Annotated in this window: 53 protein-coding genes and 1 pseudogene (2 of these 54 running past the window's edge); 22 read left to right on the forward strand and 32 right to left on the reverse strand. The window is 67.5% G+C overall.

What is annotated here, in order from left to right:
- Window positions 1-147, reverse strand: partial view of a C4-dicarboxylate transporter DctA gene (locus X946_RS26895; protein ID WP_038754263.1) — the beginning only. 1,176 nt of this gene lie to the left of the window's left edge; 147 of the gene's 1,323 nt are visible here — the first part of the coding sequence; its start codon is at window positions 145-147; the stop codon falls past the left edge of the window.
- 243 nt (window positions 148-390) lie between these two features.
- Here X946_RS26895 and X946_RS26900 point away from each other — a divergent pair, with 243 nt between their 5' ends.
- Window positions 391-1,083: a FadR/GntR family transcriptional regulator gene (locus X946_RS26900; RefSeq protein ID WP_038754528.1), complete on the forward strand. Its 693-nt coding sequence runs from the start codon at window positions 391-393 to the stop codon at window positions 1,081-1,083.
- 56 nt (window positions 1,084-1,139) lie between these two features.
- Here X946_RS26900 and cynR read toward each other — a convergent pair whose 3' ends face one another.
- Complete coding sequence (cynR, locus tag X946_RS26905) at window positions 1,140-2,075, reverse strand: transcriptional regulator CynR (protein ID WP_038754266.1); 936 nt, start codon at window positions 2,073-2,075, stop codon at window positions 1,140-1,142.
- A 116-nt stretch (window positions 2,076-2,191) separates the two neighbouring features.
- Here cynR and X946_RS26910 point away from each other — a divergent pair, with 116 nt between their 5' ends.
- From X946_RS26910 to X946_RS26920, 3 genes are all read left to right on the forward strand, one after another.
- Window positions 2,192-2,851 (forward strand): carbonic anhydrase, encoded by a 660-nt coding sequence (locus X946_RS26910; RefSeq protein ID WP_038754269.1) that lies wholly within the window; start codon window positions 2,192-2,194, stop codon window positions 2,849-2,851.
- A gap of 133 nt (window positions 2,852-2,984) precedes the next feature.
- Window positions 2,985-3,455, forward strand: a complete 471-nt coding sequence (cynS, locus tag X946_RS26915; protein WP_038754272.1) for a cyanase — start codon at window positions 2,985-2,987, stop codon at window positions 3,453-3,455.
- Window positions 3,456-3,572: 117 nt separating this feature from the next.
- Window positions 3,573-4,772, forward strand: coding sequence for an MFS transporter (locus tag X946_RS26920; RefSeq protein WP_038754275.1), 1,200 nt, complete (start codon window positions 3,573-3,575; stop codon window positions 4,770-4,772).
- A gap of 122 nt (window positions 4,773-4,894) precedes the next feature.
- On the opposite strand, the gene X946_RS26925 is transcribed toward X946_RS26920, so the two are convergent.
- The 3 genes from X946_RS26925 to tkt all read right to left on the reverse strand — a co-directional run bounded on the left by X946_RS26925 (window position 4,895) and on the right by tkt (window position 10,659).
- On the reverse strand, window positions 4,895-7,051 hold the full coding sequence (locus X946_RS26925) for a hypothetical protein (RefSeq protein WP_152611848.1): 2,157 nt from the start codon (window positions 7,049-7,051) through the stop codon (window positions 4,895-4,897).
- 434 nt (window positions 7,052-7,485) lie between these two features.
- On the reverse strand, window positions 7,486-8,496 hold the full coding sequence (gap, locus tag X946_RS26930; protein ID WP_038754281.1) for a type I glyceraldehyde-3-phosphate dehydrogenase: 1,011 nt from the start codon (window positions 8,494-8,496) through the stop codon (window positions 7,486-7,488).
- 90 nt (window positions 8,497-8,586) lie between these two features.
- Complete coding sequence (gene tkt, locus X946_RS26935) at window positions 8,587-10,659, reverse strand: transketolase (protein ID WP_038754284.1); 2,073 nt, start codon at window positions 10,657-10,659, stop codon at window positions 8,587-8,589.
- Window positions 10,660-10,878: 219 nt separating this feature from the next.
- On the opposite strand from tkt, the gene speE reads away from it, so the two are divergent.
- Genes speE through X946_RS26950 form a run of 3 tightly spaced genes read left to right on the forward strand, consistent with a single transcriptional unit; the run spans window position 10,879 to window position 12,958 of the window.
- Window positions 10,879-11,736 (forward strand): polyamine aminopropyltransferase, encoded by an 858-nt coding sequence (gene speE / locus X946_RS26940; RefSeq protein ID WP_038754287.1) that lies wholly within the window; start codon window positions 10,879-10,881, stop codon window positions 11,734-11,736.
- Window positions 11,737-11,777: 41 nt separating this feature from the next.
- Window positions 11,778-12,194 (forward strand): VOC family protein, encoded by a 417-nt coding sequence (locus X946_RS26945; RefSeq protein WP_038754290.1) that lies wholly within the window; start codon window positions 11,778-11,780, stop codon window positions 12,192-12,194.
- Window positions 12,191-12,958, forward strand: a complete 768-nt coding sequence (locus tag X946_RS26950) for a 16S rRNA (uracil(1498)-N(3))-methyltransferase (protein ID WP_038754293.1) — start codon at window positions 12,191-12,193, stop codon at window positions 12,956-12,958. The genes X946_RS26945 and X946_RS26950 overlap by 4 nt, the downstream gene beginning before the upstream one ends.
- 321 nt (window positions 12,959-13,279) lie before the next feature.
- On the opposite strand, the gene X946_RS26955 is transcribed toward X946_RS26950, so the two are convergent.
- The 3 genes from X946_RS26955 to X946_RS26965 form a co-directional block, all read right to left on the reverse strand.
- Window positions 13,280-13,843, reverse strand: a complete 564-nt coding sequence (locus tag X946_RS26955) for a barstar family protein (protein WP_038754531.1) — start codon at window positions 13,841-13,843, stop codon at window positions 13,280-13,282.
- A gap of 16 nt (window positions 13,844-13,859) precedes the next feature.
- Window positions 13,860-14,288 (reverse strand): ribonuclease, encoded by a 429-nt coding sequence (locus X946_RS26960; protein ID WP_038754296.1) that lies wholly within the window; start codon window positions 14,286-14,288, stop codon window positions 13,860-13,862.
- Between the two features lie 328 nt (window positions 14,289-14,616).
- The gene (locus tag X946_RS26965) at window positions 14,617-16,923 is read right to left on the reverse strand and encodes an NADP-dependent malic enzyme (RefSeq protein ID WP_038754298.1); all 2,307 of its coding nucleotides are present in this window, start codon (window positions 16,921-16,923) and stop codon (window positions 14,617-14,619) included.
- A gap of 201 nt (window positions 16,924-17,124) precedes the next feature.
- Between X946_RS26965 and thiL the strand changes: the two genes are divergently transcribed.
- From thiL to X946_RS26980, 3 genes are read left to right on the forward strand one after another with little or no spacing between them, the layout of a single operon-like run.
- The gene (thiL, locus tag X946_RS26970; RefSeq protein ID WP_038754534.1) at window positions 17,125-18,126 is read left to right on the forward strand and encodes a thiamine-phosphate kinase; all 1,002 of its coding nucleotides are present in this window, start codon (window positions 17,125-17,127) and stop codon (window positions 18,124-18,126) included.
- Window positions 18,116-18,721, forward strand: coding sequence for a phosphatidylglycerophosphatase A family protein (locus tag X946_RS26975; RefSeq protein ID WP_038754301.1), 606 nt, complete (start codon window positions 18,116-18,118; stop codon window positions 18,719-18,721). The genes thiL and X946_RS26975 overlap by 11 nt, the downstream gene beginning before the upstream one ends.
- A gap of 46 nt (window positions 18,722-18,767) precedes the next feature.
- Window positions 18,768-19,268 (forward strand): CinA family protein, encoded by a 501-nt coding sequence (locus X946_RS26980; protein ID WP_038754303.1) that lies wholly within the window; start codon window positions 18,768-18,770, stop codon window positions 19,266-19,268.
- A gap of 220 nt (window positions 19,269-19,488) precedes the next feature.
- Here the strand turns inward: X946_RS26980 and pyrF are convergent, their stop codons facing one another.
- The 17 genes from pyrF to mpl all read right to left on the reverse strand — a co-directional run bounded on the left by pyrF (window position 19,489) and on the right by mpl (window position 38,753).
- Window positions 19,489-20,316, reverse strand: a complete 828-nt coding sequence (gene pyrF / locus X946_RS26985) for an orotidine-5'-phosphate decarboxylase (RefSeq protein WP_038754306.1) — start codon at window positions 20,314-20,316, stop codon at window positions 19,489-19,491.
- Window positions 20,317-20,692: 376 nt separating this feature from the next.
- Window positions 20,693-21,766 (reverse strand): aldose 1-epimerase, encoded by a 1,074-nt coding sequence (locus X946_RS26995; protein WP_038754311.1) that lies wholly within the window; start codon window positions 21,764-21,766, stop codon window positions 20,693-20,695.
- A gap of 46 nt (window positions 21,767-21,812) precedes the next feature.
- A complete protein-coding gene (locus X946_RS27000; RefSeq protein ID WP_038754314.1) occupies window positions 21,813-22,628 on the reverse strand; it encodes an SDR family NAD(P)-dependent oxidoreductase in 816 nt (271 codons plus the stop codon).
- A gap of 37 nt (window positions 22,629-22,665) precedes the next feature.
- Entirely contained in the window at window positions 22,666-23,670 is a 1,005-nt protein-coding gene (gene araH, locus X946_RS27005) for an L-arabinose ABC transporter permease AraH (RefSeq protein ID WP_038754317.1), read from the reverse strand.
- A 158-nt stretch (window positions 23,671-23,828) separates the two neighbouring features.
- A complete protein-coding gene (araG, locus tag X946_RS27010) occupies window positions 23,829-25,340 on the reverse strand; it encodes an L-arabinose ABC transporter ATP-binding protein AraG (protein ID WP_038754536.1) in 1,512 nt (503 codons plus the stop codon).
- Window positions 25,341-25,478: 138 nt separating this feature from the next.
- Window positions 25,479-26,474, reverse strand: a complete 996-nt coding sequence (locus X946_RS27015) for an arabinose ABC transporter substrate-binding protein (protein WP_038754320.1) — start codon at window positions 26,472-26,474, stop codon at window positions 25,479-25,481.
- A 129-nt stretch (window positions 26,475-26,603) separates the two neighbouring features.
- Window positions 26,604-27,383: an SDR family oxidoreductase gene (locus X946_RS27020; RefSeq protein WP_038754539.1), complete on the reverse strand. Its 780-nt coding sequence runs from the start codon at window positions 27,381-27,383 to the stop codon at window positions 26,604-26,606.
- Complete coding sequence (locus X946_RS27025) at window positions 27,380-28,069, reverse strand: 2-dehydro-3-deoxy-6-phosphogalactonate aldolase (RefSeq protein WP_161788709.1); 690 nt, start codon at window positions 28,067-28,069, stop codon at window positions 27,380-27,382. Before X946_RS27025 ends, X946_RS27020 begins: the two co-directional genes overlap by 4 nt.
- Before the next feature lie 40 nt (window positions 28,070-28,109).
- The gene (locus tag X946_RS27030) at window positions 28,110-29,123 is read right to left on the reverse strand and encodes a 2-dehydro-3-deoxygalactonokinase (RefSeq protein WP_038754326.1); all 1,014 of its coding nucleotides are present in this window, start codon (window positions 29,121-29,123) and stop codon (window positions 28,110-28,112) included.
- Window positions 29,120-30,028: an IclR family transcriptional regulator gene (locus X946_RS27035; protein ID WP_038754329.1), complete on the reverse strand. Its 909-nt coding sequence runs from the start codon at window positions 30,026-30,028 to the stop codon at window positions 29,120-29,122. The genes X946_RS27030 and X946_RS27035 overlap by 4 nt, the downstream gene beginning before the upstream one ends.
- Window positions 30,029-30,303: 275 nt before the next feature.
- Complete coding sequence (locus X946_RS27040) at window positions 30,304-30,705, reverse strand: EF-hand domain-containing protein (RefSeq protein ID WP_038754331.1); 402 nt, start codon at window positions 30,703-30,705, stop codon at window positions 30,304-30,306.
- A 91-nt stretch (window positions 30,706-30,796) separates the two neighbouring features.
- Complete coding sequence (locus X946_RS27045; protein ID WP_038754333.1) at window positions 30,797-32,431, reverse strand: S10 family peptidase; 1,635 nt, start codon at window positions 32,429-32,431, stop codon at window positions 30,797-30,799.
- A 484-nt stretch (window positions 32,432-32,915) separates the two neighbouring features.
- Window positions 32,916-33,686 (reverse strand): monofunctional biosynthetic peptidoglycan transglycosylase, encoded by a 771-nt coding sequence (gene mtgA, locus X946_RS27050; RefSeq protein WP_038754336.1) that lies wholly within the window; start codon window positions 33,684-33,686, stop codon window positions 32,916-32,918.
- 19 nt (window positions 33,687-33,705) lie between these two features.
- Entirely contained in the window at window positions 33,706-34,584 is an 879-nt protein-coding gene (gene aroE, locus X946_RS27055) for a shikimate dehydrogenase (protein WP_038754339.1), read from the reverse strand.
- Window positions 34,581-36,659, reverse strand: coding sequence for a ribonuclease catalytic domain-containing protein (locus X946_RS27060; protein ID WP_038754341.1), 2,079 nt, complete (start codon window positions 36,657-36,659; stop codon window positions 34,581-34,583). The genes aroE and X946_RS27060 overlap by 4 nt, the downstream gene beginning before the upstream one ends.
- Before the next feature lie 115 nt (window positions 36,660-36,774).
- Window positions 36,775-37,344: a YqiA/YcfP family alpha/beta fold hydrolase gene (locus tag X946_RS27065; protein ID WP_038754343.1), complete on the reverse strand. Its 570-nt coding sequence runs from the start codon at window positions 37,342-37,344 to the stop codon at window positions 36,775-36,777.
- Window positions 37,341-38,753, reverse strand: coding sequence for a UDP-N-acetylmuramate:L-alanyl-gamma-D-glutamyl-meso-diaminopimelate ligase (mpl, locus tag X946_RS27070; RefSeq protein ID WP_038754346.1), 1,413 nt, complete (start codon window positions 38,751-38,753; stop codon window positions 37,341-37,343). Before mpl ends, X946_RS27065 begins: the two co-directional genes overlap by 4 nt.
- Window positions 38,754-38,946: 193 nt before the next feature.
- Here mpl and X946_RS27075 point away from each other — a divergent pair, with 193 nt between their 5' ends.
- The 10 genes from X946_RS27075 to X946_RS27120 all read left to right on the forward strand — a co-directional run bounded on the left by X946_RS27075 (window position 38,947) and on the right by X946_RS27120 (window position 47,237).
- Entirely contained in the window at window positions 38,947-39,591 is a 645-nt protein-coding gene (locus tag X946_RS27075; protein WP_038754349.1) for a hypothetical protein, read from the forward strand.
- Window positions 39,592-39,596: 5 nt separating this feature from the next.
- Window positions 39,597-40,160 carry a TlpA family protein disulfide reductase gene (locus tag X946_RS27080; protein WP_038754352.1) on the forward strand — a complete coding sequence of 188 codons (564 nt, stop codon included), beginning with the start codon at window positions 39,597-39,599 and terminating at the stop codon, window positions 40,158-40,160.
- Between the two features lie 195 nt (window positions 40,161-40,355).
- Entirely contained in the window at window positions 40,356-40,808 is a 453-nt protein-coding gene (gene aroQ / locus X946_RS27085; RefSeq protein WP_038754355.1) for a type II 3-dehydroquinate dehydratase, read from the forward strand.
- 66 nt (window positions 40,809-40,874) lie between these two features.
- Window positions 40,875-41,348 (forward strand): acetyl-CoA carboxylase biotin carboxyl carrier protein, encoded by a 474-nt coding sequence (gene accB / locus X946_RS27090; protein ID WP_038754357.1) that lies wholly within the window; start codon window positions 40,875-40,877, stop codon window positions 41,346-41,348.
- Between the two features lie 85 nt (window positions 41,349-41,433).
- On the forward strand, window positions 41,434-42,801 hold the full coding sequence (gene accC / locus X946_RS27095) for an acetyl-CoA carboxylase biotin carboxylase subunit (RefSeq protein WP_038754360.1): 1,368 nt from the start codon (window positions 41,434-41,436) through the stop codon (window positions 42,799-42,801).
- Window positions 42,802-42,803: 2 nt separating this feature from the next.
- Window positions 42,804-43,706 (forward strand): 50S ribosomal protein L11 methyltransferase, encoded by a 903-nt coding sequence (gene prmA / locus X946_RS27100; protein ID WP_038754363.1) that lies wholly within the window; start codon window positions 42,804-42,806, stop codon window positions 43,704-43,706.
- A gap of 47 nt (window positions 43,707-43,753) precedes the next feature.
- Window positions 43,754-45,130: a DUF3426 domain-containing protein gene (locus tag X946_RS27105; protein WP_038754366.1), complete on the forward strand. Its 1,377-nt coding sequence runs from the start codon at window positions 43,754-43,756 to the stop codon at window positions 45,128-45,130.
- 67 nt (window positions 45,131-45,197) lie between these two features.
- On the forward strand, window positions 45,198-45,701 hold the full coding sequence (tpx, locus tag X946_RS27110; RefSeq protein WP_038754541.1) for a thiol peroxidase: 504 nt from the start codon (window positions 45,198-45,200) through the stop codon (window positions 45,699-45,701).
- A 100-nt stretch (window positions 45,702-45,801) separates the two neighbouring features.
- Window positions 45,802-46,740 carry a carbohydrate kinase family protein gene (locus X946_RS27115; RefSeq protein WP_038754369.1) on the forward strand — a complete coding sequence of 313 codons (939 nt, stop codon included), beginning with the start codon at window positions 45,802-45,804 and terminating at the stop codon, window positions 46,738-46,740.
- A gap of 23 nt (window positions 46,741-46,763) precedes the next feature.
- Entirely contained in the window at window positions 46,764-47,237 is a 474-nt protein-coding gene (locus X946_RS27120) for a glycine zipper 2TM domain-containing protein (RefSeq protein WP_038754372.1), read from the forward strand.
- 245 nt (window positions 47,238-47,482) lie between these two features.
- Here X946_RS27120 and X946_RS27125 read toward each other — a convergent pair whose 3' ends face one another.
- The 4 genes from X946_RS27125 to X946_RS27135 form a co-directional block, all read right to left on the reverse strand.
- Window positions 47,483-48,082 carry a histone H1-like DNA-binding protein gene (locus tag X946_RS27125; RefSeq protein ID WP_038754376.1) on the reverse strand — a complete coding sequence of 200 codons (600 nt, stop codon included), beginning with the start codon at window positions 48,080-48,082 and terminating at the stop codon, window positions 47,483-47,485.
- Window positions 48,083-48,110: 28 nt separating this feature from the next.
- Window positions 48,111-48,437: a hypothetical protein gene (locus X946_RS32545; protein ID WP_081990071.1), complete on the reverse strand. Its 327-nt coding sequence runs from the start codon at window positions 48,435-48,437 to the stop codon at window positions 48,111-48,113.
- 78 nt (window positions 48,438-48,515) lie between these two features.
- On the reverse strand, window positions 48,516-49,730 hold the full coding sequence (locus tag X946_RS27130; protein WP_038754379.1) for a ribonucleotide-diphosphate reductase subunit beta: 1,215 nt from the start codon (window positions 49,728-49,730) through the stop codon (window positions 48,516-48,518).
- Window positions 49,731-50,097: 367 nt separating this feature from the next.
- Window positions 50,098-53,085, reverse strand: a complete 2,988-nt coding sequence (locus tag X946_RS27135) for a ribonucleoside-diphosphate reductase subunit alpha (RefSeq protein ID WP_038754382.1) — start codon at window positions 53,083-53,085, stop codon at window positions 50,098-50,100.
- 24 nt (window positions 53,086-53,109) lie between these two features.
- On the opposite strand from X946_RS27135, the pseudogene X946_RS36770 reads away from it, so the two are divergent.
- Window positions 53,110-53,392 (forward strand): annotated as a pseudogene (locus X946_RS36770) (hypothetical protein).
- Between the two features lie 150 nt (window positions 53,393-53,542).
- On the opposite strand, the gene ampD reads toward X946_RS36770, so the two are convergent.
- Genes ampD through X946_RS27150 form a run of 3 tightly spaced genes read right to left on the reverse strand, consistent with a single transcriptional unit; the run spans window position 53,543 to window position 55,363 of the window.
- Window positions 53,543-54,133, reverse strand: coding sequence for a 1,6-anhydro-N-acetylmuramyl-L-alanine amidase AmpD (gene ampD / locus X946_RS27140; RefSeq protein ID WP_038754386.1), 591 nt, complete (start codon window positions 54,131-54,133; stop codon window positions 53,543-53,545).
- On the reverse strand, window positions 54,130-54,450 hold the full coding sequence (locus tag X946_RS27145) for a PP0621 family protein (RefSeq protein ID WP_038754389.1): 321 nt from the start codon (window positions 54,448-54,450) through the stop codon (window positions 54,130-54,132). Before X946_RS27145 ends, ampD begins: the two co-directional genes overlap by 4 nt.
- 13 nt (window positions 54,451-54,463) lie before the next feature.
- On the reverse strand, window positions 54,464-55,363 hold the full coding sequence (locus X946_RS27150; RefSeq protein WP_038754392.1) for a cytochrome C assembly family protein: 900 nt from the start codon (window positions 55,361-55,363) through the stop codon (window positions 54,464-54,466).
- Window positions 55,364-55,450: 87 nt separating this feature from the next.
- Here X946_RS27150 and ffh point away from each other — a divergent pair, with 87 nt between their 5' ends.
- Window positions 55,451-56,659: the 5' portion of a signal recognition particle protein gene (ffh, locus tag X946_RS27155; protein ID WP_038754395.1), read on the forward strand. The gene runs 159 nt beyond the window's last position; 1,209 of the gene's 1,368 nt are visible here — the first part of the coding sequence; its start codon is at window positions 55,451-55,453; its stop codon lies off the right edge, out of view.

The following is a 56,659-nucleotide window of genomic DNA, read 5'->3' on the forward strand; positions in this document are numbered from 1 at the left end:
CCCGATCACCATCTTGATCAGCTTGAGGAACCCGTCACCCAACGGTCGCAGCGACTGCGCGAAGTGCGGGAAAAAGGCGCCGAGCGCCACGCCGATCACAAGCGCGATGACCACCCGACCAAACAGCGAATTGAGAAACTTCGACACGGCGTTCTCCCGTCACAACGGTTGCGGATTCGTCTGTTCATACTGGTCCGACCAGTACTGTTATGGACGATAGTAGGAAGCCGATATAGTCGAGTCAAGGACGCCAAAAATAGGGATTACCCGCGCATTTCGGCGGTCGTTTCGATGCTGCGGCGCACGCGGATCATCGCTTTCCCGGAGCCGGAGCGCGCGCCGCCGGCGGCGGTTTACAATGCCGGTCAGACCGCGCAATCGATCCACTGCATGAAGAACGTTCCGCACACCGTCACCGACGCCGCCATCGCCACGATCCGCAGCCGGATCGAGAGCGGCTTCTATCCCGTCGGCAGCCTGTTGCCCGCGCAACGTCAATTGTCCGAAGAACTGGAGATCAGCCGCGCGTCGCTGCGCGAGGCGCTGTCGACGCTCGAGGCGCTCGGGATGCTGCGCATCCGCCCCGGCAAGGGCGTGTATGTCGAGAGCGCGCAGGCGAGCGCCGCGCACGCGTGGCGCTTCGCCGAGCAATCGTCGCTGCCCGACACCTATCAGATGCGCTACGCGCTCGAAGGCTTCGCCGCGCGAATGGCCGCACTCGCCGTCAGCGAGCAGGATCTCGCGTGGTTCGAGGAGAACGTCGCCGCGCTGCAGGAGGCGCTCGCGAACGACGAGCTCGACGGCGCGTCGCAGCTCGATTTCGATTTCCACATGCGGATCGTCAGCCTCGCCGGCAACGCGGCGATCGAATCGATCCTGCGCGGCAGCGCGGACATCATGAAGGAAAGCCAGCGGATGCCGTTCTACCGGCGCGAGCTCGTGCTGTCGACGTATCACGAGCATCGCGCGATTCTCGATGCGCTGATCGCGAAGGACCCGGCCGCCGCAGGCGCGGCGATCGAAGCGCATATCTCCAACGCCGCGCAGCGCGCGGGCGTGTTCTTTCCGACACCGAAGGGCTGACGCGGCGCGTTCGCGCGCGGCACGCCGTCGCGCATGCGGCATCGCGCGCGGCGCGGCTACTCGCCTCCGGGCGACGCGCCGCCGCGCGCCTGCGAGCCGCCGCTGCTTCGGATTTCGTGTCGCCTCGCCAGCGCATAGTCGATGAACGCGCGCATCGCCGCGCTTCGATAGCCGCCCTTGCGCGTGAGCAGCGCCGCCGTGCGCCGCGGCAGCGGCGGGTCGAGCCGGATCGCGCGCAGGTCGTCGCGGCGCTCGGCGATCGCCGACGGCAGCACCGTCGCGATCCGGCCGCCGCGCACCATCTCGAGCATCGCGCTGATCGAATTCACTTCGATCGCCACGCGCGGCGTCACGCCGTTGCGATGGAAGTACTGATCGACCTTGCTGCGCGTCGCGAACGCACGGCTCAGCAGGATCAGCGGTTCGTCGCCGGCCTCGGCGGGCGATAGCGGCTTGCGGCGGCGCGCATGGCGATGATCGCGCCCGACGACGAGCGCGAGCGTCTCCACCCACAACGGCGTCGCGTCGATCTCGGGCGACTGCGTCGGATCGAACGCGATCCCCACGTCGAGCTCGTCATCGGCGAGGAGCGGCTCGATCTGCTCCTGCGGCATCTCCCGGATCGTCAGCTTCAGGCCCGGATAGCGCGCGTTGAAGCCGTCGATCAGCCAGCCGATCAGATACGCGGAGAAGGTCGGCGTCATCGCGAGCCGCAGCGAGCCGCTCTGAAGATTCTCGACGTCATGCACCGCGCGCCGTCCAGCCTCGAGCTGCTGCAGCGCGGCCCGCGCGTGCCGCGCATACGCGGCGCCGAACTCGGTCAGCCGCACCGCGCGAGCCGAGCGGTCGAACAGTTGCACGCCGAGCGCGTCCTCGAGCTGCCGGATCTGCTGCGACAGCGTCGGCTGCGAGACGTGCAGCGACTCGGCCGCGCGCGTGAAATTTCCCTGCTCGGCGACGGAGAGAAAATAACGGATGTGTCGGAGCAGCATCGCGCCTCGAGTATTGGTTTTACCTATACGAATGATAATAAACCGGTCTTGGACGCTATGAATCGTTTGCCTCATTCTTCGGTCGTCGGCTCTCGCCATCGACCACGGAGCACACGATGCAGGACATCATCGAAGGATTTCTGAAGTTCCAGCGCGACGCGCTCCCGCAGCGCACGGAACTGTTCAAGCGCCTCGCCGCGAGCCAGCGGCCGCGCGCGCTCTTCATCTCGTGCTCGGACAGCCGCCTCGTGCCCGAGCTCGTCACGCAGCGCGAGCCGGGCGATTTGTTCGTGATCCGCAACGCGGGCAACATCGTGCCGTCGTTCGGCCCCGAGCCGGGCGGCGTATCGGCGTCCGTCGAATACGCGGTCGCGGTGCTCGAAGTGGCCGACGTCGTCGTGTGCGGCCACTCGGACTGCGGCGCGATGACCGCGATCGCATCGTGCGCATGCCTCGACCATCTGCCCGCCGTGCGCGGCTGGCTGCGCTACGCGGACGCCGCCAAATGCGTGAACGAAGCGCGCGAGCACGCGGGCGAGCGGGAGCGCGTCGATTCGATGGTGCGGGAAAACGTCGTCGCGCAGCTCGCCAATCTCAACACGCATCCATGCGTGCGGCTCGCGCTCGAGCAAGGACGCCTCGCGCTGCACGGCTGGGTGTACGACATCGAGACCGGCTCGATCGACGCGCTCGACGGCGCGACGGGCCGCTTCGTCGCGCTCGCCGACCATCCGCACGTGCGCGCGACGCCGCCGCGACTCGATCGCGCGGCCTGACGCACGGCACATGACGCACGCCGCGCAACGCGCCCGCGAGGCGCCGGGCGCCACATGCAGCTCGCGGCGCGACGCATCACGCGCCGACAGCAATCTCCGTTTCGTTGCCGAACCCTCACCGCAAGGAGCCCGCATGACCCAATCGCAACACAACCAGACCGCGCGCCAGGCGCTCGCCGATCGCATCGTCGACGCGAAGACGCGCAAGAACCTCACGTTCGAGCAGCTCAACGAGGGCACCGGCCTGAGCGTCGCGTTCACGACGGCCGCGCTGCTCGGCCAGCATCCGCTGCCCGCCGACGCCGCGCGCACCGTCGCCGCGAAGCTCGACCTCGACGACGACGCGGTGCGCCTCTTGCAGACGATTCCCGTGCGCGGCAGCATCCCGGGCGGCATTCCGACCGATCCGACGATCTACCGTTTCTACGAAATCGTGCAGGTCTACGGCTCGACGCTGAAGGCGCTGATCCACGAGCAATTCGGCGACGGCATCGTCAGCGCGATCAACTTCAAGCTCGACGTCAAGAAGGTCGACGATCCGGAAGGCGGCTCGCGCGCCGTCATCACGCTCGACGGCAAGTACCTGCCGACGAAGCCGTTCTGATCGCCCATCCGACGCGCGGCGCGCGCGGCGGGCCGATTTCTCGCGGCCCGCCGCGCGCGCCGTTCGCGTGATGCCCGTCCGGCTTTTCGGACTCCGTTCTTCTTCGCTACGCGCCCCATGAATTCCGTCACCGTTCCCCCGCCCGCGCTGACGCGCGGGATGACGCTGCTGTTCGCGTGCGCCTGCGGCATCGTCATCGGCAACCTCTACTATTCGCAGCCGCTTCTCGCGGCGATCGCATCGAGCTTCGGGCGCAAGCCGGCCGAGCTCGGCTATCTCGTCACGCTGACGCAGCTCGGTTACGCGGCGAGCCTGCTCGTCGTCGTGCCGCTCGGCGACGTCGTCAATCGCCACGCGCTGATCGTGCGGCTGCTGGGCGCGAACGTCGTCGCGCTCGTCGCGGTCGCATCGAGCACGAGCTACGGCTTTTTCATCGCGGCGAACGTGTGCGTCGGCTTCGTCACGTGCTCGACGCAGTTGCTCGTGCCGTTCGCCGCGTCGCTCGCCGACGACGCATCGCGCGGCCGCGCGGTCGGCACCGTGATGAGCGGCCTCTTGCTCGGCATCCTGCTCGCGCGCGTCGTATCCGGCGCGATCGCCGACTGGCTCGGCTGGCGCGCCGTCTATGCGATCGCGGCGGCGCTCGTGCTCGCGCTCGCCGGCGTGCTCTCGACGAAACTGCCGAAGGATCGCCGCACCGCGCGCCTCGATTACCGAAAGCTGATGGGCTCGCTCGCGACGCTCGTGCGCAGCGAGCCGACGCTCGCGCTGCGCTCCGTCTACGGCGCGCTCGTGTTCGCGTGCTTCAGCCTGCTGTGGACGGGCCTCACGTTCCTCTTGAGCGCACCGCCCTATCGCTTCAGCGAAGGCGCGATCGGTCTGTTCGGCGTCGTCGGCGCGATGGGCGCGCTCGCGGCGGGCGCGGCGGGCCGGCTTGTCGACCGCGGCCACGCCCATGCGGCGACGGGCCTCTTCGCAGCCGCCGTGCTCGTATCGTTCGCGTTCATCGCGGCGGGCGCGCAGTCGCTCGTCGCGCTAGTGGCGGGCATTCTGCTGCTCGACGTCGGCGTGCAAGGGCTGCACATCTCGAACCAGAGCGTCATCTATGCGCTCGCCACCGACGCACGCAGCCGCGTCACGACCGTCTATCTGACGAGCTACTTCATCGGCGGCGCGCTTGGCTCGGCCGTCGCGAGCGCCGCATACCGCTTCGACGGCTGGCGCGGCGTGTGCGCCGCGGGCGGCGCGCTGTCGAGCACGCTCGTCGCGCTGTGGTGCGTGACGCACGGCGTGCGCGCACGCCGCGCCGCACGCTGAAGCATGCCTCGGATACCGAAAACCACCACGCGAGCGCCGCGCGCGGACGACGCACGGAATCCGGGACGCAAAGGACACACACCGATTCCGCACGTTCACCGCGCGATTGCGGCGCCGATCAATCATAGTTCGTCTTCATGCTTGAAGCCGAACTTCCGCTTGACCTGGGCCGACACTTCCGTGACCGCATCCGTGCTGATCAACCGGATGCCGCGCTCGAGGTTGTACTCGATGAAACGCTGCAACGTGCGCTGCCCCCCGCCGCGAACCGCGGCGTTCGAGTATGGCGTACGCAGGCTGTCGGGATTGGACACGCTGTAAGGAATCGACGCTTCGCGAACGTCCGTGTTGACGTTACCCATCAAGATCGAAACGGGCCGGTTCTGGTAGCGCGCGATGACGATCACGGTACCGGGATTGCGCTCGTCGAGCTCGTCGCTCATCGACGAGGCGATCGTCCGTCCGGACCTGAGCAGTGCGCCAGCGCCGATCGGCGTATTCGAAATGGCGATAGGGCCGCTCGAATCGCTGGAGTCGCTGTCGGAAGACGAGTTGGAATCGGAATCCGACGGATACCACTGCGACAGCGTGCTTTGCACTTCGGCGATCTGCGACGGGCTCGGATTCGGCAGCACGTCGACCGCAAAGGACGCGTTGCCCTGCACCCATTGGTTGCCGGCCCGGATTCGCGGCCTGACCTCCGGATGAAGTTGCCGGAAGCGTTCGAGCGTCAGATCGGCGAGATTCAGCTCGAACTGGCCGACCGCCCTCGTCGCTTGTCCCGAGGTGGACGGCTCCGGGACGGGCGGCAACGTGTCGTTGGCCGAATTGGCGTCGACCGTGCCGACCTCGGTGCTGGCGAAGCTGATGGTCGAAGCGTTCAGCCTGGACGCATCGTGAAATGCGCGACTGATGCGCGCCATATTCTCTCTCGTCCGGGCCTGCACGGCGTTGACCGCGCTGACGAGTTGCTGCTCGGCAAGCGAATTCGCACCGGCGAGGCCGCTCGATCCGGTGTTCACGACATTCTGGATGATGCGATCGAAGTGCGCACGATCGAAATCGTAGTGGTTCAGAATCAGGTACGGCGTAATGACGTCCATCACCATGAACACGCAGTCGGACGTTTCCGGCCCGCGCGGCTTGCGGGACGAGAACGCGAACTGCAGCGGCGCCTTGCACGCGATGCTCGCCGCATAGCCGGCGTAAGGATTCTTGCTGCCGACCGAGGTCAGGCTGTGAAGCCGCCATTCCAGGCCTGCCGCGACGGGCGCAGGGCTCGCCGCGACCTTCTTGAGCGGCCGATCGCCGTCAAAATGAGAAAGCGCGCTCTTGATGAGGTCGCACGGCCGGTTCAACACGTAATTGGCGATCGCGAGGATCGGCAGCACGCATTCCAGTTGATAGGTATGGACGGAGCGTCGCGCGCGCAGGTCTTCGTTTGCCCGGGTGGCGAAGGACACGCGTTCGATCGTCAGTGGGCCACCAAATTGCGGACGATTGGTGACGCGAACCTGGTCGGACGCGTCGCTTGCCGCCGGGTCGTCTTCCGCCCGCGAAGGCAGCCTGTAGATCGGGCTGCCGTCGACGAAGTTGTGGTTACGATCGGTCTCCACCACCTGCAGCGCAGCGCCGTGGCCCGGCGTCAATTCGAACGCGACGGACACGAACGCCGTCTTGTCGCTCAACCGGTTAGAGTACAACACGGTCATTTTCTTGGGTGTGGTGCGGCTTTGCTGAACGATGGTCGCCGTGCCGTCCACGAACGACGCAATCAGGTGTTCGTTCAATTCGGTCGAATACACCCGATTCCTGCTGCCTTCGAAAGTCAGATGGAAACTCCGGATTTCGTCCGGCTTTTGCGCGCGTCCGTATATCTTGTCGATATTGAAATACTTGAATTCGTTTACCCGGCGATCGGCCAGCTCGCCGCTCGCGGCCTGTGCCAGACTTACGCTCGGGAAATAGCACAGCCAGGAGACGAGCATGCAAGCGAGAATCGGGCGTCCGATTCGCCGGAGCAGCGCCGTTCCGTTAGCGGGCCGACTCCGTGCGACCGGGTCCGCCGCGATGTCAGCGCATCCGGCTGCCGGAGCGATCCACCAGCCTGCGCCGTTCATACGGCGTGCGCCGCCCGCCGACGCCCGAGCGTTTGCGCCGCGGCCGGTCGCTTGGCGTTTCTCGGACCGAATCAATTTGTCCAGTACCGCGGGAAAACCGGTAATCCGGCGCATTCGGAACTGCCGGACGACACGTCCGTTGAAAGGACTTTGGGTCATACGGGTTACCTCCTTCGTTGGTCGGTTCAACCTTCGGACACGTCATGTCCGTACATAGGCACCCGATCCTAGCAAAGGCCGATTAACTCGCCTTTTGAAATAAAACTCGATTTTCGTATTTTTATTAAAATATTAACCATCAACCCGGAAGGGGGATGTGTCGAAAATATTTTGACGGAGCGGATTGCGAAATGCGGCGGGTGCGAGCCCGGCAAGACGGACGCCGACGGCAGCACCGCCATTGCCGCCGCGCGGGATATGAGAACCGGCCACCCCATGCCTCTTCATCATCGAGGCGTGCATTGCCGTCGCGCCCGATGCGGTGCCGTCCGATAAAAAAGCCGCGCCGATGAATCATCATCGGCGCGGCCCGATCCTGCCTGGCGCTGCCGTGCCCAGCCCCGGCACATAGCAACGCGCGTCGGCTCGACCTGTTACTTCGCGTTCGCGAGCGCGATCGCCGTATCCAGCATGCGGTTCGAGAAGCCCCACTCGTTGTCGTACCAGCTCGACACCTTCACGAGACGGCCCGACACCTTCGTCAGCGTCGCGTCGAACGTCGACGAAGCCGGGTTGTGGTTGAAGTCGATCGACACGAGCGGCGCGTCGTTGTAGCCGAGGATGCCCGCGAGCGCGCCTTGCGACGCTTCCTTCATGATCGCGTTGACTTCCTCGACCGTCGTATCGCGCTTCGCGATGAACGACAGGTCGACGACCGACACATTGATGGTCGGCACGCGAATCGCGTAGCCGTCGAGCTTGCCGTTCAGCTCCGGCAGCACGAGGCCGACGGCCGCCGCCGCGCCCGTCTTCGTCGGGATCTGGCTGTGCGTGGCCGAGCGCGCGCGGCGCAGGTCTTCGTGATAGACGTCCGTCAGCACCTGGTCGTTCGTGTACGCGTGGATCGTCGTCATCAGGCCGGTTTCGAGGCCGATCTTGTCGTTCAGCGGCTTGACGAGCGGCGCGAGGCAGTTCGTCGTGCACGATGCGTTCGAGATCACCGTGTGCTCGGCCTTCAGCACATTGTGGTTCACGCCGTAGACGATCGTCGCGTCGACGTCCTTGCCGCCCGGCGCCGAGATGATCACCTTCTTCGCGCCGCCCTTCAGGTGCGCGCTCGCCTTTTCCTTCGTCGTGAAGAAGCCCGTGCATTCCAGCACGACGTCGACGCCCAGCTCGCCCCACGGCAGTTCGGCCGGATTGCGGTTCGCGAGCACGCGGATCTTGTCGCCGTTCACGACGAGGTAGTCGCCGTCCACCGACACTTCGCCCGGGAACTTGCCGTGCGCGGTGTCGTACTGCGTCAGGTGCGCGTTGGTCTTCGCGTCGCCCAGATCGTTGATCGCAACGATCTCGAGATCGTGCTTCTTGCCGTTTTCGTAGAAAGCGCGCAGCGTGTTGCGGCCGATGCGGCCGTAACCGTTGATTGCAACGCGAATCGTCATGATGTATCTCCTGATGGCTGAAAAAATACTTCGTGCAGCTTCACGCGCGCCCGGCCGGCGCGGGGCACGGCCGCCCGGGCGTCGATTGGGTTACGCGAGCACCGCCTTCGACGTTTCGACCACGTGCTCGACGGTGAAGCCGAAATGCTTGAACAACACGCCAGCCGGAGCCGACTCGCCGAACGTGTCGATGCCGACCACGCCGCCTTCGAGGCCCACGTACTTGCGCCAGAATCCGGTGACGCCCGCTTCGATCGCGACGCGGCGCACGCCGTGCGGCAGCACGCGCTCGCGGTATTCGGCGTCCTGCCGGTCGAACACCGTCGTCGACGGCATCGACACGACGCGCGCGGCGATCCCTTGCCGCGCGAGCGGCTCGACCGCCTTCATCGCGAGCTCGACTTCCGAGCCCGTCGCGATCAGGATGATCTTGCGCGCGACGATCTCTTCGTCCCAGTCGCGCAGCACATAGCCGCCCTTCTCGACGTTCGCGATCTGCGCGTCGGTGCGCGCGTTGAACGCGAGGTTCTGGCGGCTGAAGATCAGGCACGACGGATGCTGATGCGAGACCGCGTGGGTCCACGCGACGGCCGTCTCGACCGTGTCGGCCGGACGCCAGACGTCGAGGTTCGGGATGAGCCGCAGGCTCGCGACGTGCTCGATCGACTGGTGCGTCGGGCCGTCCTCGCCGAGGCCGATCGAATCGTGCGTGAACACATAGATCGACGGCACCTTCATCAGCGCGGCGACGCGCAGCGCGTTGCGGCTGTAATCGGAGAACGTCAGGAACGTGCCGCCGAACGGCTTGTAGCCGCCGTGCAGCACGAGGCCGTTGATCGCGGCGCTCATGCCGAACTCGCGCACGCCATAGTTGATGTGGTTGCCCCACTGGACGCCCGGGCCGTCCGCATTCGCGCGCACCGCCTTCGACGCTTTCCAGTTCGTGAGGTTCGAGCCCGTCAGGTCGGCCGAACCGCCGAGCAGCTCGGGCAGCATCGCCGCCAGCCCCTCGATCGTCTGCTGCGACGCCTTGCGGGTCGCGACCGTCTCGCCGCGCTCGTTCGCGCCCGCGACGATCGCCGCGGCCTTCGCGGCCCAGTCGGCCGGCAGCTTGCCCGTCATCCGGCGCTCGAACTCGGCCGCCTCGGTCGGATACTTCGCGCGATATTGCGCGAACGCCGCGTTCCAGTCGTCTTCGCTGCGCTTGCCCGCTTCCTTCGCGTCCCATGCCGCGTAGACTTCCTGCGGGATCACGAACGGCTCCCACTTCCAGCCGAGCACCTCGCGCGTCTTCGCGATTTCTTCCGCGCCGAGCGGCGCGCCGTGCACGTCGTGGCCGCCCGCCTTCGTCGCCGCGCCGTTGCCGATGCGCGTCTTGCAGCAGATGAGGGTCGGCTTGTCCGATTGCTTCGCCTTCGCGATCGCCGCGTCGATCGCGTCGACGTCATGGCCGTGCACGTTCGGAATCACGTTCCAGCCATACGCCTCGAAGCGCTTCGGCGTGTCGTCGTTGAACCAGTTGACGACGTCGCCGTCGATCGAGATGCCGTTGTCGTCGTAGAGCGCGATCAGCTTGTTCAGCTTCAGCGTGCCCGCGAGCGAGCACGCCTCGTGCGAGATGCCTTCCATCAGGCAGCCGTCGCCGAGGAACACGTACGTGTGGTGATCGACGATCTTCGCGCCGTCGCGGTTGAACTCGGCGGCCATCAGCGCTTCGCCGAGCGCCATGCCGACCGCGTTCGCGAGACCCTGCCCGAGCGGGCCCGTCGTCGTCTCGACGCCCGGCGTGATCCCGTATTCCGGGTGGCCCGGCGTCTTCGAGTGCAGTTGGCGGAAGTTCTTCAGCTCGTCGATCGGCAGCGCGTAGCCCGTCAGATGCAGCAGCGCGTACAGCAGCATCGAGCCGTGGCCGTTCGACAGCACGAAGCGGTCGCGGTCGGCCCAGTGCGGGTTCGTCGGGTTGTGTTTCAGGTGGCGCGACCACAGCGCGACGCCGATCTCGGCCATGCCCATCGGCATGCCGGGGTGGCCGGAGTTCGCTTGCTGAACGGCGTCCATTGCGAGCGCACGAATCGCGTTGGCCATCAAAGTGGTGGGGGCGGGAGACGAAGTCGTCATGTCGAGTCCGGAGAACGAGTCGAGAAAACGGGGCGCGGGCGGCATCCGAAAGCTCGCGGACCAAACCGTTCCCGGCGCGCGGTGCGGCGCCGGCAGGACGCGAAGCGGACGAGCAAACGGACGAGGCTGCAAAGCTCGTCATTTTAGCAGATGCCCTCCGCGCGGGCCTTGTCGGAAACCGCCCGGCCGCGCGGTTTCTCGCGCGTCTTCCCACCCTCTATAATTCTCACCATCGGAACCGCCCCGCCAGCCGCGCCCGCCGCCTTGAGCTCCACCCTCCTCTTCCATCCGACCCCCGACGTCGCCTACGGCTTTCCGAACGCCCGGCGGCTCGCGCGCGTCGCGTCCGATCATCAGGCGATCGAGGTCTGGGAAACGGCGCTGCTCGGGCGCCTCTTCACGCTCGACGGCCGACCGATGACGTCGGTCGGCGACGAATTCGTGTACCACGAGTGCATGACGCATCCGGCCGCGCTCGCGCATCCGGCGCCGAGAAAAGCGCTCGTGCTGGGCGGCGGCGACGGCGGCGCCGCGCGCCAGTTGCTCAAGCATCCGTGCATCGAGCGGATCGTCGTCGCGGAGCTCGATCCGGCCGTAGTCGAGATGGCGCGCCGCTTTCTCGGCGACGTCCACCAGGGCGCGCTCGACGATCCGCGCGTCGAGCTCGTGATCGGCGACGCCGCACGCTTCGTCGATCACGCGTGCGAGCACTTCGACCTCGCCGTGTTCGACCTGACGCCGCCCGACTCGCCCGCCGCAAGCCTCTACACGCCCGAGTTCTACGCTCGCCTGAAGCGCATCCTGACGCCGCAAGGCGCGGTCTCGCTGCACCTCGGCTCGCCGCTCTTTCACGAGGCGCGCATCGTCTCGCTGCTCGCCGGGCTGCATGCGTGCTTCGCCGTGGTCGCGCCGCTTTGCGCGCACGTGCCGCTGTACGGCTCGCCGTGGCTGATGGCGATCGCGAGCGACGCGCTCGACGCGGCGTCGCTGTTCTCGCACGACGTCGACGAGCGGCTCGCCGTGCGGCGCATCGGCGGATTGCGCTTCTACGACGCGAAGCTGCATCCCGCGCTCTTCACGCTGCCGCGCACGCTGCGCGATACTCTCGGCATGCATCGCTAAGTTCGGCGAAGCATTCGCCTTTTCCCCGCAGGAGAACCCGCATGACCGACCCACGGCCGGCCGACGTGCCCTGGTTGACCCCTTACCTGACGGTGCGCAGCGCGCACGTGTCGATTCAGTTCTTTGGCGACGCATTCGGCTTCGAAAAGCGCGAGTTGATCGACGAAGACGGCGCGATCATGCACGTCGAGATGTCGTACCGCGGCCAGCTGATCGTGATGTTCGCGCCCGAGGGCGCGTTCGGCTCGACGGCCCGCACGCCGAGGAGCGCGGGCGCGATCGCGCCGCAGTCGTTCTATCTGTACGTCGACGACGTCGACGCGACCTATCGTCGCGCGCTCGACGCCGGCGCGAAATCGCTGAGCGCGCCGCAAGACCAGTTCTGGGGCGATCGCTTCGCGCAGATCGAGGATCTCGATGGTTATCGCTGGGCGCTCGCGCGGCGGATCGCGGCATGAGCGGCGGCGCCACGACCGCGGCGGTGCCGCGCTTCTTCGTCGACGCGGCGTTGCGGGCCGACGCCATGCTCCCGTTGCCGGCCGACGTCGCGCGGCACGCGCAGGTGCTGCGGCTGCAGCCGGGCGACGCGCTCGCGCTGTTCGACGGCACGGGCGGCCAGTACCACGCGCGCCTCGTCGAGATCGACAAGCGCGGCGCGCTCGCCCGGATCGACGCGTTCGAGCCGGCGGAAGCGGAGCCGCCGTACCACGTCACGCTCGCGCAGGGCATCGCCGGCGGCGACAAGATGGATTGGGTGATCGAAAAGGCGGTCGAGCTCGGCGTTTCGGCGGTCGCGCCGCTGTCGACCGCGCGCGGCGTGGTGAGGCTGTCGGGCGAGCGCGCGGACAAGCGCGTCTCCCACTGGCGCGGCGTCGTGCGCGCGTCGTGCGAACAATGCGGCCGCAATCGCGTGCCGGACGTCACGCCGGTGCGCGGCTTCGACGCATGGCTCGACGCGCTGCCGCCCGCGCCGGCCGACGGCGAGTTGCGTTTGCTGCTGTCGCCGCGCGCGAGCATGGCGTTCGCGTCGTTGCCCGAGGTGCCGCCCGCCGGCGGCGTCACGTTGCTGATCGGCCCGGAAGGCGGGCTGTCGCCCGACGAGGAACTGGCCGCGCGCGCACGCGGCTTCGCCGCGCTGTCGCTCGGCCCGCGCGTGCTGCGCACCGAGACGGCAGGCGCGGCGGTGCTCGCCGCGCTCGCGGCGCGCTGGGGCGGATGGTGACGCGCGGCCACCTGCCGACACGCGTCGGTCGGCCGCGGGCGAAGGCGGAGCGACGGCCGCGATGACGGGGCCGAACGGCGCGTCGACCACCGGTCACCACAACCCACAGGGCGATCGGTCGCCCACCCCTATCGGTCCGTGCCGCGGATTTCCACCTTGCCCGTCACGCGCCGGCGCAGCGGCGCCTCGTCGATCATGAGAAATGATGCGCAATGAAAGGCCGCCGTCAGGCGAACGCGCGCCCGCTGCCCGCCTGCCGAGGCCGCAAACGCAAAAAGCCCGCGCGAAGGCGGGCTTTCCGGCGGGCCGTGCGGTCCGGAATTACGCGAAGGAGTAGAAGACGCGGAACGCGACCTTGCGCTCGGCCCAGAATTCCGCCGCTTCGCGGAACACGTCGAGCAGCGTCTCGCGCCCTTCCTTGTCGAACTTGTGCGCGATCGGCAGCGCCTCGAGCACGATCACGAAGCCGGGCTGCGCGCCCGCCTTGTGGACGAGGTCCGTCAGGCAGTCGTACAGCGCGTCGTAGTTTTTGCCGAAGTGCTTCGGAAACAGGAACGACGTCGCGATCGTCTCCAGCACTTCCTGCTTCGATTGGGCATTCCCGCAGTACGCATACAGGAAATGCTGGCCGAGCTGATTCGCTTCGTCGGCAAGATCCTGCACGCGGAATGCACGGATCGACTGCACGAGATTCGGTCGCACGGTCGCAAAAAGGCTCATAGGCTCCTCGATGGATGAAAGCCCGGGGCTGGCCGCGCCGTCAGGCGCGCCGCCGGCGTGCGCCGCCATGCGCATCTGCATGACGCGCTGGAAGAGGTTGCCGTCGCCGGCCGCGAACAGATCCGCCGCAGCCGACATGTCGCGCGCGTAAATGTTGTCGCTCATGCCGCTCATCCCGAAGTCAATCAACGATACGTTTGAAACTGTTGTAGTGGTCGTCGGTGTAATAACAATTGTCGACGCGCCTCAAGGCACCGCCGCAAACGATGCGCCGCGCGCCGCGATTGCGGGCCCGCGGGGTCGGCACGGTGTACTCGTGGTAATAACCGCGCCGCATCTTCGGCAATATCCGTTCGAAATTGCCGAATACCGCGCCGTCTTTCTCGTACGGATAGGGGCCGCCCGCGGCGATCAGGCTCAGCGTGGTCACGGCTTCGCGCGGCAATCGGGATGCGGGGACCGTGTCGGTCTGCGCCGCCCCATTTACAGCGGCGGCTTCCCGTGCGTATGCGGCGGAAACCAGACTGCCCGGCGAAACGCCGATATTGCCCATCGCGACGATCGCGAAGACGGACGCGAGCGCGCCGTTGCGGAGCCACTTGCGTGCCATAAACGAGGGTTCCCGCTGTTAAATCAATAAGTTGACGACCAAGAAAGGCGTAAGCGTAGCGCTAATGCACGCGGGAATCAATGCTCGTTAGGGAAATGAAAGGACAGAATAGTCCTCGTCGGCACTATTTCTATCTTTTATAGGATAGAAATAGCTCCAATGAGGTAAAATTGCCTCGACGGCGTCAGCTGCGGCGGGTTTCTGCCTCCTCGCCGCCTCTTGCGGCCCAAGGGTGGCGTCGTCGGCTTCGGGAAGGCGCTTATCTCCGCCATGCCCGACGGCGCGCCCGCAATGGGCGCGCCGCTTTTTTATCGGCCGCTAACTTCGTTCAACGCACCGCGTTCACGTCGGCAACCAGCAGCGCCGTCATGTTGACGATCCGGCGCACGGTCGCCGATTCGGTCAGCACGTGCACAGGCTGTGCGGCGCCGAGCAGGATCGGCCCGATCGCGATGTTGTTGCCCGCGGCCGTCTTCAGCAGGTTGTATGCGATGTTCGCCGCGTCGATGTTCGGCAGCACGAGCAGGTTCGCCTCGCCCTCGAGGGTCGATTCCGGCAGGATTTCCTTGCGCAGCGCCGCGTCGAGCGCGACGTCGCCGTGCATCTCGCCGTCGACGTGCAGCTGCGACGCGCGTTCGTGCAGGATCGCGAGCGTATCGCGCATCTTCTGCGCGGAAGGCGCGTTGCTCGTGCCGAAGTTCGAGTGCGACAGCAGCGCGACCTTCGGCTCGATGCCGAAGCGGCGCACTTCCTCGGCCGCCATGATCGTGATCTCGGCGAGCTGCGCCGGGGTCGGATCGACGTTCACGTGCGTATCGACGAGGAAAATCTGGCGGCCCGGCAGCACGAGCGCGTTCATCGCGCCGTACACGCTGCAGCCTTGGCGCTTGCCGATCACCTGGTCGATGAAGTGCAGATGGCGGTGCGTCGTGCTGATCGTGCCGCAGATCATCCCGTCCGCCTCACCCTTCTTGACGAGCATCGAGCCGATCAGCGTCGTGCGGCGGCGCATCTCCACCCGCGCGAGCTGCTCGCTGATCCCCTTGCGGGCCATCATCTTGAAGTAGGTCTGCCAGAAATCGCGGTAGCGCTCGTCGTGTTCGGTGTTGACGATCGTGAAATCGACGCCCGGCGTGAGGCGCAGCCCGTAGCGCTGTATCCGGTGCTCGATCACGCCCGGCCGGCCGATCAGGATCGGTTTCGCGAGCTTCTCGTCGACGACGATCTGCACGGCGCGCAGCACGCGCTCTTCCTCGCCTTCCGCGAACACGACCCGCTTCTTCTCGGCAGGCGCGCCGCGCGCGATCTGGAACACCGGCTTCATCGTCGTGCCGCTGTGGTAGACGAACTGCTGCAGGTGAACCTTGTATGCGTCCATGTCCTCGATCGGGCGCGTCGCGACGCCGCCGTCCATCGCCGCCTGCGCGACGGCGGGCGCGATCTTCACGATGAGGCGCGGATCGAACGGCTTCGGAATCAGATATTCGGGGCCGAACGACAGATCCTGGATGCCGTACGCGGTCGCGACGATGTCGCTTTGCTCCTGCTGCGCGAGCTCGGCGATCGCGTTGACGGCGGCGACCTCCATCTCGCGGGTGATCGTCGTCGCGCCGACGTCGAGCGCGCCGCGGAAGATGAACGGGAAGCAAAGGACGTTGTTGACCTGGTTCGGGTAGTCGGTGCGGCCCGTCGCGAGCACGGCGTCCGGGCGCGCTTCGAGCGCGACTTCCGGCAGGATTTCCGGCGTCGGATTCGCGAGCGCGAGAATCAGCGGGCGTTCGCCCATCGTCTTCACCATGTCGGCCTTCAGCACGCCGGCCGCCGACAGGCCGAGGAAGATGTCCGCGCCGCCGATCACCTCCGACAGCGTGCGCGCGTCGGTTTCGCGCGCGAAACGCTCCTTGTCCGGGTCCATCAGCTCGGTGCGGCCCTTGTAGACGACGCCTGCCAGATCCGTGACCGTGATGTGCTCGAGCGGCAGGCCGAGATCGACGAGCAGGTCGAGGCACGCGAGCGCCGCGGCGCCCGCGCCCGACGCGACGAGCTTCACTTCCTTGATGCTCTTGCCGACGACCTTCAGCCCGTTCGTGACCGCCGCCGCGACGACGATCGCGGTGCCGTGCTGGTCGTCGTGGAACACCGGAATCTTCATCCGCTTGCGGCATTCGCGCTCGACGATGAAGCAGTCCGGCGCCTTGATGTCCTCGAGATTGATCCCGCCGAACGTCGGCTCGAGCGCGGCGATCACGTCGACGAGCTTGTGCGGATCGGACTCGTTGAGCTCGATGTCGAACACGTCGATCCCGGCGAACTTCTTGAACAGGACCGCCTTGCCCTCCATCACCGGCTTCGACGCGAGCGGGCCGATGTTGCCGAGCCCGAGCACCGCCGTGCCGTTCGTCACGACGCCGACCAAGTTGCTGCGCGCGGTGAAGCGCGCGGCGTTCAGCGGATTCTCGACGATCTCCTCGCACGCGAACGCGACGCCCGGCGAATACGCAAGCGCGAGATCGCGCTGGTTGATCATCTGTTTGGTCGGCGCGATCGCGACTTTGCCCGGTGTCGGGAATTCGTGATAATCGAGAGCGGCTTCGCGGAGTTTTTCTTTGGACGAGGAGGAGGACGAGGTGGGCATGTGTCTCTACGGGGGGCTGCGGATTAGAATACCTGTTCGACGCATTGTAGCGCCAATCCCACACGTTAAATCGTCGTATTAGGGTTTGACAGCCGCGACCGAAACGCCATGAATCGGCCGCGCGCGGGCCGCCGCAGCGCCTGGCGCCCGCCCGAAGCGCCTTACAATGAGCGTCATCTCATTGCTCGGACATTCTCGCCCGTGGCCCAGACTCCCCTTTCGGAATTCTCGTTGATCGACCGCTTCTTCGCGCGCCGCGCGAAGGGGCCGCACGCGCGCGCCGCGCTCGGCATCGGCGACGATTGCGCGCTGCTTGCGCCACAACCGGGCAAGATGCTCGCGATTTCGACGGACATGCTGGTCGAGGGCCGGCACTTCCTCGCCGACGTCGATCCGCGCGCGCTGGGCCACAAGACGCTCGCCGTCAATTTGTCGGACCTCGCCGCGATGGGCGCCGCGCCGCGCGCGTTCACGCTCGCGTGCGCGCTGCCGCGCGCCGACGCCGACTGGCTCGACGCGTTCTCCGACGGCCTCTTCGCGCTCGCGGACCGCCATGGCTGCGAGCTGATCGGCGGCGACACGACGAGCGGCCCGCTCAATCTGTGCGTCACCGTGTTCGGCGACGTCGCCCCCGACGCGGCGCTGCGCCGCGACGCCGCGCGCGACGGCGACGACGTGTGGGTGTCCGGCACGCTCGGCGACGCGCGCGCCGGACTCGGCGTGATCCGCGGCGAATGGCGCGCGGGTGAGCACGAAGCGGCCGCGTTGCGCGCGGCGCTCGAGCGGCCGGAGCCGCGCGTCGCGCTCGGCATCGCGCTCGCGGGCATCGCGCACGCGGCGCTCGACGTGTCCGACGGCCTCGCGGGCGATCTTCCTCACATCCTCGCGCGCTCGAGCGTGCGCGCCGACGTGAACGTCGACGCGGTGCCGCGCTCGGCCGCGCTCGCGACGCTGCCCGCCGACGTGCAGCGCCGCTGCATGCTCGAGGGCGGCGACGACTACGAGCTGTGCTTCACGGCCGCGCCGTCCGCGCGCACCGCGATCGAGGCGGCCGGCGCGCGCGCGGGCGTGGCCGTCACGCGGATCGGTACAATACGCGGCTTGTCCGCGCCGACGGACGCGTGCGCCGTCACGTGGCGCGACGCGTCGGGCGCGCCGCTTTCGCTCACGCTGCACGGTTTCGATCATTTCCATGCCAACTGACCCGACGTCCCGTCCGGGCGACTCCGCCGGCCAGCCCGGCCCGGCGCCCTCAGCAGCCCCGTCTGCCGTGCCCTCGGCCGCGCCGCAGCAAGATTCGCAGGCGACCGCGCGCCGCCGCGCGACCGTGCGCTTCATGTTCTCGCACCCGGTGCATGTCGTCTCGCTCGGCTTCGGCAGCGGCCTCGCGCCGTTCATGCCCGGCACGTTCGGCACGCTGTTCGGCTGGCTCACGTTCGTCGCGCTGAACCGTTATCTCACGGTGCCCGAATGGTGGGCGCTCATCGTCGTCGGCTTCGTCGCCGGCATCTGGATGACGGGCTTCACCGCGAAGAAGATGGGCATCGCCGACCCGGGCCCCGCTGTCTGGGACGAGATCGTCGCGATCTGGCTCGTGATGCTGCTCGTCACGCCGGCGACGTTCGTCGAGCAATTGTGGGCGTTCGTCGTGTTCCGCTTCTTCGACATGGTGAAGCCGCCGCCCGTCCGCTACTTCGACCGGAATTTGAAAGGCGGCTTCGGCATCATGTTCGACGACCTGATCGCCGCGTTGATGACGCTCTTCGTGATCGCGCTGTGGCGCTCGTTCGTCCAGTGACGCGGCCCGATTCCCGCTCGTCCCCGTTCGCACCGGATCTTCCCGCATGCCAACCGATTCCGTCGTTCACCAGCTCGCGATCCGCGCCGGCAACAAGCTGCGCGACGAGCACCTGACGCTCGCCACCGCCGAGTCCTGCACGGGCGGCATGATCGCGACCGCGATCACCGACATCTCCGGCAGCAGCGGCTGGTTCGATCGCGGCTTCGTCACCTATTCGAATGCCGCGAAGATCGAGATGATCGGCGTGCCCGCCGATCTGATCGACAAGCACGGCGCGGTCAGCGAGCCCGTCGCGCACGCGATGGCCGAAGGCGCGCTGCGCAACAGCCGCGCGCAGGTCGCGCTCGCCGTCACTGGCATCGCCGGGCCGGGCGGCGGCTCCGAGCACAAACCCGTCGGCACCGTGTCGTTCGGCTGGAGCAACCGGCTGCACACGTCGGTCGAGACGCTGGTGTTCAAGGGCGACCGCGAGCAGATCCGCGTGCAGGCGGCCGCGCACGCGCTGCGCGGCCTCATCAAGCTGCTCGAGGAAGAGGAGCGCTGAAGCGCGCGACGGGCGGCTCGCGGCTCGCGGCTCGCATCGACGTCATCGAATCGGACGCGATCGGACGCGCTACGGCGCGCGAAATGCGCGCAACGCGGCGGCGTCGAATGAAGCGCTCGAATGAACGGCGCAAATGAACTGCGCAAATGAACTGCGCGAATGAGCGGCGGCGAACGACGCCCGGCACCGCGCCGGGCATCGTCGGGGGCGGCGGCGATGTTCAGCGATGCGCGTTGATCGCGTCGCGGGTCTGCTCGGCGACGCGCGCGGCCGCGTCGGCGAAGTCGTCGTCGCGGCTCGCGTACAGAATCGCGCGCGACGAGTTGATCATCATGCCCGCTCCGTCGGCCGTGCGGCCCGCGGCGACGGTCGCGGCGACGTCCCCGCCCTGCGCGCCGATGCCGGGAATCAGAAGCGGCATGTCGCCGACGATCTCGCGCACGATCTCGATCTCCTTCGGAAACGTCGCGCCGACGACGAGCGCGAGCTGGCCCGTCTTCGCGTTCCACTTGTTCGCCGCAAGATCGGCGACGACCTGATAGAGCGGCCGGCCGCCCGTCTGGAGGAACTGCAGGTCCGAGCCGCCCGGATTCGACGTGCGGCACAGCACGATCACGCCCTTGTCCTCGTACGCGAGATACGGCTCGATCGAATCGAAGCCCATGTACGGATTGACCGTGACCGCGTCCGCGCGATAGCGCTCGAACGCTTCGCGCGCGTACTGCTCGGCGGTGCTGCCGATGTCGCCGCGCTTCGCGTCGAGAATCACGGGCAGGCCGGGATGCTGCAAATGGATGTGCGCAATCAGCCGCTCGAGCTGATCCTCCGCGCGATGCGCGGAAAAGTATGCGATCTGCGGCTTGAACGCGCTCGCGTACGGCGCGGTCGCGTCGACGATCTCGCGGCAGAAATCGAAGATCGCATCGGGCTGATTCTCGAGGTGCGCGGGAAACTTCGTCGGCTCGGGATCGAGGCCGACGCACAGCAGCGAATTCGTGCGCCGCCAGGCGGCGCGCAGCGATTCGATGAAGGTAGGCGTGGAAGACATGGTGCTCACTCGCGGCTAAGCGGTTAGGAAGGCGCGTATTTTACCTGTGTCGCGCCGGGCGATCGCGCGGGCGGCGTCGTGGCGGGGCGGCGGCGGCGCGCAGGAACGCGGATGCGAATGCGCCGCGCGGCGCCTGCCTGGCGCGGATTCGTACGATCATTCGTACGATCAAGCCGCGGCCGAATGCGCAGCGGCAGCTCGGAATCGCGCCGGGCGCCGCGCGCCGGGCGCCGAGCGGTCGTGCCGGCTCCGGGCGCGGCGCGCGAACGCCGGCGCGAACCGCGAACCGATCGCGCGCACGCTTTTCGAGCCGCGCCGCGCCCACCGCGCTCCCCGCACGCGCGCGAACGGTCGCGCGCGCCGAGATCGGCCTTCGCTATCCGATCGAACCGCGCTTCGACTCGCGCGCGACGGGCGCCGCCCGCGCGTCGGTGCGCGCGACCGTGAAGCGGAAACGCCGCGTCAAACGCTCGCCCGGCGCGAGCAGCGTCATGCCGTGCGCGTCGGCGCCGCCCGGCAGGTTCACCGCGTCGATCGGATGATCGACCGGCTCGAAGCAGAAAAACGGTTCGCCGGGCGGCGTGTACAGCACGTAGCAATCGGCGTCGGCCGTGACCGTCAGCGCGAGCCGGCGCTGCGGCCACGCGATCGTCGCGCCGCCGCCCCAGCCGGTGAACGCATGATTGACGAGCGTGTCCGGCAACGGATACGCGATGCCGAAGCGCCACGCGGCCGGCGCGCCGACATGGCGCGACGGCAGCCAGTCGGGCGTCGACAGCCATAGCCCGCTCGCCGCGGCCGCGAGTTCGGTCGACGCGTCGCGCACGATGAACGGATGCACGCCGAGCCCGAACGGCAAGCGCATCGCGCCCGCGTTCTCGATCGCGAGCGCGATCGAGAGCGTCGCGCCGTCGAGCGCGTAGACGAGCGTCGCGCGATACGCATACGGCGCGCTTTGGCTGCGATCGAGCGACAGGCACACCTGCGTGTCGCTCGCATCGTCGAGCCGCCAGTGCGCGAGCCAGCCGTCGCCGTGAATCGGCAGCGGCTCCGTCGCACGGTTGCGCGGCACGCGCACGAGCCGCCCGTCGCACTCGAAGCGCCCGCCGCCGATCCGGTTCGAATACGGCAGCAGCGGATAGCACGCGAGCTCGTTCGGATCGGTGCGCGCGCCGGGCGCGTCGCAGCGGCGGAAGATCGGCGTGAGCGCCCCGTCGCCGCGCCAGTCGAAGCGCGTGACGCCGCCGCCCAGATGCGGCGCGACATCGAGCCGCAGCACGTCGTTCGCGAGCGTCGCGATCGCCGTCTCCGTGACGCCCGCGCCGCGCGCGATCTGCGACGTCTGCGGCCCCGGGCTCACCAGGTGCGCGGCGGCCGCGCGCCGCGCCGTGCGCGTCTGCAAGGTCTGCACCGCCTCGGCTGCCGAGGATCGGCGGTGGGTCGCCGTCATGTTTCGGTCCTCCTGCTTGCGTCGAGCTTCGTTATCCGAACGAATGCTATGCCCAGCCGCCGTCGACGACGACATCCTGCGCGGTGATCATCCGGCTGTCGTCCGCGGCGAGAAAAAGCGCCATCCGCGCGAGATCGCCGGGCAGCAGCTCGGCGTCGATGCACTGCCCCGCCTTGATCGCCGCACGGCCCGCGTCGTCGAGCCACAAGCGGCGCTGCTTGTCGGTCATCACCCAGCCGGGCACGAGCGAATTCACGCGGATGCCGAACGGCCCGAGCTCGCGCGCGAGCGCGCGCGTGAGCCCCTGCACGGCGGCCTTCGCGGTCGCGTAGACCGGATAGCCCGCGTTCTTGAGCATCCAGCTGATCGAGCCGAGATTGACGATCGAGCCGCCGCCGAGCTCTTTCATGTCGTCGATCACCGCCTGCGCGGCGAAGAACTGATGGCGCAGGTTCACCGCGATGCTCGCGTCGAACGACGCGGGCGTCACGTCGGCGATCGCATGGCGCGCGTCGTTCGCCGCGTTGTTGACGAGCACCGCGATCGGGCCGATGCGCGCGCGGATCGTGTCGATCGCGCCGCGCAGCGCCGCGATCTCGGTGAGATCGCACGCGACGAACACGGGCGCGTGCGCCGCGTCGGACAGCCGCGCGGCGAGCGCCTCGCCGGCTTCGGCGTCGAGATCGACGAACGCGACGCGCGCGCGCTGCCGCGCGAAATGCTCGACGAACGACGCGCCGATGCCCGTCGCGCCGCCCGTGACGAGCACGGTGCGGCCGGCGAGGCTCGGGTAGCGCGCGTAACGCTCGTCTTGCGCATCCTGCGCGCCATTCGATTCGAAATGCGAAGAAATGTCGGTCATCAGACGTTCCCGAAAGGTCTCGAAAAAAGCGGCGCGCTCAATCGCGCGCGCCGCGATTCTTCAACTGGTCGAGCAGCACGGCGGCGAGCAGGATCGCGCCGCGCACGAGGTATTGATAGAACGCATCGATGTTGAGCAGGTTCATCACGTTCTCGACGGTGCCCATGATCAGCACGCCGATCACGACGCCCGAGATCGACGCGCGCCCGCCCGCGAGCGACACGCCCCCCAGCACGCACGCGGAGATCACGTTCAGCTCGAAGCCTTGCGCGGCGTTCGGCTGGCCCGACGTGATCCGCGACGCGAGGATCACGCCCGCGAGCGCGGTCACCGCGCCCTGGATCAGGAAGATGTAGACGCGCGTGCGCTCGACGTTGATCCCCGCGAGCCGCGACGCCTCCGGATTGCCGCCGATCGCGAGCGTGTTGCGGCCGTACACGGTCTGGTTGAGCAGCACGCCGAACACGACGAAACACACGAGCGTCACCCAGATCGGCAGCGACACGCCGAGGAACGACAGCCCGCCCAGCGCGATGAACGTCTCCGACGACACGCCCACCGCCTGCCCCTTCGACACGATGAAGCCGAGCCCGCGCACGATCTCCATCGTCGCGAGCGTCGTGATCAGCGCGTTGATCCGCAGATACGCGATCACCGCGCCGTTGACGAAGCCGATGACCGCGCCCGCCGCGACCGCCGCGCCGATCGCGACGAACGTGTTGTCGGTCGCGTTCAGCACCATCGCGCACAGCACGCCGGCGAACGCGACCGTCGAGCCGATCGACAGGTCGAAATCGCGCGACGCGAGGCAGAACATCATCGTGCACGCGACCATGCCGATCTGCGAGATCGACAGCGCGAGCCCGAGCATGTTGTCGATCGAGAAGAAATGATCGACGGTCAGCGACATCGCGACGAACATCGCCGCGAAGATCGCGACGAGGCTGTAATCGGCGACGTGCTGCCGCCAGCGTTGCCGGTCGTCGGCCGGCGCAACCGCCGCGTGCGCGGCGGCCTGGGGAAGATTCTCTCTCGCTTGCATGTCGTCTGCTCCTCTGCGGGGCGGCGCGGCCGCCCTCGTCTCCAATTCCTGAATCAGTCGTCGCGCGTATCGCGGGACCGTTGCGCACCGATCGCGCGCGCGTCATGCTTCGCGCTTCGTGCGTCACTCGTCATGCGTCGTATATCGCGCGCCGTGCGTCATGCGGCGCGCGCGGTCGCGCCCTGAGGCAGCGCGAGATTCAGCACCGCCTCTTCGTTCGCCTCGTCGCGCGCGAGCTCGCCCGCGATCCGCCCCTCGCGCATCACGACGATGCGATCCGACACGCCGAGCACCTCCGGCAGCTCCGACGACACCATCACGATCGCGCAGCCGCGCTTCGCGAGCTCGTAGATCACGCCGTAGATCTCGTGCTTCGCGCCCACGTCGATGCCGCGCGTCGGCTCGTCGAGAATCACGACCTTCAGATCCGGCTCCGCGAGCCAGCGCGCGAGAATCGCCTTCTGCTGATTGCCGCCCGACAGGAAGCGGATCTTCTGCCGACGGTTAGGCGTCTTGATCTTCAAGAGCTTGATGAAGCGCTCGGCTGTCTGCGCCTCGCGCTTGCGATCGAGGAAGAGCCCCGCGCGCAGCGTATGACGGCGGCAGCTGATGTTGATGTTCTCCGCAACCGACGCGTGCGCGACGATCCCCTCCTCCTTGCGATCCTCGGGGCACAGCACGATCCCGTGGCGGATCGCGTCGCCCGTCGAGCGGATGTCGAGCGGCTCGCCGTCGAGCGTGAGCGCGCCGCCCGTCCGGCGGTCCGCGCCGTAGATCACGCGCATCAGCTCGCTGCGCCCCGCGCCGACGAGCCCGAAGAAGCCGACGATCTCGCCCGCGCGTACGTCGAAGCTCGCGCCCGCGCGCAGCGCGTCGCCCTCGAGCGCGCGCGCCGACAAGCGCACGCCGCCGAGCGCGCGCGGCTCGTAGTGATAGATGTCGCTGATCTCGCGGCCGACCATCTGGCGCACGAGCGACTCGCGCGGCACGTCGGCGAGCGACGCGTGCGACGCGACCTGACGGCCGTCGCGAAAGATCGTGCATGCGTCGCAGAGCCGATAGATCTCGTCCATCCGGTGCGAGATGTAGATGAGCGCGCGGCCGTCGCGCCGCAAATCGTCGACGAGCGCGAAGAGCACCTCGGTTTCGCGGTGCGACAGCGAGCTCGTCGGCTCGTCGAGCGCGATCACGCGCGCGTTGCGCATGAGCGCCTTGCAGATCTCGACCATCTGCCGCTGCGCGATCGACAGCCGGCACAGCTTCGCCTGCGGATCGAGATCGACGCCCATCGCGGCGAGCCGCTCGCGCACGAAGCGCTGCGCGTCGCGCTTCCTGACCCAGCCGAGCACGTTCGGCAGCCGGCCGAGCAGCAGGTTCTCGGCGACCGTCAGATCAGGCACGTATTGCAGTTCCTGATGGATCACCGCGACGCCCGCCGCGATCGACGCAGCGGCGCTCGGAAAGCGCATCGCCCGCCCGTCGACGAGCACGCCGCCCGAATCGGGCTGATATTCGCCGCCGAGAATCTTGAGCAGCGTCGACTTGCCCGCGCCGTTCTCGCCCATCAGGCCGTGCACCTGCCCCGCGTGCACGTCGAACGAGATGCCGTCGAGCGCGCGCACGCCGGGAAAGACCTTGCCGATATTGTCAAAACGCAGTGCCGCAGCCACGTCGCCTCCGTCTACCGCCATCCGTATTGCCATTGCGTCGCCTCGCCCCATCGGGCGCATCGCGCACATCGTTCGCTACGCTCGCCGCGAGCGCCGCGCAACGCGCGACGCCCGCTTCGCGCGCACGGCGCATGCCGCTCACTTCGCCGCGAGCCCCATCGTCTCGCGCACGTGGCCGACGTTCTCGCGCGTCGCGAGCATGCCCGTCGTCAGCGTGAGCGGCGGCGGCGCCTTGCCCTGCGTGATCCACGCGTACATCAGCGCCGACGTCTCCTCGCCGTGGCGTTTCGGGCTGATGATCACGGTGCCGAAAAAGCCCGTCGGCTGCGGCTTCTTGAATTCGCTGAGCGCCGAGTCGGAGCCGCCGATGCCGATGCCGATCATGTCGGCCGCCTTGAAGCCGCGCCCTTCTGCCGCGCGCACCGCGCCGAGCACCGCTTCGTCGTTGAGGCCGTACGCGACCCAGTGCTTGAACTGCGGATTCTTCGTGAGCGCGATGTTCGCCGCGTTGAACGCGTTCTCGGTGTCGGTCTTCGCCTGCGGCGCGGCGATCACGTTCGCCTTCGGAAAGCCCGCCGCGACGAGCGCATCGGTCGCGCCCGTCGTGCGGTCGTGCGCGGTCGGCAACTGTTCGTACGTGATGTCGATCGCGCCGACTTCGTTGATGTTCCAGCCGCGCTTCTTGATCTCGGCCGCGATCCCGCCGCCGACCTGCTTGCCGATGTCGTACGCGGAAATGCCCATGTGCGGGACCGATTCGATCGGCTTGCCCGCGCCGTCGACGAGGCGATCGTCGACGGTCATCATCTTCAGGCCGTGCGACTTCGCCTTCGCGACGATGCCCGGCCCGAGCTTCACGTCGGGCGTGCAGATGACGAAGCCCTGCGCCTTCTGCGCGGCGAGGTTGTCGATCGCGCTCATCACCTTCTCGCCGGACGGCGCGCCGATCTTCACGAGCGTGAAGCCCCGGCTCTTCGCGGCGATCTCGGCGAATTTCCATTCGTCCTGGAACCACGGCTCCTCGGGCTGCTTGACGAGGAAGCCGATCTTCACGGGCTCGGCCGCGTGCGCGGGCAGGCCCGCCGCCGCGACCGTCGCGGCGGCCGCCAGTGTGATGAACGTTCTGCGCTTCATGTTGCTTGTCTCCTTGTTGTCTCCGTCACCGGATACGTCGGCCGCTTCGTCGTCTCGACGCGGCGCGTGCGACCGTCGCGCGCCGCCTTCGCGCGTATGCGTCCACGAGTGGACGACCGCGCGAATGAATCAGTCGTGATACAGCACCGAACGCCCGCCGTCGATCGTGATGCAGCTCGCGTTGATGAACGGCGCTTCGTCCGACGCGAGAAACACCGCGGTCATCGCCACTTCGTCCGCGCGCCCGATCCGCTTCATCGGCTGCAGCGCGAGCGTCTCGCGCCGCGCGGCCTCGGGGTCGGGCTGCGCGCTCCACCAGTCGCGCGTCGCCTGCGTCTCGATGTAGCCGGGCGCGATCGCATTCACGCGCACGTTGCGCGGCGCGTATTCGATGCCGAGCGCGCGCGTGAGACCCAGCACGCCGTGCTTGGCGACCGGATACGGAAAGCAGCCCGGAATGATCTTGAACGCATGCGTCGACGCGATGTTCACGATGCTGCCGCGCCCGCGCTCGACCATGCCGGGCAGCGCCGCGCGACAGCCGTTCCAGACGCCGTCGAGATCGACCGCGAAACAGCGCCGCCAGTCTTCGTCGGTGAGCGAGAGCGGATCGCGGAACACGTTGATGCCCGCGTTGTTGACGAGCACGTCGAGCGGGCCGAACGCGCGCTCCGTTTGCGCGAGCGCCGCCGCGACCGACTCGGCCTGCGCGACGTCCGTCGGCACGGCGAGCACGCGCGCATCGGCCACATCGCGCGCGATCGCGTCGACGGTCTCTTCGGCGAGCGCCGCGTCGAGCTCCGCGAGCGCGACGGCCGCGCCTTCCTGCACGAACGCGCGCGCGATCGCCGCGCCGATGCCGCGCCCCGCGCCCGTCACGAACGCGATCTTGCCCGCGAGCCGGTTCACCGCGCCGCTCCGTTGCGGGCGATCTGCCATCCCTTGACGAACGCCCGCGCGCGCGAGGCTGTGACGTCGGGCGTCTGTCCGGGCGCGTACAGCGCGGAGCCGAGGCCGAAGCCGTTCGCGCCCGCCGCGAGATACGGCCCCATGTTCTCGGGCGTGATCCCGCCGACCGGCACGAGCGGCACGCGCGCATCGATCACCGCGCGCCACGCCTTCACGGCGACCTGGCCGAGCTGCTCGGCCGGAAACATCTTCAGCACGTCCGCGCCGTTCGCGAGCGCGGCGAACGCCTCGGTCGGCGTCGCGACGCCGGGCGCGCAGCCGATGCCGAGCGTCTTCGCGCGGCGCACGACGTCGCCGTCCGCATGCGGCATCACGATCAGCTCGCCACCGGCGCGCACGACATCGTCGACGTATTCGGCGCGCAACACCGTGCCCGCGCCGACGATCGCGTCGGCGGGCAGCGCGGCGCGCAACGCGGCGATGCCGTCGAACGGATCGGGCGAATTGAGCGGCACCTCGACGATGCGAAAGCCCGCTTCGTACAACGCGGCGCCGTGCGCCGCCGCGTCCGCGGGCGTGATCCCGCGCAGGATCGCGATCAGCGGACACGCGTCGAACGCGCGCATCAGGGCGCGATGCGGCGCATACGGCGCGGGAAAACGGAGTGCTTCGGCATCCATCGACATCTCATCTCCTCCAGCAGCTTCGCGTCGAAACGTGCTGCGTCTATTGCGACGTGCAGACGGCGTCGCCCGCCGCGCCGACGAGCCCGGCCAGCGTCGCGATGCGCCACAGGCCGCGCTCGGACGCACGCTCGACGATGCGCGCCTCGCCGCAGTCGAATTCGGCCAGCGCGCGGCGATAGCGATCGCACAATGCGCCGTCGCCGACGAGGCGCGGAGCGAGCGCGGCAAGCGATGCGCCGTGGCCGTCGAGCAGCGCGTCGAGCGCGTTCAGCTCGTGACCGATCAGCAGTCCGGACAAATAATCGCCCTGCGCTTGCGGCGCGAGCTGCCCGGTCAGGCCGAGCGTGCGCGTGCTGAACAAGGTCGCGAGCAATCCCTCGCCGCGCTTGCGGCGCGCGATCCGCACGCCATGCGCGAACGCGGGCCAATCGGGCGCGTCGCTCGGCTGCATCGTGCGGCCGAGAATCGTGTGCCCGCGCAGCGCGGCGTACAGCTCGCCCGTCATGTACGTGCGAAACCACTCGATGCGGCCGTCGCGCACCCACGCCCATTTCGCGTGCGTGCCGGGCAGCGCGATCAGCACGCCCGCTCGCTCGTGCGCGAGCGACGGCTCGGCCGCGAGCGCGCCGACGATCTGCGTCTCCTCGCCGCGCATCACGTCCGGCAACTCGCCCGGCTCGAGCGCGCCCGGCACGATCGCGAGCGACGAGCCGCGCGCGGTGCGAAGCCGCACGAGATTCGATGCGAACACGTCGGCGTCGGCCGGCATCGTCACGTACGGCGCTTCGCGCCAGCCCTGCGCGCTGCCGACCATGCCGGCCGCGAGCGCGGGCACGTGCGGCGCGCGATCGAGCCATGCGCCGCACGCGCGCTCGAACGCCGCGTCGAATGCCTGCGACGACGATGCGCCCTGCGCATCGGGCAAGCTCATCACGCCGGCGGCAAGCGCGCGCGTGTCGAGCACCGAGCCGTCGGCGGCGAACAGGTACGCGCGCAGCGACGTCGTGCCCCAGTCGAGCCCGATCAGCGCGGGCGCCGCCGCGTGCGCCGTCATCGCTTGATCCTGCGCGTCGCCTGCGGCGCGCTCCAGCCGAGATCGGCCGAAATCGCGCGCGCGCCGCGCTGCACGAGCGGCACGAGCTCGTTCATGCGGTCGAGCGACATGTACGGAATCGTGCTCGCCACCGACAGCGCGGCGACGATCGCGCCCGACGCGTCTCGCACCGGCGCGGCGACACAGCGAATCGACGTTTCGTTCTCCTCGAGATCGAACGTGTAGCCGCCCGCCGCGTAGTGCGCCATCCGCTGCAGGAACGTGCCGACGTCGGGGCGGCGATCCGGCTTGAAGTTCACGCCCGCGAGCGCGCGCTTGGACGCCTCGAACAGCGAGCGCCACGTGTCGGGATCGAGGTCGAGCATCATCGCCTTGCCGATTCCCGTCGACGCGAGCGGCATCCGGTGGCCGATCCGCGAGCGCATCTCGAGGCCGCGCGTGCCGGGAATCTTGTCGATGTAGAGCACGTCGTCGCCGTCGCGCACGCCGAGGTGAATCGTGTCGAGCGTCGCTTGCGCGAGCGCCTCGAGATGCGGCCGCGCAACCGCCGTGAGCGGCATCTGCTCGAGCGCGATCGTGCCGAGCTCGATCAGCTTCGGACCGAGCAGATAGCCGCCTTGCACCTGGCGCAGATAGCGCGCCTGCACGAGGCTGCTGACGAGGCGGTGCGTCGTGCTGCGCGTCGTGCCGAGCGCGGCGCCGATCGCGCGCATGTCGCGCGCGCCGCCCGCGACCGCCTCGAGAATCGCGAGCCCGCGCAGCAGCGTCTGCGTGCCCGCCTGCTGCGCGGCGAGGTCGAGCGGCGTGCTCGTCGCGCCGATGCTGTCGGCGAGCGCCGCGTCGGACATGTCGGTATGGACGGCTGTCGCGCCGTTCAAAGCAAGCGTCATGGGCGTCTTGTTCATGGTGCGATGAACTCCGGCAATTCAGACGCGCGAGCCGCGATTTCGCGGCGGCCGCACATCTGCCGAAGCATTTCGATGTGCTTCGGATTGTAGGGGGGCCTGCAGCAAGCTCCAATATCTGAATGAAGCTCTCATATATTGGGAATCCAGATCATACCCGCGAGACGGCCGCGCGCATGAACGCGCATGAAAAAAACGGGCTGAGCCGAATGCCCGGCTGAGCCCGTTCGATGCGCACCCCGCGCTCCTCGTGGGGTAGACGATGCGCGGCGCGCTTACTGCTGCGTCACGCTCTGCGATTGGATGTAGCGCTGCACGTCGGAGAACGACACGCGCCCCGTGTGGTTCGCGTCGATCTGCTTGAAGTTCTTCGCGACGTAGCCGAGGCCCGCCGCCTTCGCCTGCGCTTCGGTCAGGCCCGTATTGTCGGCGTCGGCCGCTGCGAACTGGCGCTGCAGCTTGCGCACGACCTGCGCGTGCAGCGCGGCGCCCGACGTCTGTGTGCCGGCCGTCGGCTTGCGCGCGGCGGGCGGCACGTACGGATCGCCGAGTTGCGCCTGCGCGCGGCGATCGGGTTGCGCGCCGCTCGCCGCCTGCTGCGCGAGCGCCGCTTGCATGAAGAGCGCGAGGCCTGCGGCGGCGAGCGCCGACCAGGCAAATGCCGAATGGATTTTCATGTCAGCTCCGATGAGAAATGGGGTCGTCATGGCTCGTCGCGCGCCGCGCATCATGCGCGCGGCGCGACCAGCGGTTCAGCATCGTTCGACGTCACCGCGCGACGGGCGTCGCGGCATAGAACGTCGCCAGATCGGCTTTCTCCCGCGGCCGCGACGTATCGTCCAGATAGACCATGTGTCCGCCCTGGTAATCCTTGATCGTCAGGTTGGGCTGCGCGCCGAGACGGGCGAGATCGAGCTCCGTCTGATAGAACGGCGTCGCGATGTCGTGATAACCGTTCAGCGACAGCACCTTCAGCGCAGGATTGAGCGTGAGCGCCGTGGCCAGATCCGGGATCGTGTCGGGCAGATCGAGACCGTCGTGGCTCCAATCCCACGAATTGATCGCGTTGCTCTCCACAGCATAGGCCGACTTCGCCGAGTACTTCAGCACGTTCGGCAAATAGGTACCGATCGTGTCGGTGAACGGCTTCGTGATGAAGCTGCTCGACGGATCGCCGTCCGCGGCGAGCGGACTGTTCGTCGGCACGTTCACGCGCGCGTCGTAGCGGCCGATCAGCGTGCCCGGGATCAGCGCGAGCTGATAGCTGTTGTCGTACGTGGTCGGCAGCAGGTTGAAGTTCGCGCGCCAGAGCGACGCGGCGGCGCCCGTCGAATTCGACATCGTCGTCACGAGGCTCTGCGACGGCTGCGTGTTGCTCGCGAGATACGCATCCACGGCCGGCGAATAGGTGCCCGCCGTCAGCAGGCGCATCTGGTCCGCGTATTGCGGCAGATTCGACGGGTTCGGATTGTCGAGCCGGTAGTACGCGCCGACCGTGCCGTAGCTCGGCACGAAGCCCGCGCAGCTCACCGCGCTCGATCCGTTGTTCGAATTGCCGACGGAGTTGCTCGCCATGTCGCAATTGCTGTTGTAGTTGAGAATCGACGACTGCAGCACGATCCCGCCGAGCTTCACGCCCGCCGTCTCGAGCAGGTTCGCGAGCACGTCGGTGCGCGGCGTGCCGTACGATTCGCCGAACAGGTACTTCGGCGAATCGTTGCGCTGATTCACCTGCAGATAGCGGGTCACGAAATCGCGAAATGCTCCGCCGTCCTGATCGACGCCCCAGAACGTCTGGTTCGTGTTCGGCGCGATCGCTTCCGAGAAGCCGGTGCCGATCGCGTCGACGAACACGAGATCGGTCGTGTCGAGGAGCGTTTCCTGGTTGTCGACGAACGGGAACGGCGTCGGGCTGTTCGCGTTCGGATCGCCGGTCACGAGGCGCTTCGGACCGAACGAGCCGAGGTGCAGCCAGACCGTCGACGAACCCGGGCCGCCGTTGTAGAAGAACGTGACGGGACGCTTGCCGAGCGGCTGGTTGTCCGCCGTGTACGCGACGTAGAAGAACGATGCTTCGGCGGCGCCCGTCTGTGGGTTGCGGGCGCTCAGGTGGCCGGCAGTCGCCGTGTAGTTGATCGTCTTGCCGTTCACCGTGATCTGGTGATGCGTGATCGCGGCGTTCTCGGTCACGGCGGAAGGCGACAGCGATGCGCTCCCGCTCGACGAATAGCGGTTGGGATCTTGGTAGGGCTTGTCCGCGCCGGAGGAAGTGCCGGTATTGCTCGAACTGTCGGCATTCGCGGCGACGCTCGCAGCGGGGCCTCCGTCATCCCCGTTGCACGCTGCGAGGAGCAGCGAAGAGAATACCGCGGCTAATAACAGCTTCGTTTTACGTGCTGGCATAGTCGTCTTCCTTCTCTCGTGTTGTTTTCCAGAGCGGCCGGATAGGCGCCCCCACCTTGCTCGATCGGCCCGATAAGCCAAGGCGTCGGCCAATATACGCGACAAGCTTCGATTTGAAAAATAGCGAAACATTTGAAAGAAATCAGGCTTACTTTATTCTTTCGAATTCGAATTTCGATTTGAACGGAATCGATATGAAATCGGGCTTTCGAGCCGTGTTTTGTCAATCCGATCGCCACAAAAGCGCCGATCGAACGGATTTTTTATTGCTCGATTCGCACTGCGGAGCAGAACTAATCTGGTGACCGAAATAAATTGAGGAATTACCCGAATTCCGGATGTATCGATTTTGAAAGATTTGTAGAAGCCTGAATAGCGGAATGGTGTGCCGCAGGATGCGCGCGCGCCGGCCGCATGAAGAAACGCCGCCCGATCGACGCGCACGCGCGGAAGAAAACGGAAAACGCGGGCGGCCCGGCCGCCCTTACTGCGACGCCGGCAATTCCGCCGCGCCCATCCGTCGCGCGATCACGCCCGCGCGCTGCGCAAGATAAGGCGAGCCGCGGTGCGCATCGAAATACCTAGGATTCGGCAGCATCACCGCGAGCCGCGCCGACTGCCATGCGGAGAGCCGGCTCGCGGAAATCCGGTAGTAGTACTGCGCGGCGGCTTCCGCGCCATACACGCCGCGGCCGAATTCGACGGAGTTCAGATAGATCTCGAAAATGCGCTCCTTGTCGAGCAGCGTTTCGAGCATCCACGCGATGACGAGCTCCTGCCCCTTGCGGATATAGCTCCGCTCGCCGGACAGGAACAGGTTGCGCGCGAGCTGCTGCGTGATCGTCGAGCCGCCCGACACGATCCTGCCGTGCGCGCGGTTCTTCTCCCACGCCTGCAGGATCGCATCCACTTCGTAGCCCGAATTGTTTGCGAAATCGGCGTCTTCGGATGCGATCACCGCGCGCTTCAGGTTTCGCGAGATCTTGTCGTACGGCACCCATCGATGCCGGATCGCTGCGGCGGGCCGCTCGGCCGACAAGCGCCACGCGTCCGCGCGCATGAACGCGCTCGAGCCCGGATCGATCACCGTCCAGAGCGCGATCTGCGCGAAGTAGTAGAGCTGCGTCGCGAGCCACGCGCCGGCGAACACGCCGCCTGCGTACGCGAGCCAGCGCGCGAGGCCGCGCCGGCGCGCGCCGGTCGCGCCGCGTGCCGGCGCGAGGCCCCGGCCGGGCGTAACGGGACTGTTCCGCACCCCGCCGCGCCTCTCGCGCTCAGTGCGCCGCCGACGCCGCGAGCGCGGCCCGCAGTGCGGCGAGCACGGGCGCGCTGTCGGGCCGCACGCCGCGCCAGATATAGAACGACTCCGCCGCCTGCTCGACCAGCATCCCGAGCCCGTCCGCCACGCGCGCGCCGAGCGCCGCCGCGTGCTCCATGAAGACGGTCGGCCGCGCGCCGTACATCATGTCGTACGCGAGCGTCGACGGGCCGAACGCCGCCGCGTCGCACGCGGGCAGCGCCGCATCGAGGCTGCCCGCCGTCGCGTTGACGATCACGTCGTACGGCTCGCGCGCGACCCGCTCGGGCCCGCCGCCCGCGAGCACGCAACCCGCGTCGTGCGCCGCCTGCGTGAACTGGCCGACGAGCTCTTCTGCCTTGCTCGCGGTCCGGTTGACGATCGTGAGCGACGCGGGCGCGCGCTCGAGCATCGGCAGCACGACGCCGCGCGCCGCGCCGCCCGAGCCGAGCAGCAGGATGCGCGCGCCCGTCAGGCTCACGCCGAGATTCGTCTCGATGTCGCGTACGAGGCCGACGCCGTCGGTGTTGTCGCCGAAGATGCCGTCTGCGTCGAAGCGCAGCGTGTTCACGGCACCCGCCGCCGCCGCGCGCGGCGACAGCGTGTCGGCAAGCGCGTAGGCCTCGAGCTTGAACGGTACGGTGACGTTCACGCCGCGGCCGCCCTGCGCGATGAACTCGCGCACCGCGGCCGCGAAGCCGTCGAGCGGCGCGAGCAGATGCGCGTATTCGATCGCCTCGCCCGTCTGATCGGCGAAGCGCTCATGGATGAACGGTGACTTGCTGTGCGCGATCGGATTGCCGATCACCGCATAGCGATCGCGCGTGCGCGCGGCGGAATCGACGGTCGCGCTCATTTCGGCTGCTCCTCGCCGCTCGCGGACGCTTCGCCGTCGCCGTGCGCCGCGCCGCCCGCCTCGGCAAGCGCTTCCGCCTCGCTTTCGGCCGATTCGTCGGCCGCGTCGAGCAGCACGTCGTCGGCCGCTTCGACGTCCTCTTCATCGTCGGCCGGCTCGCCGCCCGACACCGTCGGCGCGTCGAGCACGCCGAGGAGCCGCACCGACGCCTCGATCGTCAGCTCGTCGACCGACATCACGTCGAGCAGCACGCGCGTGCCGCGCGCATGCACGCCGAGCGCGGGCACGTGCAGCAGCAGCGGTACTTCGTCGAGACGCACGAGATCGCCCTTCACGACGGTCGCGTTCACCTGCTTGCGGCCTTCCTGCTTGATCCAGCGCAGGCACCAGAAATATTCCATCCGCCGCTGGTGATCGGCGTAGGCGGCATACGTGTCGTCGAAGCCCTGCACGACCGCGTACAGATCCGCGTCCTTCTGCTTGAAAGGCGCGGCGAGCTTCGCGGTCACGCCGTGCTGCACGCAGGCGAGCAGTTGCCATTGATTGACGAGGTCGACGTAACGACGCAGCGGCGACGTGCTCCACGCGTACTGCGGCACGCCGAGCCCTTCGTGCGGCGCGGCGCTCGTCTGCATCCGCGTGCGCTTCGGCCCGCTCGGCATGCCGAACGCGCGCTGCGTGCGATAGATGCCGGGCACGCTGTGATCGTGCAGGAACGCGCCCCACGTCGAATTCGCGAGGATCGCGAGCTCGGACACGATCAGATCGAGCGGCGAGCCGCGCCGGCGCGGCGTGATCGACACGCGCTCGTCTTCGACGTAGAAGTTGTAATCGGTGTTGCGCTGCACTTCACGCCTCAGGCCATAGCCCGCGCGCGCGACCTGGCGCCGCTCGAAGAGCGCCTGCGCGAGCGGCCAGAGCACTGCGATGTCGTCCTTGTGCGGATAGTCGCCCGTGCCCGCCGCGAGCGCCTCCTCGGTGACGAGCTCGTCGAGCGTGTTGTGCCGCAGGTTGCTCTTCACGTACACGTATTCGGCGCGCGTTTCGTTCGCGACGATTTCCTGCGTGTCGCGCTTCACGATGATGTACAGCGACAGCGCCGGGCGATAGTCGCCTTCCTTCAGCGTGAACACGTCGACGACGTCGTCCGGCAGCATCGTGATCTTGTCGCCCGGCATGTAGACGGTCGACAGCCGCGCGCGCGCGATCGCATCGACCGCGTCGCCGCGCGCGACGCCGAGCGCGGGCGCCGCGATGTGCACGCCGATCCGCACGCGGCCGTCGGTCAGATGCTCGACGGAGAACGCGTCGTCGATTTCGGTCGTCGTGATGTCGTCGATCGAGAACGCGTTCACGTCCGCGCGCGGCAGGTCGTCGGGCAGCTTGCCCACCGCGACGGTCGGAAAGCCCGTGCCGTGCGGGAAGTATTCGGCGAGAAAGCGCGCCTCGTGCAATGCGCGCGCGGACGCAACGCCGCCGCAGTCGAGCATCAGGCGCGCGGGCGACACGCCGCGAGCGAGCGCCGCCGCGTCGAGCGCCTTGTATTCGATCGAGTTCTTGTCCGGCTTCGTCAGGAGGTTGAGCGCCTTGCCGGCGAACGCGTCGGGCAGCTTGCCCGCCTTCAGCTCCTCTTCGTAGCCGGCCTGCACGAGCGCCTGCTGGCGCTTGCGCTCCAGCGCGGCGAGCGCCATCTTCAACTGCTCTTCGGGCGCGCGCTGGTACTGTCCGCGCCCCTTGCGGCGGAAATAGACGGGCGAGCCGTGCAGGCGCAGCACGAGCGCCGCGCGCTCGACGGGGCCATAGCTCGCGCCGAAATATTCGTCGGCGAGCGTCGCATACGCGAATTCCTCGGCGGGCGCGCACTCCCACAGAAAGTCCAGATCGATCTGTTGCGCGGCTTCATCCGCCTGTTGCATCAGCTCGCCCGCGGCAGGTTTCTCGAATTCGATCAGCACATCCTTCGCGCGCACCTTTGCGCGCCGGCCGCCCGGCAATTCGACCTGAAACGCGTCGCCCTGGCGCGACAGCACGCTGCCCGCCTTGAAACTGCCCGATTCCTCGAAGAAAACGTTCACTCAGTACTCTCGTCTTTCGTTCAGACTTCCGCGCGCCGCGCTTCGCTTCGGAAGCCGTCGACGCCGCGTGTGGTGTATAAGGTGCCGCGCGCCGGACTTCGCGTCCGGCGACGGTCTATCCGGCGTCACAAAATGCAAGAACGTCGTCGATATAGTCGGCAAATTCGCTGATTCCGTGATCGCTGCCGTCGATGACGCGTGTTCGCGCGCCCGGGTAGTGCGCAAGCATCTCGCGGTAGTCGAGCACTTCGTCGCCCGTCGCCGCGAGCAGATAGTAGCGCTCGGGCCGCGTGATCGCCGCGACGCGCAGCGCGTTCAGCTCGTCCAGATGATGCGGCTCGACGACAATCGTGCCGCCGCCGTGCCAGAGCGGCTGCTCGCCGAGATGGCGACGCAGGTCGCGCTGCGGCTGCGTCGCCGGATTCAGCAGCACCGCGCGCCAGCCGTGCTTTTCCGCGAGCCACGTCGCGTAATAGCCGCCGAGCGAGCTGCCGATCACGGTAACGTCGCGCACGGGCACGCCCGCGACTTCGGCCTCCACCGCCGCGATCGCGTCGAGCGGCGCGACCGACAGCGTCGGGCAGCGCCATTCGTCCGCGCGCCCGAGCTCGGACAGCCGGCCCGCGAGCGCGCGCGCCTTGAACGACTGCGGCGACGAGCGGAAGCCGTGCAGATACAGAATCACGCGCCGCTCCGTGGCGTCGCCGCGCCGCCGTGCGCCGACAGCGCGTCGAGCAGCTTCTGGTGCACGCCGCCGAAGCCGCCGTTGCTCATCACGAGCACATGGTCGCCCGGCCGCGCGGCCGCCGTCACCGCCTTCACGAGCGCGTGCAGATCGTCGAATGCTCGCGCCTTGTCGCCGAGCGGCGCAAGCGCGTCGGGCAGGCTCCAGCCGAGCGCGTCGCGGCCGGTCGGCGCGCCGTAGCCGAACACGAGATCGGCGTCGGCGAGGCTCGCCGGCAGTTGCGCCTTCATCACGCCGAGCTTCATCGTGTTCGAGCGCGGCTCCAGCACCGCGAGGATTCGAGAATTTTGGCAGCCGATACGCGCACGAAGACCGGCGATCGTCGTTTCGATCGCCGTCGGATGGTGTGCGAAATCGTCGTAGACAGTCACGCCGTCGACGCTGCCGCGCACTTCCATCCGGCGCTTCACGTTGCGAAACGCCGCGAGTGCGGCGGCCGCCTGCGCGGGCGGCACGCCGACGTGGCGCGCCGCGGCGATCGCGGCGAGTGCATTCATCCGGTTGTGCTCGCCCTGCACTTGCCAGTCGACCGCACCGATTCGCTCGCTGCGCCAATAGACGGCGAAGCGCTCGTCGATCGGCACGCCGTCCTCGGCGGGCAGCGCCTGCCAGCCGCCGTCGACGCCGAAACGCTCGACGTCGCTCCAGCAGCCGCGCGACAGCACGCGCTCGAGCGCATCTTCGCAGCCGTTCGTCACAAGCCGGCCGCCCCCCGGCACCGTACGCACGAGATGATGGAATTGCGTTTCGATCGCGGCGAGATCCGGAAAGATGTCGGCATGATCGAATTCGAGGTTGTTCAGGATCGCGGTCCGCGGCCGGTAGTGGACGAACTTCGAGCGCTTGTCGAAAAACGCCGTGTCGTACTCGTCCGCCTCGATCACGAAGAAGCTCGAATCGGTATGCCGAGCGGACACGCCGAAGTTCAGCGGCACGCCGCCGATCAGGAAGCCGGGATTCAAGCCGGCGTCTTCGAGAATCCACGCAAGCATCGAGCTCGTCGTCGTCTTGCCGTGCGTGCCGGCGACAGCGAGCACCCACTTGCCGGCGAGCACATGCTCGCCGAGCCATTGAGGACCGGACACGTACGGCAGCCCCCGGTCGAGGATCGCCTCCATCAAAGGGTTGCCGCGCGACACGACATTGCCGATCACGAACAGATCGGGCTTCAGGTCGACCTGTTCGGCGCCGTAACCCTCGATCAGCTGAATGCCCTGCGCCTCGAGCTGCGTGCTCATCGGCGGATAGACGCCCGCGTCGCAACCCGTCACGGTGTGGCCCGCCGCGCGGGCGAGCACGGCGAGACCGCCCATGAAGGTGCCGCAGATGCCGAGAATGTGGATATGCATAGAGCTTCGCGCCGCATGGGCGTAGTCGAATCGGGAGCCGGCCGCGCTTCGCGCCGGCAGCCGGAAAAACCTGCGCGTCGTGGCGCTCGCGCCGCCGCGCAAAGGGGGCTATTGTAACTGACGGCTCCGACGCGAACGACGCTTGACGCAACCGCCAGGTCGCTCGGCACCGATCTAGTATGATTGCCGGATCATGTCTCGCAAAACCCTACTCGATCCGCGGCGCGTGCGCGACGAAATCGCGCTCGCCGCGGCACGCCTGATCGCCGAAGACGGGCTCGACTACGCCGGCGCGAAGCGCAAGGCCGCGCGCCAGGTGCTTGGCGAAAGCCGAATTGCCGGCGAATGGCTGCCGGATAACGACCAAATCGAAGAAGAACTGCACGAATACCTCGCGCTCTTCCAGGGCGACACGCAGCCCGCCGAACTGCGGCGGCTGCGCGTCGTCGCGCTCGCGTGGATGGAGCGGCTCGCGCCGTTCAATCCGTACGTCGCGGGCGCGGTGCTGAACGGCACGGCGAACGCGCACTCCGACATCCATCTGCAGACGTTCAGCGACAACCAGAAGGACGTCGCGATCTATCTGCTGAACCAGAACATCCAGTACGACGTATCCGAAACCCGCCACTTCGCGGGGCGCGGCGACGTCGAGACGCTCAGCTTCCTGTGGCGTGAGGCGCGCGGCGCGGAGCCGGTCGGCATCCACGTCGCACTGTATACGAGCGACGACTTGCGCGGCGCCGTGAAGGCCGACGCCCGCGGCCGTCTGTCGCGGGCCGACGCGCAGGCGCTGCGCGCGCTCGTCGACGCGTCGCCCTCCTCATCAACCGAATCTTGAACCGAATGAACAGCAAAGGGATTTTCGCAGGCGTCGTGGTTGCTGCCGTCGCGATCGCGGGCGGCCTCGTCGCCGGCCACTGGGTGCGCGGCAGCGCGGCCGACGGCGGCACGCAAGCCGGTGCGCCGGCGGGCGGCCCCGCCGCGAGCAACGCGGTCGACGCGCTGTGGGCCGCGTCGTATCCGGACGTCGACGGCAAGCCGCAAGGGCTCGCCGCCTTCAAGGGCCAGAAGGTGGTCGTCAACTTCTGGGCATCGTGGTGCGGCCCGTGCGTCGAGGAGATGCCCGAACTCGTGAAGCTGTCGCAGGAATACGAGAAGAAAGGCGTACGTTTCGTCGGGATCGGCGTCGATTCCGAGCAGAACGTGAAGAACTTCCTGAAGAAGGTGCCGGTCGACTATCCGATCTTCGTCAGCGGCTATGCCGGCGCCGATTTGGCCCGCAATTTCGGCAACACGGCGGGTGCACTGCCCTTCACCGTCGTCATCGACGAAACGGGCAAGGTTCGCGAGACAAAATTGGGGCAAATCCACCCGGACGAGCTGAAACGCACGCTCGATACGCTCTGATCCAGCCCGGCATACTACCGGCGCGTTGCCGATACTTGGAATGTCGATGGCGACAATTTACGCGAAGTTGACCGATTCTGGGCGCGCGAGCGCGCCGTTTCGCGACCGTCGAGGCCCTCGTCCATTCGGCAAAACTAGACAAATTTCTCTAATTGGCGATAAAGTTCGCGCAATTCCGCAGAAAAAGAAGCGACCATGACACGATTGCTGGTGCTGCACGGCCCTAACCTGAACCTTCTCGGCACCCGGGAGCCGGAGGTGTACGGCCGCGTGACGCTCGAGCAGATCGATCGGGCGCTTGCCGCGCGGGCGCAGGAGGCGGGCGTCGAGCTCGAGTCGTTTCAGAGCAACCACGAGGGCGCGATCGTCGACCGCGTCCAGGCTGCGAGAGGCGACGGCACCGAGTTCATCCTGATCAATCCGGCCGCGTATACGCATACGAGCGTGGCGATCCGGGATGCGCTCGCGGGCGTCGGCATTCCGTTCGTCGAGATTCATCTGTCGAACGTGCACCGGCGCGAGCCGTTCAGGCATCACTCCTATTTCTCCGATCAGGCCGAAGGCGTCATCTGCGGCCTCGGCTGGAAGGGTTATCTGTACGCGCTCGAATACGCGCTCGACAAGCTGCAAAGCGCGTCGCGCGGCTGATTTTCACGAACTCGATTCAGCGCCGGTCCCGAACCGGCGTTTCACGTATTGAAAGGGGAACTCCCGATGGACCTTCGCAAGCTGAAAACTCTGATCGACCTCGTCTCCGAATCCGGCATCTCCGAGCTGGAAGTCACCGAAGGCGAAGGCAAGGTGCGCATCGTCAAGAACGCGCCGCCGGTCTATGTGCAGCCGTCGGCCGGCTTCTCGCCGCAGGTGAGCGCCCCCGCCCCCGTCATGACGGCGCCGATCGAAGGCGCGGGCGCCTCGGCTCCCGCCGCCGCGCCCGCCGCCGCTGCGCCGCAGGGCCACATCGTGACGTCGCCGATGGTCGGCACGTTCTACCGCGCGCCGTCGCCGGGCGCCGATCCGTTCGCCCAGGTCGGCGACACCGTGAAGGAAGGCCAGACGCTTTGCATCATCGAAGCGATGAAGCTCCTGAACGAAATCGAATCCGACAAAGCCGGCGTCATCAAGGAAATCCTCGCCGAAAACGGCCAAGCCGTCGAATACGGCCAGCCGCTTTTCGTGATCGGCTAAGACCCGCCGCGCGGCGCGCCCGCAAGCGACGCCGCTCCTCTCAAGGCGCGCGCTCGCTCGCCCATCGAAGAGACGAATACTCGCTATGTTTGAAAAAATCCTCATTGCCAACCGCGGGGAAATCGCGCTGCGCATTCAGCGCGCGTGCCGCGAGCTCGGCGTCAAGACGGTGGTCGTCTACTCCGAGGCCGACAAGGAAGCCAAGTACGTGAAGCTAGCCGACGAAGCGGTCTGCATCGGCCCCGCTCCGTCGAATCTGAGCTACCTGAACATGCCGGCCCTCATCAGCGCGGCCGAAGTCACCGACGCCGAGGCGATCCACCCGGGCTACGGCTTCCTGTCGGAGAACGCCGATTTCGCCGAGCGCGTCGAGCAATCGGGCTTCACGTTCATCGGCCCGCGCCCGGACACGATCCGCATGATGGGCGACAAAGTCACCGCGAAGCAGACGATGATCCGCACCGGCGTACCGTGCGTGCCGGGCTCGGACGGCGCGTTGCCGGACGATCCGAAGGAGATCGTGAAAATTGCGCGCGCGGTCGGCTATCCGGTGATCATCAAGGCGGCGGGCGGCGGCGGCGGACGCGGGATGCGCGTCGTTCACACCGAAGCGGCGCTCGTGAACGCGGTCAACATGACGCGCGAGGAAGCGGGCCGTGCATTCGGCAATCCGCAGGTCTACATGGAGAAGTTCCTCGAAAATCCGCGCCACATCGAGATTCAGGTGCTCTCCGATTCGCACAAGAACGCGGTCTGGCTCGGCGAGCGCGACTGCTCGATGCAGCGCCGCCACCAGAAGGTGATCGAGGAAGCGCCGGCGCCCGGCATCGCGCGCCGCCTGATCGACCGAATCGGCGACCGCTGCGCGGACGCGTGCAAGAAGATGGGCTACCTCGGCGCGGGCACGTTCGAGTTCCTGTACGAGAACAACGAGTTCTACTTCATCGAGATGAACACGCGCGTGCAGGTCGAGCATCCGGTGACGGAGCTGATCACGGGCGTCGACATCGTCCAGGAGCAGATCAAGATCGCCGCGGGCGAGAAGCTGTCGTTCCGCCAGCGCGACATTCAATTCCGCGGCCACGCGATCGAATGCCGGATCAACGCCGAAGATCCGTTCAAGTTCACGCCGTCGCCGGGCCGGATCACGTCGTGGCACACACCGGGCGGCCCCGGCATCCGCGTCGATTCGCACGCGTACAATGGGTATTTCGTGCCGCCCAACTACGATTCGATGATCGGCAAGCTGATCGCCTACGGCGCGACGCGCGAGCAGGCGATCAGCCGGATGCGCATCGCGCTGTCGGAAATGGTGGTCGAAGGCATCCTGACCAACATCCCGCTGCATCGCGAGCTGATGCTCGACTCGAAGTTCGTCGAAGGCGGCCCGAGCATCCATTATCTCGAGAACCGGCTCGCGCAGAAGCTGCAGGCCGCGCCGGAAGAAGCGTAATCATGAGCTATCGGGAACTCGTCGCCGAGCTGCCCCGCGAGCACGCGGACGCGCTGTCCGACGCGCTCGTCGAGCTGGGCGCGCTGTCGGTGTCCGTCGAGGACGCCGATGCCGACACGCCGGACGAGCAGCCGCTCTTCGGCGAACCGGGTCTGACGCCCGAGCGCACCGCGTGGCAGCACTCGCGCGTGATCGCGCTCGTCGACGCGACGCAGGACCCCGCGGTGCTGCTCGCCGCCGCCGCGAACGAGGCCGGCCTCGACGAGACGCCGCGCTTCGCGCTGCGCGAAGTCGAGGAGCAGGACTGGGTGCGGCTCACGCAATCGCAATTCGACCCGATCCACATCGGCGAGAAGATCTGGGTCGTGCCGTCGTGGCACGACGCGCCGGAGCCCGACGCGCTCGTGCTCGAGCTCGATCCGGGCCTCGCGTTCGGCACGGGCAGCCATCCGACGACGCGCCTTTGCATGGAATGGCTCGAGCAGACCGTAAAGCCCGGGCAGACGGTGCTCGATTACGGCTGCGGCTCCGGCATTCTCGCGATCCTCGCGAAGAAGTGCGGCGCGGGCAGCGTGACCGGCATCGACATCGATCCGCAGGCGGTCGAAGCGGCGCGCCAGAACAGCGAGCGCAATCGCGCGGACGTCACGTACGGCCTGCCCGGCGACTGCCCGGACGGCGAATTCGACATCGTCGTCGCGAACATCCTGTCGAATCCGCTGAAGCTGATGGCGTCGATGCTCGCATCGAAAGTGAAGCCGGGCGGGCGCATCGCGCTGTCGGGCGTGCTCGCGCGGCAGGCGGACGAAGTCGCGAGCGTCTACGCCCGCTATATCGACATCGCCGTCTGGCGCGAACACGAAGGCTGGGTATGCCTCGCCGGAAAGCGGCGCGAAAGCCATTAGAATAAGCGCTGTCCTTCACTCAGGCCCCGCTGGCTGCCCGGCTGACCATGCTCCTCGCAACGCGCTGCCCTCATTGTGAAACCGTCTTCCGACTGCAGCGGGAACAGCTCGCGCTGCACGACGGTCTCGTGCGCTGCGGCCACTGCCAGCAGGTGTTCGACGCGGCGCGCTCGCTCGTGCCCGCCGCGCACGAGGCGGCCGCTGCGCAAACGGCGCCGTACGCGCAACAGCAGCCGGCGCCGCAGCGCCTGTTCGATGCAACGTCGCCTGATCGACGTCCGCTCGAAGCCGGTCATCGCGATTTCGCGCCGGGCGCATGGGACATGTGGGCGCCGTGGCTCGACGGCGTCGTCGATCCGAAGCTGCAGGTGACGAGCGCGAGCGTCGCGGCCCCGCCGAACGGCGCGGCTGCGATGCAAAGCGCGGCGGAACAAGCGCGCGAGCCCGAAGCCGACGTGCCGACGCACGAAGCCCACGAAGCCCACGATGCGCCTGACGCGCCCGAAGCCCCCGAATTCTCCGAAACCGAAGCGCAAGCCGCGCAAACGCCGTCGCCCGCCGAACGCGCGGCGCACGTGCCGCCCGCGGCCGCTCCCGGCGCGCATGCAACCCGAACGCCCGACGTCGACTTGCCCGCCGTCGGCACGCGCGAATTTCCGCCGCCGCCGCACCCGGCGCCCGATCTCGATCACCGCGTGACCGCCGAGCGCGAGCCCGAAGCCGCGCACGCCTTCGGCCTGCGGCACGACGATGCGGCCGAACCCGTGCTCGCGTCGCCCTCGGCCGCAGCCGCGGCGCTCGCCGATACCGCGCACGATCGCGAGCCGCGCTTCGGCGCGGCGGCATCGCCCCGAACGCAGGCCGAGCCGTTCGCGGCAACGCCCGAAGCCGACGAGCGCGAGCATTTCGCGATGACCCGCGAAGCCCGCGCGAATGCCGCGCGCGGCGGCTTCGCGCGCGCGCTCGGCATGAGCGTCGCACTGGCGCTCGCCGCGCTGCTCGCCGCGCAGCTCGCATGGTGGCAACGCGAGACGATCACGATCTATTGGCCGTCGACCGAGCCGCTCTTCAAGCAGGCATGCACCGCGCTCGGCTGCACGGTCGCGCCGCCGCGCGCGATCGACGGTCTGCGGCTCGACGCGTCCGACCTGCGCCAGCTCGACGGCCCGCGCCTCCTCGAGCTGAAGGTGCCGCTCACGAATCGCTACCGCGTCGCGCTCGCCTATCCGTCGATCGAGCTCACGCTGCTCGACGAAGCGAACAACATCACCGCGCGCCGCGTGCTCGCGCCGCGCGACTACGCGCGCCCCGGCACGCGCATCGAAGCGGGCATGCCCGCCGGCGCGACGCAGACGATGATCGTCCGCATCGAGACGAACGGCGTCGCCGCGTCGAACTTCCGCGTCCAGATCTTCTATCCGTAACGCGCCGCGAAGCGGCGCGTGGCCTCAACCCGTGCGCCGCATCGGCGCACACATTTGGAGCACGAACATGAGCAAAGTCACGCTGGGTGGCAACCCGATCGAAATCGCCGGCACGTTCCCGGCAGTCGGCTCGCAGGCCCCCGACTTCAAGCTGGTCGGCAAGGATCTCGCGGACGTGTCGCTGGCGAGCTTCGCCGGCAAGCGCAAGGTGCTGAACATCGTCCCGAGCCTCGACACGCCGACCTGCGCGACGTCGACTCGCAAGTTCAACGAAGCGGCGAGCAAGCTCGACAACACCGTCGTCATCGTCGTGTCGGCGGATCTGCCGTTCGCGGCAACCCGCTTCTGCACGACGGAAGGCCTCGCGAACGTGATCACCGCGTCGACGTTCCGCGGCGGCCGCGCATTCGCCGACGCGTACGGCGTGAACGTGACGAGCGGTCCGCTCGACGGCCTGACCGCGCGCGCGGTCGTCGTGATCGACGAGAACGACAAGGTGACGCACACCGAGCTCGTCGGCGAAATCAAGAACGAGCCGAACTACGACGCCGCCCTCGCCGCACTGAAGTAAGCCGCACCGAACGGCCGCGACGCGCCCCGCCCGCCAGCCGCGCGACGGGCGAAACGCGCGGCGCGGCCGCCCTTCCACCTTCTCTACAGGAACGCACACCTTGGCTACGCTGATCTGCGGTTCGATCGCCTACGACAACATCATGACCTTCGAAGGGCGCTTTCGCGAGCACATCCTGCCCGACCAGGTGCACCTCATCAATCTGAGTTTCCTCGTGCCGACGATGCGCCGCGAGTTCGGCGGCTGCGCGGGCAACATCGCCTATGCGCTGAATCTGCTCGGCGGCGACGCGCGGATGATGGGCACGCTCGGCGCGATCGACGCGCAGCCGTACCTCGACCGCCTCGACGCGCTCGGCCTCGCGCGCGACTACGTGCGCGTGCTGCCCGACACGTACTCGGCGCAGGCGATGATCACCACCGACCTCGACAACAACCAGATCGCCGCCTTCCACCCGGGTGCGATGATGCAGTCGCACGTGAACCACGCGGGCGAAGCGAAGGGCATCAAGCTCGCGATCGTCGCGCCGGACGGCTTCCAGGGGATGGTTCAGCACACCGAGGAGCTCGCGCAGGCGGGCGTGCCGTTCATTTTCGATCCGGGTCAGGGTTTGCCCCTCTTCGACGGCGCTACCTTGCGCCGCAGCATTGAACTTGCGACTTACATTGCTGTCAACGATTACGAAGCCAAGCTGGTGTGCGACAAGACGGGTTGGTCCGAAGACGAAATCGCCAGCCGGGTTCAGGCGCTCATCATCACGCGCGGCGAGCACGGCGCGACGGTCCGCCATCGCGACGGCGAAGAGCAGATCCCGGCCGTGAAGGCCGATCGGATCGTCGATCCGACCGGCTGCGGCGACGCGTTCCGCGGCGGCTTGCTGCATGGAATCGAGCACGGCTTCGACTGGGCGACGACGGGGCGCCTCGCGAGCCTGATGGGCTCGCTGAAGATCGCGCACCAGGGTCCGCAAACGTACACGCTGACTCGCGCGGAAATCGATGCGCGTTTCGAGACCGCGTTCGGCTACAGTCCGAAGTGAATCTTGTTTGGAGAAGATGAAACATGTTGACCAGGAAAACCCTCACGCTCGCCGCGATGCTGACCGCGACGGTGACGCTCGCAGGCTGCTTCACGCCGCCGGGTTCGGCCGACGTTTATAGCGTCGGCCAGGCGCAGCGCGAGCAGACCGTGCGGATGGGCACGGTCGAAACCGTCCGCGCAGTGCGGATTCAGGGCGACGGCGGCGGCGGCGCGCTCGGCACGCTCGGCGGCGGCGCGCTCGGCGCGGTCGCCGGCAGCGCGATCGGCGGCGGTCGCGGCTCGGTGCTGACCGCGATCGCGGGCGGCATCGCCGGCGCGGTCGCGGGCAACGCGGTCGGCCAGGGCCTCAGCTCGGCGAACGGCGTCGAAATCACCGTGCGCCTCGACAACGGCGACCTGCGCTCGATCACGCAGGCAGCGACGCCCGAAGCGTTCCGCGCGGGCGAGCGCGTGCGACTGCTGTCGAGCGGCGGCGTGACTCGCGTCACGCACTGATCGGCGCGCCGGCGAGCACGCCCGGCGCCCCGAAGCACGATGCGGCGCGAGCCGCACAGCCAAAAAACGCATGTGCCTCTGCGCGCGTGCGTTTTTTTATGCGCCTGCGGATAACCCGCCACGCACCGCTGCCGGCCTCGACATGAAAAAATCCCGCCACCGGCGAGCCGATGACGGGATCTCGATCGAGTAGGACTACTCGATTCAGGACACAGCGAATGTGTCCGTCTGGGCGCAGCGAGTCTTTACGGACGGCTGCCGGTCGGGAACGGCCATGCCGCTGCCGGGTTGAGCGCGGTCTTCACGCCCGATGCCGGAGCAACCGATGCCGTCGACGCCGTCGTCGCCGGCGCAGCCTTCTTCACGACCGCCTTCTTCGGCGCAGCCGCCTTCTTTGCGGGCGCAGCCTTCTTCGCAGGCGCGGCCTTCTTCGCAGCAGCCTTCTTCGCAGGCGCGGCCTTCTTCGCGGCAGCCTTCTTCGCCGGCGCCTTCTTCGCGGCAACCTTCTTCGCCGCGACCTTCTTCACTGCGACTTTCTTCGCAGCGGCCTTCTTCGCCGGCGCCTTCTTCGCGGCGACCTTCTTCGCAGCAACCTTCTTCGCCGCGACCTTCTTCACTGCGACTTTCTTCGCAGCAGCCTTCTTCGCCGGCGCCTTCTTCGCGGCAACCTTCTTCGCTGCGACCTTCTTCGCCGGTGCCGCCTTCTTGGCAGCGACCTTCTTCACCGCGACCTTCTTCGCAGCAACCTTCTTCACCGCTGCCTTCTTGGCCGGTGCGGCCTTCTTGGCAGCAACCTTCTTCGCGGCAGCCTTCTTGGCAGCCGGCTTCTTCTTGGCAAGTGCCATCATTTTCTCCTTCAGGTTCAGATGAGAGTCAGTTCAAACTACACCCTTCGTCAAAACCCGCTTCCCGCGGACGTCTATCAGAACGTGCGCTGCGAAGCGGGCTATTCATCGGCGTACGCGGATGACGCTTGCTTACGCTAATGAATACGGTATGGCGCACCGTGCCGCTCGGCACCGCGCGCCAAATCAAGTCGGCGACCGGCGCGCCCTGCGCCGCCGCCCCTAATCGCTTGATCGAGCCGGCGGCCGCTCGGCCGCCCGCTTTTTCCGGAGGGAAGTTTGCCCATCCCACTGAAGGGTTCGCAAAGTGCCTGTCGTGTACTTGGGCCCTTGAGGCGCCGGACATGCTTTGCATCAGGCGTTCTTGCTCCTAAACCTTGTGCCGGGCACGGCGCCCGGCATCCACATCGTTACTCGTCGACTGCGCGCCGGGTCACTCCCACGACAGCGCGCCGCCCGTCTGATACTCGATCACCCGCGTCTCGAAGAAGTTGCGTTCCTTCTTCAAGTCGATCATCTCGCTCATCCACGGAAACGGGTTTTCCTCGTTCGGGAACAGCGGATCGAGGCCGATCTGCTGGCAGCGGCGATTGCAGATGAAGCGCAGGTAGCTCTTGAACATCGACGCGTTCAGGCCCAGCACGCCGCGCGGCATCGTGTCTTCCGCGTAGCGATACTCGAGATCGACGGCGTGCTTGAACAGCTCGCGGATCTCGGCGCGGAATTCGGCCGTCCACAGGTGCGGGTTCTCGAGCTTGATCTGGTTGATCAAGTCGATCCCGAAGTTGCAGTGCATCGACTCGTCGCGGAGGATGTACTGATATTGCTCCGCCGCGCCCGTCATCTTGTTCTGACGGCCGAGCGCGAGAATTTGCGTGAAGCCGACGTAGAAGAACAGGCCTTCCATGACGCACGCGAACACGATCAGCGACTTCAGCAGCTTCTGATCGGCTTCCAGCGTGCCCGTCTTGAAAGCCGGGTCGGTCAGCGTATGGATGAACGGAATCAGGAACTCGTCCTTCGCGCGGATCGACTCGACCTCGTGGTACGCGTTGAAGATCTCGCCTTCGTCGAGGCCGAGCGATTCGACAATATATTGGTACGCGTGCGTGTGGATCGCCTCTTCGAACGCCTGTCGCAGCAGGAACTGCCGGCACTCCGGCGCCGTGATGTGGCGGTACGTGCCGAGCACGATGTTGTTTGCCGCGAGCGAATCGGCCGTCACGAAGAAGCCGAGGTTGCGCTTGACGATCCGGCGCTCGTCTTCCGTCAGGCCGTTCGGGTCCTTCCACAGCGCGATGTCGCGGGACATGTTGATTTCCTGCGGCATCCAGTGATTCGCGCAGCCGGCCAGGTACTTCTCCCACGCCCACTTGTACTTGAACGGCACGAGCTGATTGACGTCGGTCTGGCCGTTGATGATGCGCTTGTCGGCGACGTTGACGCGCGCTTCCGAAGCGACGGCTGCCGGCGCATGCGGCGCTACCGCGAAATCGCCCGCGAAGATGTCGCGCGCCGACGAAGCTTGATGAGCGGCAGGCACCGCAGCCTGCAATCCGACGGCCATTCCTGCGGGGTCGCGCATCGCGTTTTGCTGCGCTCCGCTCGCGGGAGTTACGGCAGTCTTCTCGTCATCCCAGTTGAGCATAAATTCTCACCATCAATTTAGATCGGTTTGTACCATCTTTTCCTGAGCGATAAAAGGGTTCGCTCACGAAAAATCCTTTTTTCGATTCGCGTTGCGACCTCGATACAACACTTTGAGCAACGCATCGTCATTCATGCGGAGCGCGATGTGTGCCGCACGTGATTCGCGAGGTGCGCTCGACGCATCGAACGCGGATCGAAACGCGACGTCGTCGGGAATGTTTCGATCACTCTTCCTGCTCGCTGCAACGCGTTCGCTGCGTTACAGATTCCTTATCATTTTTTTTAGTAGAGAGCGGCGCGCACTTCAACCTTTATCGGTCTTCGCCACGCGCCGCTCGCGCTCTTTGCGCGCTACGCGCGCCGCATCACTGGCACGCTTCGCACTCTTCGAAGCCCGGATCGCCCGGGCGCATCGTGCACACCGGACCGTCCGCTTCGATCGGCGCCGCGCTCAGCGCACCCGACTGCGCATCGCCGCCCGCCGCGCCGAAACCGCCCGCCGCGCCTTGCGCGCCGCCCGCGGCACCGCCGCTCGAGCCGCCCGAAGTCGGCACCGCGTTCAGCGCGCCGTGCGCGACCGTCGACTTCTCGACGTGCGTCGCCGCCATCGTGCGCAGGTAGTACGTCGTCTTCAGGCCACGCAGCCACGCGAGCTTGTAGACCTCGTCGAGCTTCTTGCCCGACGCGCCGCCCATGTAGATGTTCAGCGACTGCGCCTGGTCGATCCACTTCTGACGGCGCGACGCCGCCTCGACGAGCCACTTCGGATCGACTTCGAACGCGGTCGCGTAGATCGCGCGCAGGTCGGCGGGGATACGGTCGATGCGCGACAGCATGCCGTCGAAGTACTTCAGGTCGGCGACCATCACCTCGTCCCACAGGCCGCGCTCCTTCAGGTCGCGCACCAGGTACTCGTTGACCACCGTGAATTCGCCCGACAGGTTCGACTTCACGTACAGGTTCTGGAAGGTCGGCTCGATGCACGCCGACACGCCGATGATGTTCGAGATCGTCGCCGTCGGTGCGATCGCGACGCAGTTCGAGTTGCGCATGCCGAACGAGTCGATCCGCGCGCGCAGCGCCGGCCAGTCGAGCGTTGCGCTCGTGTCGACCTCGACGTAGCCGCCGCGGGCCTGCGTCAGCAGCTTCAGCGTGTCCTGCGGGAGGATGCCGCGATCCCACAGCGAGCCGCGGTAGCTCGAGTAGCGGCCGCGCTCTTCGGCGAGCTCGGTCGACGCCCAGTACGCGTAGTAGCAGACCGCTTCCATCGAGCGATCGGCGAACTCGACCGCCTCCTCCGACGCGTACGGCGTGCGCAGCAGGTGCAGGCAGTCCTGGAAGCCCATGATGCCGAGGCCGACCGGACGGTGCTTCAGGTTCGAGTTGCGCGCCTTCGCGACCGCGTAATAGTTGATGTCGATGACGTTGTCGAGCATCCGCATCGCGACGCCGACCGTGCGCTTGAGCTTTTCCTGGTCCAGCGCGTAGCTGCCGTCGGCCTGCTTCGCGAGGTGCGCGACGAGGTTCACCGAGCCGAGGTTGCAGACGGCGATCTCGGTGTCGCTCGTGTTCAGCGTGATTTCCGTGCACAGGTTCGACGAGTGGACGACGCCGACGTGCTGTTGCGGCGAACGCACGTTGCACGGGTCCTTGAACGTGATCCACGGGTGGCCGGTCTCGAACAGCATCCCGAGCATCTTGCGCCAGAGCTGCTGCGCCGGAATCCTCTTGAACAGCTTGATCTCGCCGCGCGCGACCTTCTCTTCGTAGCCGACGTACGCCGCCTCGAACTCGGCGCCGAACTTGTCGTGCAGGTCCGGGCAGGTCGACGGCGAGAACAGCGTCCAGTCGCCGCCTTCCATCACGCGCTTCATGAACAGGTCGGGAATCCAGTTCGCCGTGTTCATGTCGTGCGTGCGGCGGCGGTCGTCGCCCGTGTTCTTGCGCAGCTCGAGGAATTCCTCGATGTCGAGGTGCCACGACTCCAGGTACGCGCACACCGCGCCCTTGCGCTTGCCGCCCTGGTTCACCGCGACCGCCGTGTCGTTGACGACCTTCAGGAACGGCACCACGCCTTGCGACTTGCCGTTCGTGCCCTTGATATGCGAGCCGAGCGCACGCACGCGGGTCCAGTCGTTGCCGAGGCCGCCCGCGAATTTCGACAGCAGCGCGTTGTCCTTCAGCGCTTCATAGATGCCGTCGAGATCGTCCGCGACCGTCGTCAGGTAGCACGACGACAGCTGCGAGCGGCGCGTGCCCGAGTTGAAGAGCGTCGGCGTCGAGCTCATGAAGTCGAAGCTCGACAGCACGTTGTAAAACTCGATCGCGCGCGCTTCACGGTCGATCTCGTTCAGCGCGAGGCCCATCGCGACGCGCATGAAGAACGCCTGCGGCATCTCGATGCGGGTGCCGTCGACGTGCAGGAAGTAGCGGTCGTACAGCGTCTGCAGGCCGAGGTAGCCGAACTGCAGGTCGCGGCTCGCGTCGAGCGCGTCGCCGAGGCGCTTCAGGTCGAACTGCAGCAGTTTGTCGTCGAGCAGCTCGGCTTCGACGCCGCGCTTCAGGAACTGCGGGAAATACTCGGCGTAGCGCGTCGACATTTCCGCCTGCGTCACTTCCTCGCCGAGGATCTCGCGGCGGATCGTGTGCAGCAGGATGCGCGCCGTGACCTGGCTGTACGCCGGGTCCTTCTCGATCATCGTGCGCGCGGCCAGGATCGCCGAGTCGTAGACCTGGGTCATCGGCACGCCGTCGTACAGGTTCTTGACCGTTTCCGAGACGATCGGCTCCGGGCTCACCGCGTCGCCCAGGCCTTCGCACGCCGACACGATCAGCGCGCGCAGCGCGTTCAGGTCGAGCGCACGCGTGACGCCGTTGTCCGTCACGTTGATGCCGCCGCCCGTCGACGATTCGACGGCCGCCGCCTCGCCCGCGTGAACGCGCTCGAGGTGGCGCTTCTCGCGATACAGCACGTACGCGCGCGCGACGTTGTGCTCGCCGCCGCGCATCAGCGCGAGCTCGACCTGATCCTGAATGTCTTCAATATGGAACGTGCCGCCGTTCGGGCGGCTGCGCATGAGCGCGCGCACGACGGACTGCGTCAGTTGCTCGACGAGCTCGCGCACGCGTGCCGACGCGGCGCCCTGGCCGCCGTTGACGGCCAGGAACGCCTTCGTCACCGCGATCGCGATCTTCGACGGTTCGAACGACACCACGCTGCCGTTGCGGCGGATCACCTTGTAGTCGGCGTACGTCGTCTGCGACGCAATTGCCGGCGCGCCTTGCGCGCCCCCGGCGAGAGAGCGGCTCGCCGCGCTCTCGAATTGGGACGTCGCGTTGTCGGTGGTTTGCATGGGCAAAACTCCTGGTGTTGGGTGATGCGGCAGGAACCGCGGATTAAAACGAACGGTGCGCCACAAGGTGCGCGAGCGGTAAGACGCGGAAGAAGCGGCTGCCTTGCCGGTTGGGTCCGAACGACGCGCTTGATTCGACACTGGTCTTCTTCATGCGCATCGCGCCCCCGGCTGCACCTTTCCACGTGGGTCGCAGCGCGCCGGACCGCTGGCCGGATGCGCCGCATTGAGAATGTCGCGTTCCGGCGGCAACGCCGGGACTGCGGTCGGGAACGGAAAATGCCCCCGATCGACACACTATATGTAGTGCCGAACTGCTCGATTGGCCCAAAGTATAGTGGAGCCTCGCGCGAGCGCCAAAGGAAAAATTTGCTCGCGGTCTATTGACAAGCGCGATACGCCGACGCGACAAGGCGCGGCCACTGAAACGATGCGGCGTGTGTCAAAAAGACCCCGCTCAGTGCTTCCGATAGGGAAAGTATCGCGGCGGGAAACCGACATCGTCTGCAAGACGTTGCCAATCGAAGTGCGGACCGGGATCGGTCTTGCGTCCGGGCGCGACATGCTCGTGGCCCGCGAACGCATCGATCGGGTAATGCGCGGCGAGCGCGCGCGCGAGCGCGGCGAGCGTCGCGTATTGCGGCGCATCGAACGCGACGTCGTCCGCGCCTTCGAGCTCGATGCCAATTGAAAAATCGTTACAGCGCTCGCGGCCGAAGAAGCTCGACGCGCCCGCGTGCCAAGCGCGCGCGTCGCACGACACGAACTGGATCAGCGCGCCGTCGCGCCGGATCAGGAAATGCGCGGAGACCCGCACGCCGCGCAGGTGCGCGGCGTAGTACGGATGCGCGTCGCAGTCGAGACGATTCTGGAACAGCTCGACGATCGCGTCGCCGCCGAACTCGCCGGGAGGCAGACTGATGTTGTGGATCACCACGAGCGAAGGCACGGCGCCGTCGGGCCGCGCCTCGAAATTCGGCGACGGCTCGCGCCGCACGCCGTCGACCCAGCCGTCGGCGTCGACGGTGAAGCGCCGCACGTCGTTCATGGTTCGCTGCGGCCGCCCGAATGCGCGGCGTGGCGCGCCGCGTGCTCCGGACTACAGAAATACTCGCCGCCTGCGGCGACTGCATCGCTCTTCGGCGCATGCACGCCGCACTCCGCGCAGCGGACCATCGGCTCCGGCAGCGCGGCGTCGCGCGCGCGGCCCGCATGAGCCGCGCCGCCCGGGCCTGACGCGGAATCCGCGGTGTGGCCCGCGCCGCCCGCGAACGGGCCGTCGCCGCGTGCCTGCGCCCGGCGAATCTTTCTCGCGAGCCACGAGCTCGCGAAGAACAGCACGATGAGAAGAAGGATTTGTCGCATCGAGATCAGGTGATCAAACCACGGAACGGTGCAGCAGCACCTCGAGAACGAAGCGGCTGCCGACGTAGGCGAGCAGCAGCGCGACGAACGACGCGAGCACCCAGCGTGCCACGCCGCGGCCTCGCCAGCCGGACGTCTTGTGCGCGACGAGGAGCCCGCCGAACATCAGCCAGGACAGGATCGCGAACACGGTCTTGTGATCGAGCTTGAGCGCGCGCGCGTCAATCTGCTCGCTGAACAGGATGCCCGTCGCGAGCGTCAGCGTGAGCAGGACGAAGCCCGCGCCGATGAGGCGAAACAGCAGCTTCTCGAGCGTCAGGAGCGGCGGCAGCGTGTCGAGCCAGCCGGCGACCCAGCCCGCCGACTCGCGAAACCCGTCGCGCCGCAGCGCGTGCAGACGCCGCTCGACCATCAGCATCAGCACCGCGTGGAGCGCCGCGATCGCGAAGAGCCCATACGCGATGTTCGCGATCAGGAAGTGCACCTTGAAGAGCGGCGCGGCCGCATACGGCAGCACGCGCACGCCGCCGAACGCGAGCGGCAGGAGCGACGCGACGCACGCGAGCGGCAGCACGAGAAGCCGCATGCCGTCGAGCGGAAAGAAGAAGCTCTCGACCCAGTAGATGCCGGCGCCGAGCCAGAACATCGCCGACAGCGCGAACGCGAAGCCGAACACCATCGCGTCGTGCGGGAAGATCGTCATGTGCAGCAGCACCCCGTGCGCGAGCAGCGCGGCGCCGAGAAGCGCGCGCCCGAGCCCGCCCATCCCGGCCGGCGCGGGTTCGCGCACGTGCGGAACGGACGGCACGCTCGCGACGAACGGCCCCGCCTCGCCCATGCGGCGCGTGCGCCAGCCGGCGACGGCGAGGCCGCCATACAGGAGCGCGGTGAGGGCATACAGTACAATATCCATGTTCGAAGTTTACACTAGGCCCCCTACCCGCGACGGCCGGCTTTTTGTCCCACTCGCGCCTGCGGGCTTCACTGTCCATCGCTCCCCATGCTCGACAATCTCACCCAACGGATGGCGCGCGTCGTCAAGACGCTGCGCGGCGAGGCCCGGCTCACCGAGGCGAACACCCAGGAGATGCTCCGCGAGGTGCGGCTTGCGCTCCTCGAAGCCGACGTCGCGCTGCCCGTCGTCCGCGACTTCATCGCGAAGGTCAAGGAAAAAGCGCTCGGCGAGGAGGTGATCAGCAGCCTGTCGCCCGGTCAGGCGCTCGTCGGCGTGGTCCAGAAGGAACTGACCGCCGTGATCGGCGGCGACTACGAAGGCAAGGCGGCCGAGCTGAACCTCGCCGTCACGCCGCCCGCGATCATCCTGATGGCGGGCCTGCAGGGCGCCGGCAAGACGACGACCGTCGGCAAGCTCGCGAAGCTCCTGCGCGAGAAGTACAAGAAGAAGGTGCTCACGGTCTCGTGCGACGTCTATCGCCCGGCCGCCATCGCGCAGCTGAAAACGGTGAGCGAGCAGGTCGGCGCCGACTTCTTCCCGTCGACGCCCGACCAGAAGCCCGTCGACATCGCGAACGCAGCCGTCGACTGGGCGAAGCGCCACTATCACGACGTGCTGCTCGTCGACACCGCGGGCCGCCTCGGCATCGACGAAGCGATGATGCAGGAGATCGCCGCGCTGCACGCGGCGCTCAAGCCAGTCGAGACGCTCTTCGTCGTCGACGCGATGCTCGGCCAGGACGCCGTCAACACCGCGAAGGCGTTCAACGACGCGCTGCCGCTCACGGGCGTCGTGCTGACGAAGCTCGACGGCGACTCGCGCGGCGGCGCCGCGCTGTCGGTGCGCCACGTGACGGGCAAGCCGATCAAGTTCGTCGGCGTCGCCGAAAAGCTCGACGGCCTCGAAGTGTTCCACCCCGACCGGATGGCGAACCGAATCCTCGGGATGGGCGACATCCTCGCGCTCGTCGAGGAAGCACAGCGCGGCGTCGACATCCAGGCTGCGGAGAAGCTCGCCAACAAGGTGAAGAAAGGCGGCGACTTCGACCTGAACGACTTCCGCGCGCAAATCTCGCAAATGAAGAACATGGGCGGGCTGTCGTCGCTGATGGACAAGCTGCCCGCGCAGTTCCAGCAGGCCGCGGCCGGCGCCGACATGGGCCAGGCCGAAAAGCAGATCCGCCGGATGGAAGGCATCATCAACTCGATGACGCCCGCCGAGCGCGCGAAGCCCGAGATCATCAAGGCGACGCGC

Source organism: Burkholderia sp. ABCPW 111, from assembly GCF_000773065.1.
Classification (GTDB): domain Bacteria; phylum Pseudomonadota; class Gammaproteobacteria; order Burkholderiales; family Burkholderiaceae; genus Burkholderia; species Burkholderia savannae.

Coding starts and splice junctions, on each gene's coding strand:
- X946_RS27035 (WP_038754329.1), bottom strand. CDS start 30,028: ATGAACAAGACGCCCATGACGCTTGCTTTGAACGGCGCGACAGCCGTC.
- X946_RS27130 (WP_038754379.1), bottom strand. CDS start 49,730: ATGCTCAACTGGGATGACGAGAAGACTGCCGTAACTCCCGCGAGCGGA.
- accC (WP_038754360.1), top strand. CDS start 41,434: ATGTTTGAAAAAATCCTCATTGCCAACCGCGGGGAAATCGCGCTGCGC.
- X946_RS26980 (WP_038754303.1), top strand. CDS start 18,768: ATGCCAACCGATTCCGTCGTTCACCAGCTCGCGATCCGCGCCGGCAAC.
- X946_RS26950 (WP_038754293.1), top strand. CDS start 12,191: ATGAGCGGCGGCGCCACGACCGCGGCGGTGCCGCGCTTCTTCGTCGAC.
- X946_RS27045 (WP_038754333.1), bottom strand. CDS start 32,431: ATGCCAGCACGTAAAACGAAGCTGTTATTAGCCGCGGTATTCTCTTCG.
- X946_RS26945 (WP_038754290.1), top strand. CDS start 11,778: ATGACCGACCCACGGCCGGCCGACGTGCCCTGGTTGACCCCTTACCTG.
- X946_RS27120 (WP_038754372.1), top strand. CDS start 46,764: ATGTTGACCAGGAAAACCCTCACGCTCGCCGCGATGCTGACCGCGACG.
- ampD (WP_038754386.1), bottom strand. CDS start 54,133: ATGAACGACGTGCGGCGCTTCACCGTCGACGCCGACGGCTGGGTCGAC.
- mpl (WP_038754346.1), bottom strand. CDS start 38,753: ATGCATATCCACATTCTCGGCATCTGCGGCACCTTCATGGGCGGTCTC.
- X946_RS27000 (WP_038754314.1), bottom strand. CDS start 22,628: ATGACCGACATTTCTTCGCATTTCGAATCGAATGGCGCGCAGGATGCG.
- X946_RS26960 (WP_038754296.1), bottom strand. CDS start 14,288: ATGGCACGCAAGTGGCTCCGCAACGGCGCGCTCGCGTCCGTCTTCGCG.
- accB (WP_038754357.1), top strand. CDS start 40,875: ATGGACCTTCGCAAGCTGAAAACTCTGATCGACCTCGTCTCCGAATCC.
- X946_RS26910 (WP_038754269.1), top strand. CDS start 2,192: ATGCAGGACATCATCGAAGGATTTCTGAAGTTCCAGCGCGACGCGCTC.
- X946_RS26995 (WP_038754311.1), bottom strand. CDS start 21,766: ATGACGGCGACCCACCGCCGATCCTCGGCAGCCGAGGCGGTGCAGACC.
- X946_RS26975 (WP_038754301.1), top strand. CDS start 18,116: ATGCCAACTGACCCGACGTCCCGTCCGGGCGACTCCGCCGGCCAGCCC.
- prmA (WP_038754363.1), top strand. CDS start 42,804: ATGAGCTATCGGGAACTCGTCGCCGAGCTGCCCCGCGAGCACGCGGAC.
- pyrF (WP_038754306.1), bottom strand. CDS start 20,316: ATGTCTTCCACGCCTACCTTCATCGAATCGCTGCGCGCCGCCTGGCGG.
- X946_RS27015 (WP_038754320.1), bottom strand. CDS start 26,474: ATGAAGCGCAGAACGTTCATCACACTGGCGGCCGCCGCGACGGTCGCG.
- X946_RS27125 (WP_038754376.1), bottom strand. CDS start 48,082: ATGGCACTTGCCAAGAAGAAGCCGGCTGCCAAGAAGGCTGCCGCGAAG.
- cynR (WP_038754266.1), bottom strand. CDS start 2,075: ATGCTGCTCCGACACATCCGTTATTTTCTCTCCGTCGCCGAGCAGGGA.
- X946_RS27030 (WP_038754326.1), bottom strand. CDS start 29,123: ATGACGGCGCACGCGGCGGCGCCCGCGCTGATCGGGCTCGACTGGGGC.
- X946_RS32545 (WP_081990071.1), bottom strand. CDS start 48,437: ATGCAAAGCATGTCCGGCGCCTCAAGGGCCCAAGTACACGACAGGCAC.
- X946_RS26920 (WP_038754275.1), top strand. CDS start 3,573: ATGAATTCCGTCACCGTTCCCCCGCCCGCGCTGACGCGCGGGATGACG.
- X946_RS26965 (WP_038754298.1), bottom strand. CDS start 16,923: ATGCCCACCTCGTCCTCCTCCTCGTCCAAAGAAAAACTCCGCGAAGCC.
- X946_RS27075 (WP_038754349.1), top strand. CDS start 38,947: ATGTCTCGCAAAACCCTACTCGATCCGCGGCGCGTGCGCGACGAAATC.
- aroE (WP_038754339.1), bottom strand. CDS start 34,584: ATGAGCGCGACCGTCGATTCCGCCGCGCGCACGCGCGATCGCTATGCG.
- X946_RS27040 (WP_038754331.1), bottom strand. CDS start 30,705: ATGAAAATCCATTCGGCATTTGCCTGGTCGGCGCTCGCCGCCGCAGGC.
- X946_RS27145 (WP_038754389.1), bottom strand. CDS start 54,450: ATGCGACAAATCCTTCTTCTCATCGTGCTGTTCTTCGCGAGCTCGTGG.
- X946_RS26955 (WP_038754531.1), bottom strand. CDS start 13,843: ATGAGCGACAACATTTACGCGCGCGACATGTCGGCTGCGGCGGATCTG.
- tpx (WP_038754541.1), top strand. CDS start 45,198: ATGAGCAAAGTCACGCTGGGTGGCAACCCGATCGAAATCGCCGGCACG.
- araH (WP_038754317.1), bottom strand. CDS start 23,670: ATGCAAGCGAGAGAGAATCTTCCCCAGGCCGCCGCGCACGCGGCGGTT.
- gap (WP_038754281.1), bottom strand. CDS start 8,496: ATGACGATTCGCGTTGCAATCAACGGTTACGGCCGCATCGGCCGCAAC.
- aroQ (WP_038754355.1), top strand. CDS start 40,356: ATGACACGATTGCTGGTGCTGCACGGCCCTAACCTGAACCTTCTCGGC.
- X946_RS27105 (WP_038754366.1), top strand. CDS start 43,754: ATGCTCCTCGCAACGCGCTGCCCTCATTGTGAAACCGTCTTCCGACTG.
- tkt (WP_038754284.1), bottom strand. CDS start 10,659: ATGCCGCCCGCGCCCCGTTTTCTCGACTCGTTCTCCGGACTCGACATG.
- X946_RS27135 (WP_038754382.1), bottom strand. CDS start 53,085: ATGCAAACCACCGACAACGCGACGTCCCAATTCGAGAGCGCGGCGAGC.
- cynS (WP_038754272.1), top strand. CDS start 2,985: ATGACCCAATCGCAACACAACCAGACCGCGCGCCAGGCGCTCGCCGAT.
- X946_RS27080 (WP_038754352.1), top strand. CDS start 39,597: ATGAACAGCAAAGGGATTTTCGCAGGCGTCGTGGTTGCTGCCGTCGCG.
- X946_RS26925 (WP_152611848.1), bottom strand. CDS start 7,051: ATGACCCAAAGTCCTTTCAACGGACGTGTCGTCCGGCAGTTCCGAATG.
- X946_RS27025 (WP_161788709.1), bottom strand. CDS start 28,069: ATGTCGATGGATGCCGAAGCACTCCGTTTTCCCGCGCCGTATGCGCCG.
- X946_RS27150 (WP_038754392.1), bottom strand. CDS start 55,363: ATGGATATTGTACTGTATGCCCTCACCGCGCTCCTGTATGGCGGCCTC.
- X946_RS26900 (WP_038754528.1), top strand. CDS start 391: ATGAAGAACGTTCCGCACACCGTCACCGACGCCGCCATCGCCACGATC.